Source organism: Caproiciproducens galactitolivorans, from assembly GCF_004768785.1.
In the GTDB taxonomy this organism is placed as follows: Bacteria; Bacillota; Clostridia; order Oscillospirales; family Acutalibacteraceae; genus Caproiciproducens; species Caproiciproducens galactitolivorans.
In genome coordinates this window covers 1-56,396 of record NZ_SRMQ01000002.1, presented here as the reverse complement: position 1 = coordinate 56,396, position 56,396 = coordinate 1, and the positions used below count along the sequence as shown (strand labels likewise).

62 protein-coding genes and 1 riboswitch (1 of these 63 running past the window's edge) are annotated in these 56,396 nt (G+C 48.1%); of the genes, 9 read left to right on the top strand and 53 right to left on the bottom strand.

The window, feature by feature from the left end; translation table 11 throughout:
- The 5 genes in view from CAGA_RS02835 to CAGA_RS02815 are tightly spaced (at most 48 nt apart) and all read right to left on the bottom strand, a layout consistent with a single transcriptional unit that may run on beyond the window.
- Nucleotides 1-100: the 5' end (the start) of a TolC family protein gene (locus tag CAGA_RS02835; RefSeq protein WP_135657529.1), read on the bottom strand. 923 nt of this gene lie to the left of the window's left edge; 100 of the gene's 1,023 nt are visible here — the first part of the coding sequence; its start codon is at nt 98-100; its stop codon lies beyond the left edge, outside the window.
- Between the two features lie 43 nt (nt 101-143).
- Nucleotides 144-1,514, bottom strand: a complete 1,371-nt coding sequence (locus CAGA_RS02830) for an efflux RND transporter periplasmic adaptor subunit (protein ID WP_135657527.1) — start codon at nt 1,512-1,514, stop codon at nt 144-146.
- Between the two features lie 18 nt (nt 1,515-1,532).
- Nucleotides 1,533-2,165, bottom strand: coding sequence for an HlyD family secretion protein (locus CAGA_RS02825; protein WP_135657525.1), 633 nt, complete (start codon nt 2,163-2,165; stop codon nt 1,533-1,535).
- A gap of 48 nt (nt 2,166-2,213) precedes the next feature.
- The gene (locus CAGA_RS02820; protein WP_135657523.1) at nt 2,214-4,073 is read right to left on the bottom strand and encodes an ABC transporter ATP-binding protein; all 1,860 of its coding nucleotides are present in this window, start codon (nt 4,071-4,073) and stop codon (nt 2,214-2,216) included.
- A complete protein-coding gene (locus CAGA_RS02815; protein WP_135657521.1) occupies nt 4,070-5,800 on the bottom strand; it encodes an ABC transporter ATP-binding protein in 1,731 nt (576 codons plus the stop codon). The genes CAGA_RS02820 and CAGA_RS02815 overlap by 4 nt, the downstream gene beginning before the upstream one ends.
- A gap of 201 nt (nt 5,801-6,001) precedes the next feature.
- On the opposite strand from CAGA_RS02815, the gene CAGA_RS02810 reads away from it, so the two are divergent.
- Complete coding sequence (locus CAGA_RS02810) at nt 6,002-6,712, top strand: TetR/AcrR family transcriptional regulator (RefSeq protein WP_135657519.1); 711 nt, start codon at nt 6,002-6,004, stop codon at nt 6,710-6,712.
- Nucleotides 6,713-6,860: 148 nt separating this feature from the next.
- On the opposite strand, the gene CAGA_RS02805 is transcribed toward CAGA_RS02810, so the two are convergent.
- The 20 genes from CAGA_RS02805 to CAGA_RS02710 form a co-directional block, all read right to left on the bottom strand.
- Nucleotides 6,861-7,658: a MerR family transcriptional regulator gene (locus CAGA_RS02805; protein ID WP_135657517.1), complete on the bottom strand. Its 798-nt coding sequence runs from the start codon at nt 7,656-7,658 to the stop codon at nt 6,861-6,863.
- A gap of 131 nt (nt 7,659-7,789) precedes the next feature.
- Nucleotides 7,790-8,557 carry a response regulator transcription factor gene (locus tag CAGA_RS02800; RefSeq protein ID WP_135657515.1) on the bottom strand — a complete coding sequence of 256 codons (768 nt, stop codon included), beginning with the start codon at nt 8,555-8,557 and terminating at the stop codon, nt 7,790-7,792.
- A 220-nt stretch (nt 8,558-8,777) separates the two neighbouring features.
- Nucleotides 8,778-10,193: a phosphoglucomutase/phosphomannomutase family protein gene (locus tag CAGA_RS02795; protein ID WP_135657513.1), complete on the bottom strand. Its 1,416-nt coding sequence runs from the start codon at nt 10,191-10,193 to the stop codon at nt 8,778-8,780.
- 59 nt (nt 10,194-10,252) lie between these two features.
- A complete protein-coding gene (locus CAGA_RS02790) occupies nt 10,253-12,649 on the bottom strand; it encodes a GH36-type glycosyl hydrolase domain-containing protein (RefSeq protein ID WP_135657511.1) in 2,397 nt (798 codons plus the stop codon).
- Nucleotides 12,650-13,036: 387 nt separating this feature from the next.
- Nucleotides 13,037-14,296, bottom strand: coding sequence for a GTPase HflX (hflX, locus tag CAGA_RS02785; protein WP_407932301.1), 1,260 nt, complete (start codon nt 14,294-14,296; stop codon nt 13,037-13,039).
- An 82-nt stretch (nt 14,297-14,378) separates the two neighbouring features.
- Nucleotides 14,379-14,849: a hypothetical protein gene (locus CAGA_RS02780; RefSeq protein WP_135657507.1), complete on the bottom strand. Its 471-nt coding sequence runs from the start codon at nt 14,847-14,849 to the stop codon at nt 14,379-14,381.
- Between the two features lie 10 nt (nt 14,850-14,859).
- The gene (locus CAGA_RS02775; RefSeq protein ID WP_135657505.1) at nt 14,860-15,441 is read right to left on the bottom strand and encodes a DUF2313 domain-containing protein; all 582 of its coding nucleotides are present in this window, start codon (nt 15,439-15,441) and stop codon (nt 14,860-14,862) included.
- A complete protein-coding gene (locus tag CAGA_RS02770) occupies nt 15,441-16,514 on the bottom strand; it encodes a baseplate J/gp47 family protein (RefSeq protein WP_135657503.1) in 1,074 nt (357 codons plus the stop codon). The genes CAGA_RS02775 and CAGA_RS02770 overlap by 1 nt, the downstream gene beginning before the upstream one ends.
- Nucleotides 16,514-16,852 (bottom strand): histidine kinase, encoded by a 339-nt coding sequence (locus tag CAGA_RS02765; protein WP_135657501.1) that lies wholly within the window; start codon nt 16,850-16,852, stop codon nt 16,514-16,516. The genes CAGA_RS02770 and CAGA_RS02765 overlap by 1 nt, the downstream gene beginning before the upstream one ends.
- 1 nt (nt 16,853) lies before the next feature.
- The gene (locus CAGA_RS02760; protein WP_135657499.1) at nt 16,854-17,192 is read right to left on the bottom strand and encodes a hypothetical protein; all 339 of its coding nucleotides are present in this window, start codon (nt 17,190-17,192) and stop codon (nt 16,854-16,856) included.
- A gap of 4 nt (nt 17,193-17,196) precedes the next feature.
- Nucleotides 17,197-18,099, bottom strand: a complete 903-nt coding sequence (locus CAGA_RS02755) for a hypothetical protein (protein WP_135657497.1) — start codon at nt 18,097-18,099, stop codon at nt 17,197-17,199.
- On the bottom strand, nt 18,096-18,620 hold the full coding sequence (locus tag CAGA_RS02750; RefSeq protein ID WP_135657495.1) for a LysM peptidoglycan-binding domain-containing protein: 525 nt from the start codon (nt 18,618-18,620) through the stop codon (nt 18,096-18,098). Before CAGA_RS02750 ends, CAGA_RS02755 begins: the two co-directional genes overlap by 4 nt.
- A 78-nt stretch (nt 18,621-18,698) precedes the next feature.
- Nucleotides 18,699-19,373 (bottom strand): hypothetical protein, encoded by a 675-nt coding sequence (locus tag CAGA_RS02745; RefSeq protein ID WP_135657493.1) that lies wholly within the window; start codon nt 19,371-19,373, stop codon nt 18,699-18,701.
- Nucleotides 19,370-19,726 carry a hypothetical protein gene (locus CAGA_RS02740; protein ID WP_135657491.1) on the bottom strand — a complete coding sequence of 119 codons (357 nt, stop codon included), beginning with the start codon at nt 19,724-19,726 and terminating at the stop codon, nt 19,370-19,372. The genes CAGA_RS02745 and CAGA_RS02740 overlap by 4 nt, the downstream gene beginning before the upstream one ends.
- A gap of 11 nt (nt 19,727-19,737) precedes the next feature.
- Nucleotides 19,738-20,751, bottom strand: coding sequence for a phage major capsid protein (locus tag CAGA_RS02735; protein WP_135657489.1), 1,014 nt, complete (start codon nt 20,749-20,751; stop codon nt 19,738-19,740).
- A gap of 19 nt (nt 20,752-20,770) precedes the next feature.
- Nucleotides 20,771-21,112 carry a hypothetical protein gene (locus CAGA_RS02730; RefSeq protein ID WP_135657487.1) on the bottom strand — a complete coding sequence of 114 codons (342 nt, stop codon included), beginning with the start codon at nt 21,110-21,112 and terminating at the stop codon, nt 20,771-20,773.
- 20 nt (nt 21,113-21,132) lie between these two features.
- Nucleotides 21,133-22,095: a hypothetical protein gene (locus tag CAGA_RS02725; RefSeq protein ID WP_135658203.1), complete on the bottom strand. Its 963-nt coding sequence runs from the start codon at nt 22,093-22,095 to the stop codon at nt 21,133-21,135.
- 1 nt (nt 22,096) lies between these two features.
- Nucleotides 22,097-23,236: a phage portal protein gene (locus CAGA_RS02720; protein WP_135657485.1), complete on the bottom strand. Its 1,140-nt coding sequence runs from the start codon at nt 23,234-23,236 to the stop codon at nt 22,097-22,099.
- Nucleotides 23,233-24,489, bottom strand: coding sequence for a PBSX family phage terminase large subunit (locus CAGA_RS02715; RefSeq protein WP_135657483.1), 1,257 nt, complete (start codon nt 24,487-24,489; stop codon nt 23,233-23,235). Before CAGA_RS02715 ends, CAGA_RS02720 begins: the two co-directional genes overlap by 4 nt.
- Nucleotides 24,479-24,805, bottom strand: coding sequence for a hypothetical protein (locus CAGA_RS02710; RefSeq protein WP_135657481.1), 327 nt, complete (start codon nt 24,803-24,805; stop codon nt 24,479-24,481). Before CAGA_RS02710 ends, CAGA_RS02715 begins: the two co-directional genes overlap by 11 nt.
- 158 nt (nt 24,806-24,963) lie before the next feature.
- Between CAGA_RS02710 and CAGA_RS02705 the strand changes: the two genes are divergently transcribed.
- From CAGA_RS02705 to CAGA_RS02690, 4 genes are all read left to right on the top strand, one after another.
- The gene (locus tag CAGA_RS02705) at nt 24,964-25,338 is read left to right on the top strand and encodes a GntR family transcriptional regulator (RefSeq protein WP_135657479.1); all 375 of its coding nucleotides are present in this window, start codon (nt 24,964-24,966) and stop codon (nt 25,336-25,338) included.
- Nucleotides 25,339-25,361: 23 nt separating this feature from the next.
- Nucleotides 25,362-26,222, top strand: coding sequence for an ABC transporter ATP-binding protein (locus tag CAGA_RS02700; protein WP_135657477.1), 861 nt, complete (start codon nt 25,362-25,364; stop codon nt 26,220-26,222).
- The gene (locus tag CAGA_RS02695; protein ID WP_135657475.1) at nt 26,219-26,842 is read left to right on the top strand and encodes an ABC-2 transporter permease; all 624 of its coding nucleotides are present in this window, start codon (nt 26,219-26,221) and stop codon (nt 26,840-26,842) included. Before CAGA_RS02700 ends, CAGA_RS02695 begins: the two co-directional genes overlap by 4 nt.
- A gap of 276 nt (nt 26,843-27,118) precedes the next feature.
- Nucleotides 27,119-27,991 carry a DegV family protein gene (locus tag CAGA_RS02690; RefSeq protein WP_135657473.1) on the top strand — a complete coding sequence of 291 codons (873 nt, stop codon included), beginning with the start codon at nt 27,119-27,121 and terminating at the stop codon, nt 27,989-27,991.
- Between the two features lie 215 nt (nt 27,992-28,206).
- On the opposite strand, the gene CAGA_RS02685 is transcribed toward CAGA_RS02690, so the two are convergent.
- From CAGA_RS02685 to leuC, 5 genes are all read right to left on the bottom strand, one after another.
- Entirely contained in the window at nt 28,207-29,883 is a 1,677-nt protein-coding gene (locus CAGA_RS02685) for a S1C family serine protease (protein ID WP_135657470.1), read from the bottom strand.
- Between the two features lie 23 nt (nt 29,884-29,906).
- Nucleotides 29,907-31,397 (bottom strand): sensor histidine kinase, encoded by a 1,491-nt coding sequence (locus tag CAGA_RS02680; RefSeq protein ID WP_135657468.1) that lies wholly within the window; start codon nt 31,395-31,397, stop codon nt 29,907-29,909.
- A 3-nt stretch (nt 31,398-31,400) separates the two neighbouring features.
- A complete protein-coding gene (locus CAGA_RS02675) occupies nt 31,401-32,090 on the bottom strand; it encodes a response regulator transcription factor (RefSeq protein WP_135657466.1) in 690 nt (229 codons plus the stop codon).
- A gap of 302 nt (nt 32,091-32,392) precedes the next feature.
- Nucleotides 32,393-32,875, bottom strand: coding sequence for a 3-isopropylmalate dehydratase small subunit (gene leuD, locus CAGA_RS02670; protein ID WP_135657464.1), 483 nt, complete (start codon nt 32,873-32,875; stop codon nt 32,393-32,395).
- Nucleotides 32,872-34,149 (bottom strand): 3-isopropylmalate dehydratase large subunit, encoded by a 1,278-nt coding sequence (leuC, locus tag CAGA_RS02665; RefSeq protein WP_135657462.1) that lies wholly within the window; start codon nt 34,147-34,149, stop codon nt 32,872-32,874. Before leuC ends, leuD begins: the two co-directional genes overlap by 4 nt.
- Before the next feature lie 196 nt (nt 34,150-34,345).
- On the opposite strand from leuC, the gene CAGA_RS02660 reads away from it, so the two are divergent.
- Nucleotides 34,346-34,963, top strand: coding sequence for a Crp/Fnr family transcriptional regulator (locus tag CAGA_RS02660; protein WP_135657460.1), 618 nt, complete (start codon nt 34,346-34,348; stop codon nt 34,961-34,963).
- A gap of 482 nt (nt 34,964-35,445) precedes the next feature.
- Here CAGA_RS02660 and CAGA_RS02655 read toward each other — a convergent pair whose 3' ends face one another.
- The 14 genes from CAGA_RS02655 to CAGA_RS02590 all read right to left on the bottom strand — a co-directional run bounded on the left by CAGA_RS02655 (nt 35,446) and on the right by CAGA_RS02590 (nt 43,277).
- Complete coding sequence (locus CAGA_RS02655; protein WP_135657458.1) at nt 35,446-35,937, bottom strand: DNA cytosine methyltransferase; 492 nt, start codon at nt 35,935-35,937, stop codon at nt 35,446-35,448.
- A gap of 135 nt (nt 35,938-36,072) precedes the next feature.
- Complete coding sequence (gene metG / locus CAGA_RS02650; protein WP_243112922.1) at nt 36,073-36,495, bottom strand: methionine--tRNA ligase subunit beta; 423 nt, start codon at nt 36,493-36,495, stop codon at nt 36,073-36,075.
- 233 nt (nt 36,496-36,728) lie between these two features.
- Nucleotides 36,729-37,982, bottom strand: coding sequence for a site-specific integrase (locus tag CAGA_RS02645; protein WP_022117667.1), 1,254 nt, complete (start codon nt 37,980-37,982; stop codon nt 36,729-36,731).
- A 13-nt stretch (nt 37,983-37,995) separates the two neighbouring features.
- Complete coding sequence (locus CAGA_RS02640; RefSeq protein ID WP_135657454.1) at nt 37,996-38,235, bottom strand: excisionase; 240 nt, start codon at nt 38,233-38,235, stop codon at nt 37,996-37,998.
- Nucleotides 38,236-38,247: 12 nt separating this feature from the next.
- Nucleotides 38,248-38,484 carry an excisionase gene (locus tag CAGA_RS02635; protein ID WP_135657452.1) on the bottom strand — a complete coding sequence of 79 codons (237 nt, stop codon included), beginning with the start codon at nt 38,482-38,484 and terminating at the stop codon, nt 38,248-38,250.
- A gap of 13 nt (nt 38,485-38,497) precedes the next feature.
- Nucleotides 38,498-38,719 (bottom strand): excisionase, encoded by a 222-nt coding sequence (locus CAGA_RS02630; RefSeq protein WP_014635877.1) that lies wholly within the window; start codon nt 38,717-38,719, stop codon nt 38,498-38,500.
- A 97-nt stretch (nt 38,720-38,816) separates the two neighbouring features.
- A complete protein-coding gene (locus CAGA_RS02625; RefSeq protein ID WP_041179095.1) occupies nt 38,817-39,038 on the bottom strand; it encodes an excisionase in 222 nt (73 codons plus the stop codon).
- Nucleotides 39,028-39,591, bottom strand: a complete 564-nt coding sequence (locus tag CAGA_RS02620; RefSeq protein WP_135657450.1) for a type II toxin-antitoxin system PemK/MazF family toxin — start codon at nt 39,589-39,591, stop codon at nt 39,028-39,030. Before CAGA_RS02620 ends, CAGA_RS02625 begins: the two co-directional genes overlap by 11 nt.
- Nucleotides 39,592-39,700: 109 nt before the next feature.
- Nucleotides 39,701-40,285, bottom strand: a complete 585-nt coding sequence (locus CAGA_RS02615; RefSeq protein WP_135657448.1) for a sigma-70 family RNA polymerase sigma factor — start codon at nt 40,283-40,285, stop codon at nt 39,701-39,703.
- 245 nt (nt 40,286-40,530) lie between these two features.
- Nucleotides 40,531-40,728, bottom strand: coding sequence for a hypothetical protein (locus CAGA_RS02610; RefSeq protein WP_003525176.1), 198 nt, complete (start codon nt 40,726-40,728; stop codon nt 40,531-40,533).
- Complete coding sequence (locus tag CAGA_RS02605; protein WP_014635880.1) at nt 40,725-41,456, bottom strand: ImmA/IrrE family metallo-endopeptidase; 732 nt, start codon at nt 41,454-41,456, stop codon at nt 40,725-40,727. Before CAGA_RS02605 ends, CAGA_RS02610 begins: the two co-directional genes overlap by 4 nt.
- A 19-nt stretch (nt 41,457-41,475) precedes the next feature.
- On the bottom strand, nt 41,476-41,727 hold the full coding sequence (locus tag CAGA_RS02600) for a hypothetical protein (protein ID WP_014635881.1): 252 nt from the start codon (nt 41,725-41,727) through the stop codon (nt 41,476-41,478).
- 2 nt (nt 41,728-41,729) lie between these two features.
- Complete coding sequence (locus CAGA_RS02595; RefSeq protein ID WP_003525179.1) at nt 41,730-42,029, bottom strand: hypothetical protein; 300 nt, start codon at nt 42,027-42,029, stop codon at nt 41,730-41,732.
- 12 nt (nt 42,030-42,041) lie between these two features.
- Nucleotides 42,042-43,277 (bottom strand): DNA polymerase Y family protein, encoded by a 1,236-nt coding sequence (locus CAGA_RS02590; RefSeq protein WP_135657446.1) that lies wholly within the window; start codon nt 43,275-43,277, stop codon nt 42,042-42,044.
- Nucleotides 43,278-43,425: 148 nt separating this feature from the next.
- On the opposite strand from CAGA_RS02590, the gene CAGA_RS02585 reads away from it, so the two are divergent.
- Together CAGA_RS02585 and CAGA_RS02580 are read left to right on the top strand one after the other, a co-directional pair.
- The gene (locus tag CAGA_RS02585; protein ID WP_003525181.1) at nt 43,426-43,836 is read left to right on the top strand and encodes a helix-turn-helix domain-containing protein; all 411 of its coding nucleotides are present in this window, start codon (nt 43,426-43,428) and stop codon (nt 43,834-43,836) included.
- Nucleotides 43,837-43,935: 99 nt separating this feature from the next.
- Nucleotides 43,936-44,469, top strand: a complete 534-nt coding sequence (locus CAGA_RS02580; protein WP_135657445.1) for an ImmA/IrrE family metallo-endopeptidase — start codon at nt 43,936-43,938, stop codon at nt 44,467-44,469.
- A 38-nt stretch (nt 44,470-44,507) separates the two neighbouring features.
- Here the strand turns inward: CAGA_RS02580 and CAGA_RS02575 are convergent, their stop codons facing one another.
- The 9 genes from CAGA_RS02575 to CAGA_RS02535 form a co-directional block, all read right to left on the bottom strand.
- Nucleotides 44,508-44,798 (bottom strand): hypothetical protein, encoded by a 291-nt coding sequence (locus CAGA_RS02575; protein WP_135657442.1) that lies wholly within the window; start codon nt 44,796-44,798, stop codon nt 44,508-44,510.
- Nucleotides 44,799-44,881: 83 nt separating this feature from the next.
- A riboswitch (SAM riboswitch) is annotated at nt 44,882-44,968 on the bottom strand.
- A gap of 82 nt (nt 44,969-45,050) precedes the next feature.
- A complete protein-coding gene (locus CAGA_RS12785) occupies nt 45,051-45,881 on the bottom strand; it encodes a GIY-YIG nuclease family protein (protein WP_243112921.1) in 831 nt (276 codons plus the stop codon).
- 11 nt (nt 45,882-45,892) lie between these two features.
- The gene (locus CAGA_RS02565) at nt 45,893-46,291 is read right to left on the bottom strand and encodes an HIRAN domain-containing protein (protein WP_135657441.1); all 399 of its coding nucleotides are present in this window, start codon (nt 46,289-46,291) and stop codon (nt 45,893-45,895) included.
- A gap of 4 nt (nt 46,292-46,295) precedes the next feature.
- The gene (locus CAGA_RS02560) at nt 46,296-47,198 is read right to left on the bottom strand and encodes a coiled-coil domain-containing protein (RefSeq protein ID WP_135657439.1); all 903 of its coding nucleotides are present in this window, start codon (nt 47,196-47,198) and stop codon (nt 46,296-46,298) included.
- Between the two features lie 16 nt (nt 47,199-47,214).
- Complete coding sequence (locus CAGA_RS02555) at nt 47,215-48,726, bottom strand: hypothetical protein (protein WP_135657437.1); 1,512 nt, start codon at nt 48,724-48,726, stop codon at nt 47,215-47,217.
- Nucleotides 48,727-48,742: 16 nt separating this feature from the next.
- Nucleotides 48,743-49,384 (bottom strand): hypothetical protein, encoded by a 642-nt coding sequence (locus CAGA_RS02550; protein WP_135657435.1) that lies wholly within the window; start codon nt 49,382-49,384, stop codon nt 48,743-48,745.
- Between the two features lie 26 nt (nt 49,385-49,410).
- Entirely contained in the window at nt 49,411-50,439 is a 1,029-nt protein-coding gene (gene mcrC / locus CAGA_RS02545; RefSeq protein WP_135657433.1) for a 5-methylcytosine-specific restriction endonuclease system specificity protein McrC, read from the bottom strand.
- Nucleotides 50,436-52,565, bottom strand: coding sequence for an AAA family ATPase (locus CAGA_RS02540; protein WP_135657431.1), 2,130 nt, complete (start codon nt 52,563-52,565; stop codon nt 50,436-50,438). The genes mcrC and CAGA_RS02540 overlap by 4 nt, the downstream gene beginning before the upstream one ends.
- A 17-nt stretch (nt 52,566-52,582) precedes the next feature.
- Nucleotides 52,583-55,648: a type I restriction endonuclease subunit R gene (locus tag CAGA_RS02535; RefSeq protein WP_135657429.1), complete on the bottom strand. Its 3,066-nt coding sequence runs from the start codon at nt 55,646-55,648 to the stop codon at nt 52,583-52,585.
- 96 nt (nt 55,649-55,744) lie between these two features.
- On the opposite strand from CAGA_RS02535, the gene CAGA_RS02530 reads away from it, so the two are divergent.
- Nucleotides 55,745-56,377, top strand: a complete 633-nt coding sequence (locus CAGA_RS02530; RefSeq protein WP_135657427.1) for a restriction endonuclease subunit S — start codon at nt 55,745-55,747, stop codon at nt 56,375-56,377.
- Nucleotides 56,378-56,396: the final 19 nt, after the last annotated feature.

Below are 56,396 nucleotides of genomic sequence, written 5' to 3'. Positions count from 1 at the left end.
CTACCAGATCCTCAATGTCATCGTAGCTTACATTTTTTACATCCCATGCGTCCGCCGCAAAAGCCGCGGGAGCACAGGCGCCGATGAGCAGGCTAATCATCAGCAGACAGGATAATATACGCCTTTTCGTAAAAACTCCTCCTTTATCCGTTTGTATGGGAAACGATATGCAGATTCACACCGTCTTTGGCCTTATTAACGCCCTGAACAATGACCTCGTCGCCGCTGCCAAGGCCCTTCGCCTCTACATACGCGCCATGCGTTTCCCCAAGCGTTACCTCCACCCGGACCGCTTTTCCGCTGCGCACCGCAAAGACATAGGTTTTCCCTTCGCGCCTCACAACGGAACGGGTAGGAACCAGAACGGTTCCGGTACTGCCGGTGTTGGAAAAATGCACGCTTGCCTGCATGCCGTCTTTCAGGTTCTGGGCGTTCACAATGGAAATCTTCACCGGGAACATCCCGCTTTCCGAAGAAGCGATGGAAGCGATTTCCGTAACCGTCCCCTCCGTTTTGACCCCGGTTGCCGCAAGGAATACGGTGGCCTTCCCGCCGACGGAAAGCTTCCGAACCATGGACTCGGTCACGTTGACAGAGACTTCCATGACCGCATTATTGGTAATCTGGAAAGCCGCGCTCTGCGGGGTAGCAAGGTCGCCCTCTTTTACGTTCACCGCGCCCACGGTCCCGTCCATTGGAGCTTTGACCGTGGAATCGTCAATGCGCTTCTGCGCGATTTCAACGGCTACCTCTGCAGAATCTACGCTGCCCTTTGCCGCGGCTTCGTTATTGGGATTGATCGCCTGCATGGTAAGGGTATAGTTTAGCTGCGCGGTATTCAGCGCGCTCTGCGCGTTCCTCCTGCGGGTATCCGCCGCGTTCAGTGTGTTCTGTGCAGCGGCTTTCGCACTTTCCAGCTGCGCGCTCGCGCTGTTCAGCGCGTTCTGCGCATTTTTTAAATCGTTTTGGCTTGCCGCCCCGGTCGACACCATGAGCTTCGTCTTTTCATAGTCGCTTTTTGCCTTATCGTAAGCCGCCTGGGCTGAAGCGGTCAGTTGATTCTGGTCATATTGCTTTTTCACCATGTTGTAATTTGCGGTGGAATCGCGCAGCTCGTTCTGCGCTGCGGAAAGTGCCTGGCGCGCCTGCTGCTCCGCCTGCTTGCTTGCCGCGGAACCGATTTTCTGCTCGTTTGCCTTCGCGGTGTCAAGCCCTGCCTGCGCCTGCTTCAGCGCAAGCTGCGCATCGGAGGTGTCGAGCTGCATCAGCACGTCGCCCGCCTTCACCGTTTGCCCTATTTTTACATTTACGGAAACTACTTTGGCGGAAACTGCGGGAATAACCGCCATGGTCCTTTGTGAATGGATTACCCCGCTGTAATCGGCGCTTGCCAGCGCGTCCATGCTTTTCACCTTTGCGGTTGTCACGCTGAGCCTGTCGTCCGCCCCGCTGCACGCCGTCAGGACGGTGAGAAGCACCGCCGCGCACAGGATGATGGAAATTCCTCTTTTCATGGTTCTATCCCTCCTTGCTCAATGCAGATGGATGGCAACTTCACAGTTCATGCCATACATAAGGGGCAGTTCGTCCGGGTTGTCGATGACAACCTTAACCGGAATCAACTGCTTTACCTTGGTATAGTCCCCGCTGGTGGAAAAGCTGGTCATCCCGTTGCTGAAATAGGTCTGGGTGACGGTGTCGATTTCCGTTACCCTTCCCGAAAACACGCGCTTTCCGTACGCGTCGATGGTCACATCCACCTTCTGTCCCACCGCCACCTTCGCGATCTCGGTTTCTTCAATATTCACGCCGATATACATATCGTCGGTGTCCGCGATAACGGCAAGCTGGGTCGTCGGGCCCGCAAGCTGGCCGACAATGGCGTCGCTTTTGACCACCGTGCCGTTAATCGGAGAAGTAATGTTCGGCAGTATTTCCTGGCGGCCAAGGACCTGATTTTTCACAACAAAGTCTCCCTTTGAAACATCCCATTCCAAAAGCTTGGAGGAGGATGTGCCGGTTACGGTGTACATTTTCGCCGTTACCTTCGCGTTGTCTGTTTTCAAAAGATTGGCATTGACCGAAAAATAGTAGAATGCTCCTGCACAGCCGCCGATAACCAGGACGAAAAGCAGGATGATTCCTATTTTCTTAAACTTTTTCATATATGTACCTCTTTTCCTTCAATCTGTAATCATCCGACGGGAAAAGTTTTATCCTGTTTCATCTTCCTCCCCGTTTTCGAACTGGGACTGATACAGGCTGGCGTAAAATCCGCCCTTTGCCAGCAGTTCTTCATGGTTGCCCTGTTCCACGATATCCCCGTCCTTCATGACAAGGATCAAATCCGCGCCGCGGATTGTGGACAGCCGGTGGGCAATGACAAAGCTGGTGCGGTTTTGCATCAGCGCGTCCATCGCCTTTTGAATCATTACCTCGGTGCGGGTATCGACCGAGCTGGTCGCCTCGTCGAGAATCAAGATCTTCGGGTCGGAGAGCACCGTCCGCGCAATCGTCAGAAGCTGTTTCTGCCCCTGCGAAATATTGGTTGCTTCCTCATTCAGAACCATCTGGTAGCCGTCCGGCAGGGCGCGGATAAATTCGTCACAGTGCGCCGCCTTTGCCGCCGCAATCACCTCTTCATCCGTTTTATCGAAAGAGCCGTAACGGATATTTTCCATGATGGTTGCGTTATAGAGCCATGTGTCCTGAAGCACCATTCCGAATATGCTCCGCAGCCCTTCCCGGGTGTAGTCCCGGATGGAATGTCCGTCGATCAGTATATCGCCGCTGTTCAGCTCGTAAAAGCGCATCAACAATTTTATAATTGTAGTTTTTCCGGCTCCTGTCGGGCCGACGATAGCAATGGATTGGCCCGCGCGGATCTTGCAGGAAAAGTCCTTGATAATGATTTTATCCTCGGTATAACCGAACCGGACATTTTTAAACTCCACAACTCCCTGTACTGCCTCGGGGATAACCGGCGTTTCGGTTTCCGGAATTTCCTCATCCTCCGCTAAAAACGCGAAGACGCGCTCCGCGGCGGCGGCGGTGGACTGGAGCGTATTCATGATATTGGCAATCTGCGCAATCGGCTGGGTGAACTGGCGCACATACTGGACAAACGCCTGCACGTCGCCAACCGTAATCGCCTTTTTTACCGCAAGGTAACCGCCAAGAATACAAACGACCACGTACCCCAGATTTCCTACAAACGTCATGACCGGCATCATCATACCGGTTAAAAACTGGGAAATCCACGCAGATTCAAACAACTTTTCATTATATTCTTTAAAGGTTTCAACCGCTTTCGCTTCCCCGTTGAAAACCTGGACAACGTTATGGCCGGAGAAGTTTTCCTCCACCTGCCCGTTGATATGACCAAGGTATTCCTGCTGCTGCCGGAATTGCTTCTGTGCCGGCTTCATAATCCCGCCAAGCAGAACCCCCGTAAGCGGCAGGATCAGGAAGCTGACCAGCGTCATCAGCCAGGAGATGGAAAGCATCATGATTAGCACGCCGAGAATCGTCGCGGCGGAAGTGATGAACTGGGTCAGCGACTGGTTCAGCGTTTGCGAGATCGTATCCACGTCGTTGGTGACAAGGGAAAGCACTTCGCCGTGGGTGCGCGAGTCAAAGTAGCGAAGCGGCATACGGTTGATTTTCTCCGTTATGTCCTTCCGGAGGCGGTAGGTAATCTTCATGGAAACGCCGGACATAATGTATCCCTGCAAATAGGAAAACATGGCGGACAAGAGGTAGAGCCCGACCAAAAGCAGGATATGGCTTCCGATATATTTAAAATCCGTCAGCAGCCCGGTTCCCAAAGCGTAGGCCATCAGGCCCTCGAACAGCTTGGTGGTTACTTTTCCAAGGAGCTTCGGCCCAAGGATGGAAAACGCCGAGGAAGCCGCGGCCAAAATGAAAACAACAATCATCGGCGTGCGGTACTCGTCGGCATAATGGAAAAGCCTTGCCATGGTGCCGCTGAAGTTCTTTGCCTTTTCACCCGGAGCGCCCAACGCACCGGGGCCGAAACCGCCCATGCGGGGAGCCTGTTTTGGTTCACTCATGCAAGCTCCTCCTTACTAAGCTGGGAGAGCGCGATTTCCCTGTATACTTCGCAATTCTCCATCAGCTCCCTGTGGGTTCCCTTTCCCGCAATCCTGCCGTTGTCCAGAACGATAATCTGATCGGCATACATAATGCTGGAAATGCGCTGCGCGACGATCAATATTGTCGCCCAGCCGGTTTTCTCGCGTAGTGCCGCGCGGAGCTTCGCGTCCGTCTTAAAGTCGAGCGCGGAAAAGCTATCGTCAAATATATAAATCTGCGGCTTTTTCACCAGCGCACGCGCAATGGAAAGCCGCTGTTTCTGCCCGCCGGACACATTGGAGCCACCCTGTGCAATCTCCGTTTCAAAGCCGTCGGGCTTGGTTTCGATAAATTCCATTGCCTGCGCGATCCGCGCCGCGTCGGAAATCTCCTCCAAAGTAACGGTGTCCGGGTCGGCATAGGCAAGATTGCTCCGAATTGTTCCGGAAAACAGGATGCCCTTCTGCGGGATATACCCGATTTGCTTTCGCAGCGCGTGAAGGTCATATTCGCGGATATCCACGCCGTCGAGGGTAATCCGCCCGTCCGTCGGGTCATAAAAACGCGGCAGCAGGTTCACCACCGTGGATTTTCCGGAACCGGTCGAACCGATGAACGCCGTCGTCTGGCCCGGGCTGGCTGTGAAATCGATATCGTGCAGGACTTCCTCCTCCGCGCCCGGATACCGGAACGAAACATGTTCAAAGCGGACAACGCCGCGGCAAGATTCGGGCGTCTTGGGGTTTTCCGGATTTACAATGGACGGATTTGTTTCCAGTACGTCGGCAATCCGGTCGGCGGAAACGGACGCGCGGGGAATCATAATAAACATCATTGCCATCATCAGGAACGCCACAACAATCTGCATAACATACTGCATATAGGCCAGCATATCGCCCACCTGAAGCCGCAGCGCAGACACCTGCCATGAACCGACCCAGATAATCAAAACCGTTATCAGGTTCATAATCAGCATCATGGTCGGCATCATAAATGACATAATCCGGTTAATAAACAAATTGGTATCCGTAAGATCGAGATTTGCCTTATCGAAGCGCTGTTCCTCGAACCGCTGGGTGCTGAACGCCCGGATAACCAGCATACCCTCCAAATTCTCGCGGACAATCCGGTTCAGCCGGTCAATCAGCCCCTGCACAATGCGGAACCGGGGCAGCGCGAACACAAACATAAACAAAACCAGAAGCAAAAGGCAGCATACCGCCAGCGCAATAACCCAGGACATGGACCTGCTTTTCGAAAGCGCGCGGATAACGCCGCCGGTACCGAGGATGGGCGCGTAAAAAACCATACGGATGACCATGACAATCAGCGTTTGCACCTGCGTAATATCATTGGTTGTCCGGGTAATTAAAGAAGAAGTCGAAAACTTGTCAAATTCCGCATTGGAAAACGATTCAATCTTCTCAAACAGATCCAAACGGAGCGTCCGACACACCCCTGCCGCCACACGCGCGGCAATAAGGCTGACAAGAACGCTGCACACCGTGCTGAGCAGGGCAACCACAAGCATCTTCGCGCCGACGCGCAGGATTTCCTCGGTGTTTCCGGAGGCAATGCCGTCGTTAATAATATCCGACATATAATCCGGCAAGGCAAGGTCGCAGTATGCCTGGCCAAACAGAAGTGCAATCGCCGTTAAAAAATGTGTTATGTACGGCGTGCAGTATTTCATGAGTCTTGTCATACGGTCACCACCTCCTAAAAACCAAATTTTCTATATGGTACTACAGTACCATAATAATTTCAACTGGTATAATAATGATTAAATTTGGTTGCAATATAATTAATTTAGTTATAATTACCCTTGATTTATTTTGGACATCTCTGGTACTATAATCGTTGAAAAGATAATAAAACGGGCCCAATACAGAAAGGAGAATGCAAAATGCCGGAAGGGAACGAAAACGATACGAAAAGACTCATTCGCGAAACCGCGACGCGCCTTTTCCGCGAAAAATCCTTTGAAGCCGTTACCCTCAACGACATTTGCAAAGCCAGCGGGATCAATAAGCATACGTTTTACTACTATTACAAATCGAAAGACGAACTGCTGAAAGAATTTTATTGTTTCCCATGGCAGCTTACCCCCGCGGAAGTGACCGCAATCCTGACTTCCAACAACTATGTCGAGCAAATGTTTCTGATTATCGAAAAGTACACGGATTTTGTAAAAACAACCGGGGTGCACATCATCCGTCAGATTTTAATTAAAAATCTGACGCAGGACGTAGGCACCTTCCGGGTCAGCAACGATATCCTGGAAATTGCCAAACTGGAAATGAGCATCATTAAAAAAGGGCAGCAGCACGGCCAGTTCCACAACACCTCCGACCCAAAGGTGCTTGTGGTCCTTCTGCATCAGGTGCTGCATTCGGTCAGCTTGATGTGGGCCGTTTTCCACGGCGAATTTGATATAAGCAGGAGCGCCCGTTATCTGCTGGAAGGCCTGCTGGATGTAGACGCTTCCTACCGGATTACGGACGAGCAGGATTTGGATAAGTTTACGAACCTGTTTAACGGAATCATTCATAAGCATACGGGACAAAACTTTTCCCCAGACGATAAAAAAGGAAGTGCGGAGAAAAAAAGCCAGTAACGGATTGGAAAGAACAAACCGTCTGGAAAATCAAGCTTGCAACCCCCCGGCAGGGCCGGAGGTTCAAATGATAATAGGAAAACACGCCTTGCGTACGCTTTTAAAGCTGCTGCAAGGCGTGTTTTTGATTCTGGGGGGAACGCGGTTTTTACTTTTTAATCGGAAAATAGACTTCGGTTACGAATTCCTCCGGAGCAACGTTGTCATCGTACCCTTTGATATACAGCTCGAACGGGGGACCCGAAATCGTATAGCCTTCCCTGTCAATCCATTCCATCAATGCGGTGTAGCATTGGTTAAAATTCTCATACGGGCCGACATGGGTGGCAAAACAGCAAAGGCCCGGGTCAAGCTTGCGGACTGTGCAGGCGCTGTCTTGTGGAACCTCCGCGCCGACTTCGATATCGGTGGCGTCATGGTTAAACTCGCTGTCGTGATAGACCGTCAGAAGCAGGCCGCACGGCTTGACTTTATTGCGCTCCATTTCCGCAAACAGATCGCCGTAAGCCCTCGGAAAGTCCTTCACGCCCATCCGCCTGCGCAGGCTGAAAATCGTTTTTGGCTGGAACGAAACCGTCTTTATCAGATAATTGATTTCCATAATACTGTCACACCTTTCAATTCGTTTGAGATCCTCCTCCATCTGGAGAAGGACGGACTCTTGCTCCCGAATCTGCCTTTGCAGCTCGATCCTTTTCTGATTGATTGCTTCTTTCAGGTATGCCGCGTCGTCTTTTGAAAGGATTCGCGCAATTTCGGGCAGGGTAAACTGATACTGCTTTAACTTGGAGATCAGCAGGATGTCCCGCAGCTGGGAAACCCGGTAATAGCGGTAACTGGAAAAATCGCTGACATAGCCCGGTTTAAAAAGGCCGATCTCATCATAATATCTTAGCGTTTTTGCAGACACCCTGCTGATTTTGGAGAATTCTCCAATGGTAAGCATTTTATCAACTCCAGCTTTTCTTTAGAACATGTTCTGCTATGAGTATAAGCGTTCCAGCAAGGGGAAAGTCAAGGGTTTTTTCATAAAAAAAGTACTGCCCCGAAAACGGAGCAGATGATTTTACAAGCGAATCACGATTTATAAACCGCGTTGCGGTATTCGTTGGGTGACATTTGCTTTATCTTTTTAAAGACCCGCGAAAAATGGTTAACGTCGTTGAATCCCAGCAAATCTGAAATTTCGTAAATCTTTAAAGAAGGATTTTTGAGCAGTTCTTCCGCTTTCTTAATTCGCGTTTGGTTCAGCAGGTCACAGAAACTCATATGTGTATATTTGTTCAAAAGCTTGCTGAGGTACCACTGGCTCACATACGCTTTTTCCGCAAGCTCGGTAAGCGTCAGCTTCTCTGCGTAATGAAGCTCTATGTATTTTAAAGCTTCCCGCACAATAAAGTTGTTTGCCGGGCTGGTCTCCTGTAATTCTTCCGCTGCTTTCTCCTTTGATCCCGCCGCCCCTTTATGCTGCCTTTGCAAATTCTCCGTCATGACCTGCAGCGCTTCCTCCAACTCATCCATTTTGGAAGGCTTCAGCAAAAATCTTGTCACGCCGATTTGAATTGCCCGCGTCGCATATTCAAAGTCCCGGTATCCCGTGAGTACGGTAATCTGCATATCGGGGAACTCTCCCTTCAACCCGGCCAACATGGTAAGCCCGTCCATATTTGGCATTTTGATATCTGTAAAAAGAATATCCGGCTTGTTCTCCCGAATCACTTTTGCACCGGATTCCGCATCCGAGGCAACGGCAACTACCCGGCAGTCATATTTGGCCCAATCGACCACCTTTTTAAGGCCTTCTAAAATCATATCTTCATCATCAACAAGAATTACTTTAAACATGTTGAACTCCTCCGAATTATCCTACTGAAATTATAACACAGATTATAGAAAAATAAAAAAACGGGATGTATTTTTGCGGAAAGCAAAATGATTCAGAAAAGCCATGTATCCGCAAAACATCCTTGTGCCGCGGAGGAAGTGTATCTGTATTAACAAAACATATCGGAGGAAAAGGAAAACAGCGCACAAAGGCAGCCGCAGTTTGCGGCCGCCTTTGTGATTACGCAAGAGAAAGAAATTGTTTTAAGATATCGCTGGTTTCCCGCGCAGCCTCCAGAGTGGGCATTTCGCAAAAAATCCGCAACAGCGGTTCCGTACCGGAAAAACGCGCAATAATCCAGCCTTTATTTTTAAAGTATACCTTACAGCCATCCATATAGGACACCTTTTCGATTTCGTATGGGAAATCGGGCAGCCGCTTATCGCTCAGCAGGATTTCCGTGATTTTATCCTTTTCTTCCTGTGAAAACCGAAAGTCGGATTCCTCCATTTCGCAGTTCCCGTACCGGCCGGTAATTTCGCTGTATATCTCCGACAGGCTGCGTCCTGTGGCTGCAATCATTTCCACAAGCAACGAAGCCGCGTAAATACCATCTTTTCCCTGAATATGTCCGCGCACGGTAAGTCCGCCGGAAGATTCCCCCCCGATAATCGCATTTGTTTCCGCCATCTTTGCAGAAATATACTTAAACCCAACCGGGACTTCATAGCAGGTTTCGCCAAAATCCTCGGCAATACGGTCAAGCAGATGGGTGGTAGCTATGTTCCGCACCGCTGCTCCGCGCCATCCTTTAAACTTCATAAGGTAATAATAGAGCATGACCAGTATTTTGTTCGGATGCAAAAATTCAGCCCTGTCATTAATTACACCGAGCCTGTCTGCATCACCGTCGGTCGCGATTCCAATATCGCAGTGATTCTCCTCAACATAATTTGTCAGCCCGGTAAGGGTTTTGCTGTTCGGTGCGGGCAGCCTGCCCCCAAACAAGGCATCGTGCCGTTCATGGATGACATCCACATTGCACCGCGCCGTCATCAAAATGGTTTGCAGCGCCGTTTTACTGACCCCGTACATCGGGTCAAGCACGATTTTGAGGTTGCGGCTTCGAATTGCATCCATGTTGATAGAACGGATAATGCTGTCAATGTATTGATTCATCGGATCAATCAGTTCAATCAGGCCGTTTCTTACGCCGTCTTCAAAGGAGATCCGCTTTATTTGCACCGGGTCAATGTCTTTTATGTATTGTTCCAATTCGCTCGTCAAAGCTTCGTCGGCATCCCGTCCGCCTTCCATAAAGACCTTAATTCCGTTGTAAATGGCTGGATTATGGCTGGCGGTCACCGCCATACCGTAAGGCAGCCCATAATATTTCACCGTAAACATAATCAACGGAGTAGGCGATTCCCTATCGATCAGGCGGCAGAGGATTCCCTCCCCCGCCATAACCTCCGCAGCCCATTTGGCCGCCTCTTTGGAAAGGAACCGCCTATCATATCCGATTACGAATCCATTTGCAGCGTTGTCCTGATTCTTCAGCTTTCTGGCAATTGCCGCCGTTAACAACTGGACATTTGCCTTGGTAAATTCATCGCCGATTACTGCGCGCCATCCGCCTGTTCCAAATTTAATCATATTTCCATCCCACTTTTCTCCGTGCACAAACCGCTCTGCACGGCGAGCGTTCTCTCTGTTTACCCCATAACAACATGAACGCTGTGCTGCGTCCCCGCTTTCTGCACCGGAATCCAACCGGAAAGGGTTTTTCCGTCCATCTCCATTGTTTTGACCCCCTTGCTGACGCCGCACGGATTCTCAACATGAATCCGATACACAGCGCCGCGCCAAACGCGGGTAACGTCAAAGCTGCCCCAATCCTTTGGAATGCACGGGTCAACAATCAGGTGGTCGAAATCCGGCCTTACGCCAAGAAGGTACCGGGTTGCGGCAAAATACGCCCAACCGCCGGAGCCTGTCATAAACGGATGCCTTGCCCGCCCGAAGGCGGTATGGTCTTTACCCATTACAAATTGGCAGTACGAATAAGGTTCCGACTGCCGAACCTCTATTTTATCATTCTGGTTATAGGGCAGCAGGGCATTATAAAATTTCATTGCCCTGTCTCCCCGCCCAAGCGCTGCCTCGGCACACCAGGCCCACGGATTCGGATGGCTGAAAATTGAGCCGTTCTCCTTAACGCCCGGATACACCCGCGTGACAAAGCCGATTTCGTCATCACTTTTCGTATAAGACGGCGCATTGAGCATTAAGCCGTATCGTGTATAGAGGTATTTGTCAACAGAATCCATTGCCTTAACCGCACGATCGAGGTCAGCCACACCTGAGAAAACCGCCCAGGCGTTGGATTCGATATGTACCTTGCCTTCCTTGTCGTCATGCGTACCGATTTTTCTGCCGCTGCCGGTAATTCCCCGAATATACCACTCCCCATCCCACAGGTTGTCATTGCATGCCTTTTTTACCTTTGCAGCCATCTTTTCATATTTTTCTACTTCCTCCGTTTTCCCAATGAAGCGGGATAAAGCGAGAAAATGCTGGAGCGCCCAGTAGTGCAGGAAGGAAACCATTGCGCTTTCTCCGCCACCTAAATTCAGGCAGTCATTCCAATCGGCGCGAAGCCCCTTACAGATCCCCGTTGCGCCAACCTGTTCGGCGGAAAAATCCAGAATCCGCATCATGTGCTGATAGACCGTACCTTCTCCGCCGTCGGCGTAGGTAACCATTTCATCCAGAAGGGAAACCTCCCCTGTTTCTTTAATATATTCGCTGATTGCGGCAATCAGCCACAGCGCGTCGTCCGAGCAGGCATCCTTAATCCCGTGAACCTTTTCCTCCATGCTGGGGGTGGGGATCACCGTCGGGGATTTGAAGCTTTGCTGTTTCCCTTGGAATTCCGGATCAAACCACTCCGGCTGAAACAGATGCAGTCCGTAGCCCTGTTGCGTCAGGCCGCGGCAAAGCTCAATAATGCGTTGCCTGCACTTTTCGGGATTAGAGGATGCGATGGTCATAGCATCCTGTGAGGTGTCGCGGAAACCCAGCCCGGTTCTGCCGCCCACTTCAATAAACGAAGCGAACCGCGAAAACATAATGTTTACTTCGGCCTGATACAAATTCCAAATATTTAACGAAGTGTTCATTCCCTGATTCGGGGTGTTTACCTGCAGCTTGCTGAGCTTTTCGTCCCAGAAGGCTGCAAGGTCGGAAAACGCCCTGTCCACATTGGCTGGATCGGAATATTTTTCCCTCATTGGGGCGGCCGTTTCCCGTTTTCCTTCCCCCAAAAGGAAGGCGATCCGAATATCCTGTCCGGGCTGCAAAACGAGTTTCTTTTGCAGGGCGGCACAGTGGTTACCGGTTTTTTCAAAACTGCCGGTACATTCTCCTCTTTCTACTGCAATCGGATTCCTTTCATCGCGGTATGCTCCCAAAAAGCGGTCCCGCAGGCAGTCAAATCCATCGGGCTCAAAGCTGGAGGTAAACCACTGATACCCCGATTCTTCATAATAAAGGTCATATTCAATGATGCCGTCGGCATAACTCGAACCGGATGCGTACAGGCTCATCTGAAAATTCTGATTATCCATATCGATTTGGTGGAACGAGAATTCAATGTAAGAGTATATGCTGAGACAGCGTGGCCGGGAACTGTTGTTTTTCAGTACCACATCCCACAATTCGACCGGCTCGTTCAGGGGAATAAAAATTGTCTGACAAGCGGAGATCCCATTATATTCACAGGAGTATTTCGAATAAGACAGCCCATGCCTGCATTCGTATTTCGCCTTGGTCAAATCCTTTCCAACAGGCTGCCACGAAATGCTCCAATACTCGCCGGTATCGTCATCGCGCAGGTACACATAATGGCCGGGGCGGCTGATCGGCGCATTGGGGCGAAAGCGCGTAATGCGGTGGTACTGGGGAGATTTATAAAAGACATAACCGTCTGCGGATTGGCTGAGAACCGCGCACATATCGTTTACACCGATATAATTTGTCCACGGAACCGGTGTGTTTACGTGATCAATGACATATTCTCTATTTTCATCGTCAAAATAGCCGTATCGCATTCTCCCAATTCTCCTTTTACTTATATTCTGTATAAATTATAGAACATATCCCAAATGCAATGAATAACAGATGTTGTTCTTAATTGTATATTCTTGTGTAGCTTCCGAAAAAGCCGAACCCGCTTAACTCCGCGCTTCCATTGCCGAATAGGACGAGTTGGTTATGCCCTTTCCCGCTAAGCAAATCCAGCATAAAAGGGAGTTTTTATTATACTCAATGCTAAAGCATTTTGGACTTCCCGGCACAATCGGGAGTTTTCGTTTGACAGTCTGAACCCCACGCATAGCGCATGGTTTTCAATTGACAAAAAAAGCCGGCACCGCGAAAACGGCGCCGGTCTGCGTAGATTAAAGGATATTTGGCAAAGGTTTTTTGCTGTTAAAATCTCATTCAATCTCGTAATTTTTAATTAAATTATCCATTGTGCTTGGAACCTGAGCAGTAAGAATCAGGCCGGTTTCGGTGTACTCCTCGTTTTCCACCGTACCGTCGCGTCGAATCTGTGCCGCCAGCCCACTTTGCTGAAAGGGCAGCAGAAGCTTTACCCTCTTTGTTTTTACCGGAAGATTCGCTTCAATCGCGGCCAGCAGCTTGTCCACTCCGGTGCCGTTTGCCGCACTAATCCGCACGGAATTGCCCATAAAAGGAATCACGCTGGCACCCGTAAGAAGATCACATTTATTGAATACGGGAATGATCGGGCGCCCTTCGCAGCCAAGCTCAGCTAAAAGCTCCGCCGTTACCTTTAAATGCACCTGGGCTTCGGGGCTGGACGCGTCGCAGACATTCAAAAGGATATCCGCTTCGGCGGCTTGTTCCAGCGTGGAGCGGAACGCCTGCACCAAATGGTGCGGCAGGCGGCGGATCAGGCCGACCGTGTCAATCAACATCACCGTCGTGCCGCAGGGCAGCTTCAGCGCCCTCGCCGTGGGGTCAAGCGTGGCAAACAGCATATTTTCCGCCAGAACGCCCGCCTTCGTCAGACAATTCATCAAAGTGGATTTTCCAGCGTTCGTATATCCAACCAGCGCAACCGTAATAATCCCGTCCTTTTTCCGGCGGCGGTTCATCAGTCCGCGGTGCTTTTCCACTTCCGCAAGCTGTTCGTTCAGCGTGTTGATGCGCCTGCGGATATGGCGGCGGTCGGTTTCCAGCTTGCTTTCACCCGGACCGCGCGTTCCGATTCCGCCGCCTAGGCGGGAAAGCGCGGTTCCTTTTCCGGCCAGCCTCGGCAGCATATATTTCAATTGAGCAAGCTCCACCTGAAGCTTGCCCTCCTTGCTCCTCGCCCTTTTTGCAAAAATATCCAGAATCAGCATCGTCCGGTCCACGACGCGCACCTTACTGATTTCCTCAATATTGCGGATCTGGGTGGGAGATAATTCGCAATCGAAAATAAGCAGGTTCACTTCATGCTTTTTGCAGAAATCCGCTATTTCCTGCATCATGCCCGACCCCACACAGGTCGCTTTATCCGGCGAAGGCCGTTTCTGCGTAATCGCACCGAAAGGCTCCGCTCCCGCACTTCTCGTAAGCTCGTACAGTTCCGCTAAGGAAGCGTCCGCATCATAATCGCCGGTATCCACTTCCACTAGCAGCGCACGCTCGGTTTCCTCTTTCATTTCATGCAGATCCAACCTGCTCATCTCCATTGCGACATATTTCCCCAAAAAGTATCTTTATTTTAGCTTATTCGCTTGCCGATTGCAAATAAAATATGCATTTCATTTATCGAAATGCAATGTAGGTATAGTCTTCTCCATCACTATTAAAATTATTGTATATGCCTCCGTTGGATGGGTTTGTCTGGGACTGGCATACAGTTAATTTGGAAACACCCAGATTTACTCCCAGACTGTTTCCCTCCTTTGTGGCAAAAGCCAGACTACTTTTATTGTATCCGCCATTCGGCATGTAAAGGCTGCTGGCGGTAAGCGGGGCGAACACGATGACCAGCCTTGCGTCAAAAGGCAGGGCAATATCCTGTTTCGGCGCCCCGTTTCCGCAGTAGCTTCCAATGGCAATACCATCCTTCAACAATGTCCGGTCGGCGGCAGACAGGTGCATCTCCGTATTGTGGAAATGCGATGTCAGAAGGCTGTCCAGCAGCATGTTGTCATCCACAAAGTCTTTTCGCATCGGCTTGTCCGTTCCCGCCCAGCAGTTGAGCCCCAGGCTCGTTTTGTTGTTTGTCGGCATAATTTCCTCCTTACAATTGCATCCGGCCGCCGCCGTAATTATCCACCGCATCCCATGTAAGGCCCATTTCCTCCAGCGCGTCAAACATTTGGTTTTCTCCGTCGATATTGTTCCATGAAATGCTTCGAAAATCCAGCTCCGCGTCTAAATGGGCCGGAAGGAATAATTTGGCGGCCTGTTGGATGGAAAGCCCCTGCTCGCTTTTGGCGCCGGCATCCTTGCAGTTTACATAAATCTTCTTTTCCGGAATATATTCACACACTTCCACGTCGATCCCCGGGGCGGACAGCGCGTATTCCATATCCTTTCGGGTAAACGAATTCGGCGTGACCGCGCTGCGTTTTAGAATCCGGCCGCGCCGTTCCTGCGTGCTTCCGGCCGGTTGAATCCGCAGCAGGCTTTCCCAATTCAAAAGGCCGTAGCCCGAAGCGGTCGCAATATAGCTTTCCCTTTGCAGCTCCGTCAGCGCTTCAAAAACCATATCCAAGCCGGCCGCATACGCCTGCAATTCATAATCTACCTGCGTTGTTCCGTCCAAGGCATACAGCCCTGTCGCCCTCATGCTGGAAACCATTGATTCAAGCACGCGCATCAGTTCACCCCCGCGTAAGTGCCGATTTGTACCGTGCCGCAGACGGCAAGCTGACTGGGAGCAATCTTTTTATCGGTAATAACGGCGTTGTCAAACGCATAATTCTTGATTTTTCCGGTAGAAAAGATTTGAACGCCCAGCGCGGCTAAAATCACCGGCTCTCCCACCGACAAATCTTCAAAATACCTTCGGATTGCCTGTTCGCAGGCGGTTTTCGCCTCATCAAACGGCACGTTGTCCGCGGGGGCTACGTATACGCTGATTTTTACTTCCACCGTCTGCGCGGAGGAAACAGCCACATTTACGTTTACCTCCCGCAGTTCGTCCAGTTCTTTCTGCACCTGGCTTACAATCTCCGGCGAAGGCGCCCCTCCCCGACCGCCGAGATACACGCCGACGGTTCCCGCGCCCCTTTCGCGCGGCACAACGCCTACTGAATACACGCCGTCGTGCTTTATGGCGCATTCGCGGTAAAACGCTGCGTTCGTCCCGTTGGAAATGCTTGCGTAGCTTTGCATCAGGCGGCTACGCAGCTCACTATCGCTTTCGCTGTCCATGCCGCCACGGAAGGGGATCGGATTTGTTACGGTTTCCAACGCCGGGGGCGGCGTGACCATCCGCGTAACCGTGCCTGCCTCCGTATTGCCGCTTCGCCCGCCCTGCTCGGCTTTCGCCGGTACGGTGACGCTCAATTGCCCGCTTTGCAGAATTCCTTCCTGTGTTGTCACGTAACGCACCGGATTTTCCCCCGCGGTGGAACACACGGTTCCGGCGGGAATCACCGCGTTGTACCACAGCGTCGTACTGCGCTGAAAGGTAAGGCTTCCCGAAGCGGCCACCGACTGTTTCCGCGTCAGCCCGCGCTCCTGCGCGCGCATCTCCAACTGCTCCCCCTGTGCGCTCTGCGCGAAGGTCTGCATCTTCAACCACTCTACCGCGCTGCAAAGGGAATACACCTCCCCGGCAAGCACTTTCATGCGGATACCGATATCGGACGCGTCGTCGGGCGAATAGCCGGAGAGGGCTGTGAATTTTTCCTTCATGGCGGTAAGGATTTGATTATAACCGTACATTACAGCTTCACCTCGATTTCGCTTTTTTCCGCCCCGCAGCAAAGCCGGATCACAACCGCGCACGGAGGGTTTCCGGTACACGCGACGCTTTCCACCGTTATCTGCGGCAGGGAGCGGAGCGCCTCCTGCGCCATGGTAAACGCTTTTTCATTCAGCCCGCTGCCGTCGGCCTTCAGCTCATGCAGCCGGCTGCCGAGCTGCGGGTCATACACAAAACTTCCAAGCGGAATTTTCAGCCGGATTGCAGCGCGCTGCAAAAGCTCCTGTTCTCCGCTGATCTGTTTCGGCCTTCCGTTCGGGCCGAGAAGGAAATCCCCGTTCTTCAATGCCGTATCCAATCTATCCCTCCTTTTTCGCGGCAATAACCTGGCCGTTGATAACAACCTCGCCGCTGTTTTTCAGGTAGATACACGCCCCGCCCGAGGAAAACAGCATCAGTTCCCCCGGCGCAAGGCCCCGGTCGCCGCAAACTGCGCCGATGCATGCGCTTCCGGCATCCGTACCGATGACAACCGTCCGCGCTGAACTCGGCGGAAGGTATGCAATTCCCCACGGCGAAAGCAGCGGCAGCCCACGGTATTCGTTCATCCCCTGCATCACCGAACCGCCCGTCACTTCCGCTACCTGCCCCGCCGGCGGCTGCTGTTGGGCGGATATCATCTGCTGTGAAAGCCACATCCTCTCACCTCCTCAAAATATAACGGCTGCGCTCGCCGCTCGAATCCAGGCGGTACTCTATTTCCGCAATATACAAACCATCCAAATTCCCAAGCACCGGATCCCGCACTCTTGCGCTCTGCAAAAGGTGCGCGCAGATTTCCCCCGGGCAATCGACCACCGCCCGGAACGATTTATGCCGCGCCGCCCGGATTTTCGCGTCGGCATTGGTATTGCCCTCCGCAAGGCACCTTTTTCGGCGGATTCCGAGCGAAAGCGCTTCCTCATCCTTTACCGCTGTGCCATAGGCGCCGCTTTTCCCCGGTTTTATAAGGATTTCCGAAATCCGGTCGCAGTAGCGGTATTCCAAAAAGGCAGCGGAATAGGGGATTCCGCCGGAATTGTCAAATACCATTTCTCCGGTCAGGATTTCGCCCGATGCATCGAAAATCCCCTCAAGAATCCGCGGCTTCCTGCCTAAAAAACGGGTGCAAAAGCCTTCCGCCGCCTGCCACTCGCTCATGCCTTTGGTAACCGTCAGTTCCCCGGAAAAGCTTCTGCGCTCCCCGCGGAAGCCCGAAAATCCGTACGGCTTTATATGCCTTGTAAAAATCGTTTCCAGCGACGGCATACAATACGTCTGCGGAATCGCCTCGTTGTCCAGAAGGAGCGCGGCGCGGCTGCGTGCCGCCAGCGTAAGCGTCCGGCCCGCGCCGCAGCTTTCCTTTTGCTCGTCCGTAATTCCGTCAAATCGAAGCGTACCGTTTTGGCCGTAAATCCGGATAGCACAGATACGTCGGCCGCTCTCCACAAGGGGAAACACGCCCGTAAACCCGTCCGCCGGCGCGTCCTCCCCCATTACCAGCTTTGCCGAAACCGGGGGAGGAAGCGGGAACTCCCCCTCCGGCGTAACCCCGATATACTTCACGGAAGCACCACCCTTTGCCCTTTCTCAAGCCCGTTCGGCCACTGAATCATGGGATTCAGCCTTTTCAGCGTATCCACATCGGTGCGGAAACGGTTTGCAACGCTCCAAAGGTTTTCCCCGCCTGCGCAGACATAAATCCCCCCCGGAACCGTACCCGCCGGCATTTCGGCGGAGCCGTCCTCCACAAATACAAAGCTGTATGTAACGCAGTCCGGCTGGGCTTCGCCAATCATTTTCAGCGAAGTAAACGCCGCCTGAAAAGGAACCACTCCCGGAAGACGAAGCGTACCGCTGCCGCCCTCGGTAAAAACGGAAGCCAGCCGGCTGAATTCCTCCGCGCATCCTGCGCCGATAAATTCCCCCGTACCGGTAACAACCCGCTTGTCGCAGCCCAAATCCTGCAAAACGCTACCGAAGAGCGGCAGCTTCAGGTTGCTGACATTCCGGCTGTACTCCACCTGGATTTTTTGAGGGTTAAACGGCCAGATATAATTTTTATAGCTCATAGGCTGGTTTTTCACGGTTCTTCCCCCTCCCGCAAAGGATGCGGATACCGCCTGTAGTCACGTTCCATATTTTCCGAAAGCTCCTCCATATCCCTATCCGTTTTCCTGCACCTCCTTCACCAGCGTGCGCGCCGCCGCAACCAGCGTCATGGAGCTGCACAGCGTATTTCCAGCCCCGCCTGAGGCGGCGATGTCCTTCCACCGGCATCCGGAGTAAACCGTCCGCACACCGTTCCCAACCGCGATCAAATTGAAATTGCTAAGGCCGCACAGGTCCATCCCGCCGATGGACCGCACATTTTCCACCGTCAGCTCGTAGGTAATCCTTCCCTGTACGGTATCCACCGGTTCCTGCTCTCCCCAAGCGGAAACGGTCCGGCTCTGCTGTATGCATTTTACGGTGTAGCGGTCAGCGACCGCCGCCCGCTTGCCGTCGGCTTCCAGGCAAACCTCCCTGTCCGCGTCCGGCGCGAGCATTTTTAAGACCGCCCAAACGTACAGTTCTTCCCCGCCCATCATGGCAACGTCTGCGCGCTTGACCACGTAATTGCGCACGGCGCCCTGAATCTCATCGCCGATGCAGAGCTTGTGCCCCGCCGGCCCGGTGTAAAGATAATGCAGGTCGTCGTAATAATCCGTGGGAAGGTTCAGGCTGGCATTGCTTTTATACTGCAATGGCCTGAGAACCGCATTGACGGGATTTCCCCGGATACTGACCGCTTCCCCGTATTTCCGAAACATACCTTCCAGAATCTCTCGCCTTGTCATTTCCCTATCCTCTCAAACAGGAACCCTTCGTCCTTCAAGTACGGTGCGGCCGCCGCCGCAGATTCCAGCCATGCCCGCCGCGCTGTTTCCACGTTGCACATCCTTTTCGTCACCTTCACATCGCCTGCGGAAAAACTTTCCTCCCCGGCGCAGGCGTTTGCAAGCGCCCAGCGGTACAGGGCAAGGGAGGCTGCCGCAGCACAGAGAATCCCCTGTGCCGCGGCGCTGCCGTCCTTGACGCGCCGGCTGATCTGCGCCATCGCATCTTCACAGAACGGCCTGTATTTCGCAGCCTCCTTTTCGTCTAAATCCGCCATCAGGGCGAAGCGTTTCATCACATTTTCAATATCCAACTGTGTCACCCTTACGCCTTGTAATTCAGCACCTTCACCGCGCCGTTGAAGATTTTTGTGAAGCCTGCAATCGTGCTGATGCATGCGCGCTCAAGCTGGCGGTCGATCAGCTTGTCGTAATCCGTCTGCACGCCGCCCGCCTGCACCATTTCCAGGGCACAGGTTTTGTCCAGGCCGATAATCTGCTTATCCTCTAAATTCGGCATATGCAGAAGGTTCGCGCCGAGCGGCGTCGCCAGCTTTCCGGTTCCCTGGAAATTCAGCCCCGCGTTCGCGTCCTTGAATTCCGTGATGGAAAGGATATCCTTCGTCGTCGCGGTGGAAGCAAGCACCGTGTTCAACTGATACGGCGCAAGTTCGCCCCAAAGGTTTACCATGTCGCCGTAGGCAGGCTTGCCCGAAGCCGTTTCGATTGCTCCGGCGGGGGATTTTCCGTCGTCGCCGTACAGAAGCACATCCACCGCGTCGCCGAGCTGCGCCCTTGCGATATACGCGCCGATCTGGCGCAGGGTAACCGTAAACAGGTCGAGCTTCTGAAAGCGGAGCGCCTCGTAGCTTGCGACGAGCATTCTCCCGCGCTTGTGGAGTTTCACCAGATGATCCTGCGTCTTTATAACAGTCTGCGGAATCGCCGCACCCTCGGCGACGGGTTTTAGGGTCTTCTCCTCCGTTCCGGGATTGGAAGTAATCGTGCGGTAATCCATGGAGTTGATATTCGTTGTGGTTGCAACAAGATTCGGCAAAAGGTTCGCCATTTCCATGCCTTGGCGCACCGCGCGGTTCACATATTCCGGGAACAGCGCGGCGGAGTCCGCCGTCTGGAAGAATTTTTCAATGCGATCGCTTTCCACGCCGCCCACGCGGATCGAAAAACGCTTCAGCTGCCTTTGGTACGCGTCAAGCTCTTCCAGATTGCTACCCACGTAGTTTTCAGACGGGTCAAGGCTTTCCAGAACATCCGTAAAACTCTTGCCCGGAACGCCGTACATTCCCTTTTCCAATTTGATGGATTCATAAAACGCCATTATTCATTTCCTCCCGTTTTTAAAGAATGATTCCGCAGGTCTGCGCTGTGGTGTCCACATCCGTGACAAGAAGGCTTCTCCCTGTGCTGTCAACTTGTACCTTTCCGCCACCCGCTGCGCTCAGGGTCTGGTAACCCACCGCCGGAGCCGTTCCCGCATAGGGCAGAACGACGTACCCACGCAGCTGGACCGCCGCGTACCCGCCACGCACGGAAACCGCCACACCGCAAAAGCCCTCCTTTGCCGCACAGCCGCCCACCACGCCGTTTCCGGTCATTTTTACGGGCATCCCGACCGTTACGCCGGAACCCGCTTCAAAGGTTGCCGCTGCTTCACCGAAGCCGTTGAGTGAAATTTTCATATGTACTCCTCCTCAATCGTTTATATTTTAAATTCAGCGTTGCCGCCGGATTCCTTTTTCTGCGTACCGGCAAGCTGGGGCGTCAGGGGCAAAAGCTGTTCCGCCCTTTTCCGGTACGCGCTTTCAAAGCATTTCAAATCCTCGGCGCTCATCCCTGCCGCGACGCGCCTCAGCATTTCCGCCGACAGTTCCGGCTGGGAAAGGCCCGCGAATTTTACAAAGCTCTTTTCCAGCTCCATGCGGTACTGCCTTCCGCACTCCGCTTCGCCTTTCAGCCTTTCCACCTGCTTCAAAAGCGCCCGGGCCTGCCCGCCGGTCAGCGTGATTCCGCCGTCCGACGAAGCGATCGCTTTCAGGACGGCCTCCGCATTCTCTTCCCCGGCGGCAAAGCTTTTGATCACGCCCGCTTCCCGCTGTGCCGGAACCGCAACAAAGGACCATTCGTAAGCGTCCGTCGGCTCGTCCAGCACCGCGCAGCAGATCTGTCCGCCGTACATCTTTCCCTTCTTGTGCGCGCAGCCGCCCCTCTTTAAATCCGCACCGCAAATGCTGCAGGTTACCTTTCCCACCGCGCAGCCCACGCTGACCTCTTTTTTAATCCCGCTTTCCAATTCCAGAATCAGGTCGGCGTTCTTGCCGCACCGCGGCAGGTACGCCTGCGCCACCAGGCGGCAGTAAGGTTCGCCCGCCTTTGTCCGGCGCGTTTCATCCTGCTCCACCGCGCAGTCGTAAATGCGCGCCGTCTGGTTCTGCGTCTTCATGCTGTGGTTAAAAATGCCAGTTCTGCCTAAAAACAGCGGAGCGAGCTGCTTCAGCGCGCCAATGGAAAACCGCTCGTTGTCGCGGTCTATCTCGTTGTCGCACAGTACGACCGAAAAGGTGTAAACCTCGTCCGGGCCGAACTCCCGGCGCGTATAGCGGTTGATTTTCGAAAGGGCGTCCGCATCCGCTTTCCTGCTTTTCAGTACAAATCCCTCTTTCAAGTCATTCTTCCTTTCCTTCGGTTTTGAGGGCGGCTTCAATCTGCGCCGCCTTTGCGTTCATATACCTTGCGTTTGCCGTTTCCACCTGATCCTGCAAAGTGATATTGTCCCACTTGATTTCAAACTCCGGGTCATATCCGTTCAGGCGAAGCCACAGCCGGCAGATTTTATGGATGATCGGGTTCAGCTCGCGCCGGTACGCCTGCAGCTCGCTGGTCAGGATATCCGCCTGCTGGCTGGACATCCGCTCCGTTGACGACCACGAGAATCCCAGTAAAAACGGCGGAAGCCCAAGCTTTGCTACAATCTGCTCCAGCATTTCGCGGACGGGGACTTCACTATCCAGAATCTGGTTGTCCGCGCCGATCGCTTTAATGCTCACGTCGCCCACGGCGATAAAATCGCTCACGCTGTCCTTGCGCATCGCCCGGCTCCACTCACCGGCAATCTGCTGCGCGCGTTCCCTGGCAAAAGCGCGGTCGGCGGTGTCGCCGGCGGGCTTATAGGTAACGGCAAAACGGACGTTGCCCAGCCTCTCCCAGTTTATGCCAATGGTATTGTAAATCTGGAGCAGAATCCCGCTGACAAACGGCAGCCCGCGCAAAAGCGAAACACCCTTCGCGCTGCCCGGTTCCGGATTCAGCGCGGAACAAAACACCAGCTCCGGATAGCTTACCGGCTTGCTCCCACCGTTTTCCCGGCGGTAAACCTCCAGCTTTAAAGGCGACACAGCCCTCAGCTCCACATCGTCCAGCGAGGCGTTGTACAGCGCGACGATCCCGCCGTTTCCAACAACGATTTCGCCCACCGCATTGCCATAGGTTAAAAGCTGCGATAAATATCCGTTCAAAAAGCTCTGCACGCCTGCGTGCGTCGAATTCACCGGGACATTCCTTAAAAATTCATTTAAGGCGCCCTGTGCGTCCCGATTTTCACACTCTACTGCAAAAGTGCCAATCAGCCGAATGATTTTCCCAATCGCGGCGTCAATAATCGGAACAGCCTCGCGCAGCGCGGCGTAAAGCCGGTTTTCCCCCGATTGAAGCGGAACATAGCGGCTCAGTGCGGCAAACGGATAAGCGTTGGCCACCGTCTGCACCGCCTGCGCCACCGGCAGGGGCCTGTGTTTCTTTCGTATCATGGTTCTCCTTTCCCGCGCGGGGCGGCAACGGCAAAGAAAGCGTCCTCCCGTAACAGGAGCGTCGTTACAAAATACCGGATGTCGTCCATCGCGTGATCGTTTTCTTTTACCGGGGCGTCCCGGTTTTTGTCGTCGTTCCAGCGGTACAGGCCAAATTCCCGCACCGCGTCCGTACAGTTTCGGCAGATTTTGATGTCACCCTGCTTGAGCGCAACGCTGACCCTCCGAATTCCGTACAGCACATCGTTGTGCGCGGGCACCACATGGTATTTCCCATGCCGACGGATGACCTCCATAAAGCTCGCCGCGGAAGGGTCGACCGTCACGCTTTCAATTTCCCGCCCACCGCAAAGCTGCTCCAACCCCGCGTAATGCTCCTCATCGGTGCGCTGAATACCTGCGCTGCGCGAATCAAAATAGTATTCGTCCACCCGGTACCATACGCCGTCCTTCTCCCCCCAAAGCCCAATGGAGCATGGGTTTACCGTCCCGTAGTCGCAGGAAACGCGAAAGCGCCCGCAGCCATGCGGCGCATCGCAGAACATGGAATCCGTCATAAACGGGTACACTAAGCCTTGTGCGGCCACCCACCGTCCCAGCACAAACCGTTCGTAAAACGTTCCGGCGTACAGCCCACGGTAGCGCGCCCGGATTTCGGGGCTGAGCGATGGATTGTCCTCCATGGTGAAGTGCAGGTACAAAGCGTTTTTCTGCTCCGTTTTCAAAATCCATTCGCGGTAAAACCAATGCTGCGGATTTTCCGGGTTGCAGTTGAACCAGAATTTGGAGCCCTCCACCGAACAGCGGGCCAGCGCCTGCTCCACAAACGAGCGCGGCATCAGCGCCACCTCGTCGAATAGCACCCCCGAAAGGGTCATTCCCTGAATAAGCGCCGGGGAACCTTCGTCCTTTCCACCGAACAAGTAAAACCGGTTTTCATTCTTTCCAAGGGAAATATCCATGCGGTTTTCCGCCGCCGCCATCCGGCAGCGGAACCCGGCGTCCTGCAAGGCCGGCAGCAAAGTGGTAATCAGGTTCCGTTTCAGCGAGCGTATGGTCTTTCCGCAAAAGGCAAACGATCGGTTCTGAAAACAGCACAGCGCCCACGCCACAAACGAGATTCCAAGGCAGAGCGTTTTGCCGCTTCGCACCGCGCCGTCGCAGATGACCGCGTCCCGGTTTGCGTACGGGCTGCCCGGGCACCACCACGAAAGCGCCTGCAACTGCTTTTCAGAAAATTTCTTAATTCCCATTTCCTTTTTCTTTAAGCGAACGCGCGCACTCCTGCAGCGCACGGTACAGCGGCATGGAATCGCTGTTTGTTTCGCTCATCCCCTCCAGACTTTCCAGCGCCTTAATGCGGTCGAAAAACTTAATTTCCATTCCGCCGCCCCGCGGGCGTTTAATTTCTGCAATATTGAACAAATCCATTTTGTCGAGCGCCGCCAAATCCGGCTCGTCGGTAAAAAGCAGCCGCACCGCGTCAGCGATTCCCCCATAAGCCAGCCTTTCGTAGCCTTTTTTCACGCGCCTACGGATTCTTTCCCCTGTTTCCGAATTCCTGTCCAATCTTTCGCCTCCTTTCAACACACCCGTATTTACCGCCCGAAATTTCCCTGTAGAGGGAAAAAAGAAAAATTTTTATCAAGGATTGACAAGTGGGTATAATGATGATACTGTATATATACGATATATACAGTTCGTGTTGATGCCTGCGAGGTGATGAATTGGATATCATTATCAGCAATTCCAGCGGAAGACCGATTTATGAACAGATAACCGAACAGATTAAAAGCCATATAATCACCGGTTATCTGAATGAAGGGGACGCGCTGCCCTCCATGCGGCTCCTGGCAAAGGAGCTTCATATCAGCGTGATCACCACGAAACGCGCCTATGAAGATCTGGAGCGCGACGGATTTATCGAAACCGTCGCGGGCAAGGGAAGCTTTGTCGCGCGGAAAAATATGGCGCTTATCCGCGAGGAACAGTTAAAAAAAGCGGAAAGCTTTCTGCAAAGCGCGGTGGACACGGCAAAATCGTGCGGAATTTCGCTTTCCGAGCTTACCGAAATGCTTTCCCTTCTTTATAATGGCGAATAAATTAGCGTGCCGGAGGAATATTTATGGAAAATGTTATAGAGGTAAGGAATCTTTGCAAAAACTACCCGTCGTTTCAGCTCAAAAACGTCAGCTTTACCGTTCCAAGCGGCAGTATTGTCGGCTTTATCGGTGAGAACGGTGCGGGAAAAACAACCACTATTAAGCTGATTTTAAATGAAATCCGCCGGGACGCCGGTTCCGTTAAAATCTTCGGAATGGACAATATTCAGGACGAATGCAAAATTAAGGAGCAAATCGGCGTCGTCTTTGACGAAAGCTATTTTCACAGCGAATTTAAGGCTAGCGATATTGCAAAAATTTTAAAACGGATTTACAAAAGCTGGGATGATGCCCTGTACGACGACTACCTTCGCCGTTTCCGGATTTCCAAGGATAAAATAATAAAAGAATACTCCAAAGGGATGAAAATGAAGCTGAGCATTGCCAGCGCGCTCGCACACCACCCGCGCCTGCTGATCCTGGACGAAGCTACCAGCGGACTCGACCCGATTGTCCGTAGCGAAATTCTCGATATCTTCCTCGATTTCATTCAGGATGAATCCCATGCGATTCTGTTTTCCTCCCATATTACCGGCGACCTTGAAAAAGTCGCGGATTACATCACGTTTATCCACGAAGGGAACGTCGTGTTCGACCGCTCAAAGGACGACCTGATCTATCTTTGCGGAATTGTGAAATGCGGTGCGGCAGATTTTCAGAAGCTCGATAAAACGGAACTTGTCCGCTGGCACAAAAATGAATGCGGCTATGAAGCACTGGTCGAAAACCGCGATGAATTCAAGCGAAAGCATCCCAGGCTGGTCGTGGACGCGGCTGCCATCGACGAAATTATGCTTCTGTATGTAAAGGGGGAAAAAGCATGAGCGCATTGATTACAAAAGACCTGCTTACCATGAGAAAAATCGGAATAAAAATCGGATTTACCATCGTTCTTTACGTCCTCATCTTCTCATCCATGGGCAATAGTGCTTTTCTGTCCGCCATAATCATCATGTTTTCCGCTATGGTGCTTATGAACACCTTTGCCTATGACGAACTTGCAAAATGGGATATTTACCTTCTTTCCCTGCCGGTAACGAAAAAACAGATTGTACTAAGCAGGTATCTTCTCGGGTTTTTATTCATTGCCGTCGGATGCGCCGTATCCGCCCTGCTTGCCCTGCTTTCCAGCAAGATGGATTCGGAATTACCGGTGATTCTCTACTGTTTTTTTGCGCTTTCCCTTTGTGTTTTGGCTTTTATGATGCCTCTTCTCTATAAATTCGGCACACAGAAAGCCCGCCTATGGATCATTTTGTTTTGCTTTCTTCCCACCGCAGCAGCGACCATTCTGTCGGAACTCCATCTCAGCCTGCCCTCCTTCGGCCCCATTGACGATTCGACGTCGGAGCTTCTGTTGGCGCTCGTTCTGCCGGTTTCCCTGCTCCTGTATGCCGGGTCTTATTTTCTATCCTGCCGGATTTTTCAAAATAAAGAAATCTGATGTATAAACCGGAAAATAACAGGACATAATAAAAAGGAACGGCTTTCCGTTCCTTCTTCTTTTTTATTGTTTTCATCTTTTACTCCTCCCCTTTAAAACTCTCCTGTAAATGCTCCCTTTCGGAAATAGGCGGAAGGGAGCAGGGGAGCTTTTTATTGTTCCTACATAAACCTGGCCTTTCTGCAGAGTTGTTTTATTTCTGTAGATGATTTACGAAGAAGGAATTTCATGATACAATACAATTGTAAATATTTTACAATGTAAAAGGTGAAGGTTATGAGTGAATATGCCATTGTTACGGATTCCTCCTGCGACCTTCCTGCCGAATTAGCTGAGGAATTGGAGCTGACTGTACTTCCCCTTTCCTTTAACTTAATGGGCAGGGAATACCATAACTATCTGGACGAAAGAGAACTTCCTTTCAAAGAATTTTACCGTAGTATCCGCGAAGGGATGCTCTGCACCACCTCCGCTGTGAATATGGAAGCTTTCAAAAGCGCTATGGAACCCATACTTCAATCCGGCCGGGATGTGCTCTGCATCGCTTTTTCCAGCGGGCTGAGCAACACCTACAATGCCGCAAAGCTGGCGTGCGAAGAACTGACCCCGAAGTACCCCGAAAGAAAGGCCTACGCCGTGGATTCGCTCTGTGCGTCAATGGGCGAGGGCCTGCTTCTTTCTCTTGCCGTTGAGGAAAAACGGAAAGGCAAGAGCATCGACGAACTGCGCATTTGGCTGGAGGAAACGAAGCTTCGTGTCTGCCACTGGTTTACCGTTGAAAATTTGCACCACTTAAAACGCGGAGGCCGGATTTCCGGTCCAACCGCCTTAATTGGAACAATGCTGAACATTAAGCCTGTGCTCCATGTGGACGACGAAGGGCATCTGATCAACATGGGCAAAGCCCGGGGCCGCCGCGCATCGCTTCTGGCACTAGTGGACCATATGGAGCAAACCGCAGTCAATCCAGCGTCGCAGACGGTATTTATCAGCCACGGCGACGCAAAGGAGGATGCCGAATTTGTCGCCGAGGAAATCAAAGCCCGGCTCGGCGTAAAGAAATTCGTGATCAGCTATGTCGGGCCCGTTATCGGGGCGCACTCCGGCCCGGGGACGATCGCCCTGTTCTTCCTTGGTTCAAAACGATAAAATGCAGTGAAAAGAAATGCGGAACAAAATCTGCATTCTTTTTTTATTTAAAAAAACACGGAACGCCTCCTCTTTCAACAGGAAAGAGGAAACGTTCCCTTATTCCCAATGCCTTTCGGGCTTACAACATAAGAAAGCACCCCTTGCGGATGATTTTCTCATCGGCAAGGGGTGCTTTGCGTTTATAAGCTTTTCTGCTCTTTTGCGGCGGCTCTTTATTTCTGCTGGGTTTCCCCTTTATCTTCCAAAAGCTTCGTTTTCACTTCACGGGTCGCTCCATTTGTATTTTGGCCGCTTCCCATACGGAAAATCGTCAGCGTGACGGTATCGCCCGCCTTGTGCTTGTTCAGCACGGCGTATAAATCGTCCACGCTGGAAACCGTCTGACCGTCCACTTTCGTAATCACATCGCCGGGCACGACGCCTGATTTTGTCAAATCGCTCTCCGGGCTGATCTGGCGGATCATAACGCCGGTCGGATAACCGGAAAGCTCCGACTGAATCGCAGTAATGGTGGAGGCGGTTATGCCAAGGCGGCTCCGCCCGCTGACATATCCGCGCGCAATCAGATCGTCGATAATATTTTTCGCCCTGCTCACCGGAATGGCAAAGCCCATTCCTTCGTAGCCGGTCGCAACAATCTTGTTCGAGTTAATGCCAACAACCTGCCCGTACATATTCATCAGCGGACCGCCCGAGTTGCCGGGGTTGATGGCCGCGTCGGTCTGGATATATGTCATGCCGTTGTCGCTGTGGCTTTCAATCGTGCGGTTCAGCGCGGAAACATACCCGCCCGTCAGCGAGCTTGCGAATTCAATTCCGCCCGGATTGCCGATCGCGATTACCGGATCGCCGATTTCAAGCTGATCCGCGTTGCCAAACACCGCCGCGCTCAGATTATTCGCCTGGATGCGAAGTACCGCGATATCGGAAGTCTTGTCGTAGCCCACAACCTTGGCGTCATACTCCTTCTTGTTGTAAAGCACGACTTTTACTTTATAGGAACGGGAATTGTTTACCACATGGGCGTTTGTCAGGATATAGCCGTCCTTTGTTGCGATAATGCCGGTACCCTGAATGACGCCACCCTGGCTCCCCGCCGCCGCGGGGACTGTGGTTTCCACCCCTACCACGCTCTGCACCGTATTTTTGTAGACCGTCTTTGCGTCATACGGGTTGCCGCTTGGCTTAGGCTGAATCGTAATACCCGCCGCGTTGGCGGCGCCGCTGGGAATCTTTACGGGGCTCTGCGCCTGGCTGGAACCGGAAGCCGCGCTTGCGCTGTTGTTTTCTGCCGGCTGGGAAACGGTGCTGCCCTGCCAGCCGCCCTGCTGCTCAACGGCAATATGCACGCTGTAAATGCAGAAGCCCAGAACGAATCCACCGATGAGGATCCCGAGAAAGATCAGGAACACACGCATCCCGGTGTTTTTCCGTTTCGGCTGTTTGGGGCCACCGGGCTGACTCGGCTGCTGCAGATCCTGTGGGTTTTGCCGGGGCTGCTGCCCGTTGTTTTGCGGATATGTCCAGTACCGGTTTTGCGGATTGTACGGATTTTGCGGATTCTGCCCGTAGCCGCAATTCCCGTAACCCCCGCCCGGATTCGTATACTGTCCATAAGGATTGTAATACTGCCCGTAAGGGGAATAAGGATTCTGCGGGTTTTGGTACGGCGGCTGACCGCTGCCCGGCCACTCCTGCCGGGGGACAGAAGCATCCCCGCACCGGTTTTCGAAATCCGGTTTCGGCCCGTTCACCGCCTCCTTGTTTTCCGGAGGAACACCGTCCGTTTCCTTCGGCTCTACCGGCTGCGTATCCTCGTTTGCTTCCGGAGAATCCGACGGCCAGATATTCTTTTCGCCATTGTCGTTGTTATCGAAATGATCGCTCATAAAGCTATTCCTTTCTAAGTGAATTACTCTTTCGCCTGTTCCGCAGAACCGTCTTTCAGCTTAGGCGGCTCCTTGATTTTCGGAATCCAAAATTCAAACTGGCAGTATTCGTTCTGCACACTACTTACGGTAATCTCACCGCCGTGCAGCTTTACGATGGTTCTTACGATATAAAGGCCGAGACCCATTCCGTTCTTATCTTGGCTGCGGGATTTGTCGGTTTTGTAAAAGCGGTCAAAAATCAGCGAAAGCTCGTCGGGGGCAATTCCCGCCCCGCTGTTTTTAATAATCACGCTGGTCCGATCGGAAAGATCCTGGATGCGGATTTCAATATAGCCGCCTTCATTCGTAAACTTTACGGCGTTCTCAATTAAATTATATACAACTTGGTGGATCATATCCGGATCTCCGTCAACAAAAAGGCTTTCCGCGTCCTCAAGCCCCCGGATTTCCAGCTTTTTATCCTCAATCGCTTTTTCAAACGACAAAAAGGCAATCAAAATCGTATTTGTTAAATCGAACCGCGCTGGGTGCAACTTCAGCTCCCCGCTGTCAATCCTCGAAAGGGCCAGCATGGTGCGGACCAGGCGGGAAAGGCGTTTCACTTCTTGCGAAACAACCGTCAGGTAATACTTCTGTTTTTCCGGCGGAATGGTTCCGTCCAAAATGCCGTCGATAAATCCGGCGATCGTCGTCATCGGCGTTTTCAACTCGTGCGAAACATTCGCCACAAAATTGCGGCTCGCGTTTTCTCCGGAGGCCAGCGACCTTGCCATGTTGTTGAACGCCATCGCAAGCTGGCCGATCTCATCCTCACTCGTAACCGGCACGCGTACGGAAAAATCCCCTTTCCCGAACGAGTGGGCCGCTGCCGCCATGTTCCGCAACGGGCGCACCAATTTGTAGGAAAAGAGCCAAACCGCACAGAACGAAATGATGAACGCCGCAATCGCGGCCAACAGGAAAACGCGCATAATCTCGCCGAGAAAAATGTTAAAAGAGCGCACATTGTAAGCGGTGAACACCGCGCCGATTACGGTTTTGCTCCCGTCCACATTCATAACGGTAATCGGAACGCCTACAACATAATAGGGCTGGCTGTAAATCCCGCCCATGGTTCCCTGCGCGGTGTACCCCCCTGCAACGACCTTTTGAATAATGTCCTGGCTGACCTGCTTGGTTTCGTTTACCGCGCTCCCGCTGTCATAGGAAGCGATTTCAATCTGTCCGGACAGCCGCGTTACAAAAATGTCCGCGTCAATGTTTTCGGAAAACGCCGCGATAAATATCTTCATGCGCTTCCCGTCAATGGAATAGAAATTATCCTGTACGGAAGTAACGCTGTTTGCGGCGATCGTTGCCACGCTTTCCGCGTTTTTGCGGAGCAATGCGCATTTTTCCGAGCGCCAGTAATTGGAAACGAAGATCAGCATAACAAAGCTTAAAAACAAAAAGCTGATCACAACAATCAGGGAAGTAATCCGTAAATATTTTTTAAAAAGCGTTTTTCGCATTTTTTATTCCTTAACTTCAAACTTATAGCCAACGCCCCAAACGGTTTTCAAAGCCCATTTGTCGGAAACTCCCTCAAGCTTTTCCCTCAGCCGTTTCACGTGGACGTCGACCGTACGGCTATCGCCATAATAATCAAAGCCCCAAACCTCGTCCAGAAGCTGGTCGCGTGTGAAAACGCGGTTCGGATTGCTTGCCAGATGGTATATCAGTTCCATTTCCTTCGGCGGGGTGTCAATCTGCACGCCGTTGACGCGCAGCTCATAGTTCGTCAAATTGATGGAAAGCTTATCGTACTTCACTTCTTTAACGGTTTCATCGCCGTTTTTGCCCAACCTGCGAAGAACCGCCTTAATCCGCGCCACTACTTCCTTCGCTTCAAACGGTTTCACCACATAGTCGTCCGCGCCCAGCTCAAGGCCCAGCACTTTATCGAAAACTTCGCCCTTTGCTGTCAACATGATAATCGGGCACTGTGATTTCTTGCGGATCTCGCGGCAGACCTGCCAGCCGTCCAGTTCGGGCAGCATGATGTCAAGCATAATCAGATCCGGTTCTTCCGTTTCGAAAGCCTCCAACGCCTTGCGACCATCGTTGGCAATGACAACCTGGTAACCTTCTTTTTCAATGTAGAGACGTAAAAGCTCGCATATATTCTGGTCGTCGTCAACCACTAATATTTTTCCAACCGGCATTTTTATCCTCCTTCATACCCCCGTGGTAAATTTCTGACAATTCTCCTATTCTGATTATACGGGAATTCGCCGAAAAAGTCATGAATTTTTTATAAAAGTTTTTGAAGATTGTGTGAATGCCGGAAAATACAGCCCAATACTTCCTAGGGTTTGCAGGACTGTTCCAAAAATGCACTACCGTTTTTCTTCTGCCTTCCGAAACGTCCATGCTAACAAAAATCCGGGCGCTGGTGCATGACCCCGCGTCCGGATTTTTCAGGGCGCCGAAGCGCCCTTTAACCGCTGTGCAAAACGGCATTGGCTTATTTCGAAATACTGTTCAAAAGCCCTCCCTTTTCGATAATATTCTGAATAAACGGCGGGAAAGGCTGTGCCTTATAGCTTTTTCCGTTCGTCCGGTTTTGAATCACGCCGTTGTCAAAATCAATTTCCACCTCGTCGCCGTTCTGAATATCCCGCGCTGCCTCGGGGCATTCCAGAATCGGCAGGCCGATATTGATTGCGTTACGGTAAAAAATGCGGGCGAATGTTTCGGCAATCACGCAGGAAATACCGCTCGCCTGAATCGCAATCGGGGCGTGCTCGCGCGAGGAGCCGCAACCGAAATTCTTCGCGGCCACGATGATATCGCCCTTCTTCACCTTCTTGACAAAATCTGCGTCGATGTCCTCCATGCAGTGTGCGGCCAGCTCCGCGTGGGAAGCCGTATTCAAATATCTTGCGGGGATAATCACATCCGTATCGACGTTGTCCCCGTATTTGTGTACAAATCCATGCGCTTTCATTTCTGCACCCCCTCTGTCAGTTGTTCCGGATCGGTAATATAGCCGGTTACGGCGCTTGCCGCCGCCACAGCCGGGCTTGCCAGATAGACTTCCGATTCAATATGCCCCATGCGTCCGACAAAATTGCGGTTTGTTGTGGAAATTGCGCGCTCCCCCTTGCCGAGGATGCCCATATGCCCGCCAAGACAAGGTCCGCAGGTCGGCGTGCTGAACACCGCCCCGGCTTCGACGAAGATTTCCGCCAGCCCTTCGCGCAGCGCCTGCAGATAAATCGCCTGTGTGCCCGGCAGAATGATGCAGCGCACATCCTTCGCAACCTTCCTGTCCTTGAGAATCGCCGCCGCCGCTCGCAGATCCTCCATCCGTCCGTTCGTGCAGGAACCGATCACGCTCTGGTCGATTTTGATTTTTCCGACTTCATCAATGGTTTTTGTATTTTCGGGAAGATGCGGGAACGCAACGGTCGGACGGATTTTTCCAAGGTCAATCTCCACGGTTTCGTCGTAAACCGCGTCCTCATCTGCCGCGTAAACAACCGGCTCATGCTGGAAGCGGCCCTTCCCGTAATCCAGCGTAACCTCGTCCACGGGGAAGATCCCGTTTTTCGCGCCGGCCTCAATCGCCATGTTTGCAATGCAAAGGCGGTCGTCCATGGAAAGGTATTTCACGCCGCTGCCGGTGAATTCCAGCGAACGGTACAGCGCGCCGTCCACGCCGATTCTCCCGATGAGGTGCAGAATCACGTCTTTGCCGCTCACCCATTTCGTGGGTTTGTTTTTCAGCACAATCCGAATCGCGGAAGGCACCTTAAACCACGCTTTGCCGGTAATCATCCCGGCGGCCATGTCGGTGGAACCCACGCCTGTAGAAAACGCGCCGAGTGCGCCGTAGGTGCAGGTGTGCGAATCCGCGCCGATTACGCAGTCCCCCGGAACAACCAGCCCTTTTTCCGGCAGAAGCGCATGCTCAATGCCCATCTGCCCCACATCAAAGAAATTCGTAATCTGATACTGATTTGCGAAGTTCCGTACCTGGCGGCACTGTTCCGCGGCCTTAATATCTTTGTTCGGTGTAAAATGATCCAGAACCAGCGCAATTTTATCCTTATGAAAAACGGAGGAAGCCCCGCATTTTTCAAATTCATTGATCGCCACCGGCGAGGTAATGTCATTTCCCAGAACCAAATCAAGTTCCGCCTCGATCAGCTGCCCCGCGCTTACGCTTTCCAGCCCGGCGTGCGCGGCGAGGATTTTCTGCGTCATCGTCATTCCCATAGTGGGTACCTCCCTTAATTTCGATTTGTCTTATTATTGCATAAATCTTGCGCAAAGAATGTATCATATGTTACAATTACAAAAAACAACAGAATCCATCACAACCGGGGCTATGAAAAGGAACATGGTTCCCATTCCTTGAGGAAAAAAGTCCACAGGCAGATCCGCCCCCAATCGCATTTCACGGAGGATTGACATGGAACCGTCGAATAAAAAGAAATGGGATGTGCTGGAAAGAACCCACACATCCCATGTTGTTGAAAAGGATCGAATGATTTACTGGCAGGAAGCGCTTGCCGATGAATTTTATTATTTGAAAAGCGGGAAAGTGAAAATTTTTCTCAGCTCGGAGGACGGCGCAGAAAAGACCCTTACCGTACTGGAACCGGGGAATATTTTCGGCGAAGCGGCCTTTTTTGACGGCATGCCCCGCGTTTCCTCCGCAAAAGCGCTCGTAAAATCCGAAATCATCACCGTCACCCGGAAGAGCCTGATGGAATGTATCCGCCGCGAACCGCAGCTCGCCATGAACCTGCTTACCTATCTGTCGCAGACGATCCGCATGCTTTCCGCACAGGTGAATTCCATGACATTTCTGCAGGCTGACCAGCGCCTCGCGCGGCTTCTGCTCAGCCTGGCGCGCAACGGTACTGTACGCGCCACGCAGGACGACCTTGCGGGCCTTGCGGGTATTTCGCGCGTCACCGTAAACCGCACGCTGGCGGGATTTTCCAAAAGGGGATGGATCCGCGCCCGCTACGGCGCGGTGGAAATCCGGGACGAAGTGGGGCTTCTCGCTTTTATTGGCGGCTAAATCAGTTCTTTGGCTTCATTGTCGGGAAATTTTTCTTTCCACTTTACAAGTTTTACCGTAGTTTTTCATTTGTTGCTTTTGCAGCTTTTTTATTTCTCGAAAAAATCGTATTTTTCATATTTCCCATGGAATTTTGGCATCCGTTTAAAGAAGATTGAAAACGATATATTGCAGGCTCCAGGATATGTAACTAGAGCGCAGAGCAACATTTCACGTAGCTGATTCATAGGCAAAATACTAAGTTTGGAAAAATATAAAAGATGGAAATGGCGCAGATATAAGAAAAAGGCCTTTGGAGATTTCTCTGATGTGGTCTTAAAATTATAGTTCAATATGATTTGGATTATAGAGTGGTATAACAGATTTATCTTCTTCCACTCCAAAAATAAAATCCACCAATTTTTGAGAATCTACAGACTTCTGCCCATGTGCAGCTGTCGGAATACCTATGCCATAAAAGAATGTTTTAACTACGTTTCCCTTCAACAACTTGGAACAAAACGCATGTATTCTAAAAATAAGAAATTACGTTCATCAAAATCGTTATGCTTTCTATTAGCAAGAGAAAATCCCTGACAAGGTACTCCACCAGTTATAAGGTGAATTTTTTCTACGCCTCTTTCTTCAAGCAATCTTTTTACATATAGAGGGTCTACTTTTTTTATGTTCCCCAGACACCCTATTGAATTGGGATGATTTAACATCCACGTATTCATTGCAGGTTTTAGATGGTCTACTCCAAACACAGACTGGAAACCAGCCCAAGAGCAACCTACTGCAAAACCACCCGCTCCGCAAAACAGGTCCAACATCGTAAGTTTTCTCTTATCATGTTTGAATCTATCGAGGTTTATATACTCAACATCCTCATGAAGATATGAGCTTTTTTCTACAGGGACAGAATTATCCCATACATTTTCAACGATACTATTCTCACATAGCGCTTCATTATTTTTTGGGGTTTTGTTAACCATAAGAACTCCTTGCCTTGAATATAAAACCGGTAAGCGTTTCGGCCTACCGGTTTCATCATCAGCTTTCTGCCATTAATAAATGGTCATAAACCGGTCGCAAGTCGCAAATTCTCTATTTGCAAATTTCATACTAGTCTAGTACAATTTTGCGCCTGCCGGAATATGGTCATCAACCATCAACAAGTGGAGCTTTTCTTCGCCTTCTTCTTCGTGAACGGCACTAATAAGCATACCGCAAGAGTCAATGCCCATCATCTTTTTCGGCGGCAGGTTTACGATAGCGATACAAGTCTTGCCTACCAGTTCTTCAGGCTCATAATACTCGTGAATACCGCTTAAAATCACACGGTCTTTGCGTTCACCGTCATCTAATGTGAATTTGAGAAGCTTCTTTGACTTTGGTACTGCTTCACAAGCCAAAACCTTTACTGCACGGAAATCGGACTTCGAGAAGGTATCGAAATCGACGGTATCCTCAAACAATGGCTCAATCTTTACCTTAGAGAAATCAATCTTTTCATGCTCAGCTTTTGGTGCTTCCTCAGCCTTATTTTTCACATCATTTTTGCCGTTAACATTATTCAAGGGCTTCATTGTCGGGACGATTTAGGACATCGTTTCAATTCTTGCTATAACCCAACATAGTTCAAAATAAGTCGCAAATCAGATTTTTTCAAAATCCTACTTTACTTTATTTTCGATTAGTTTCGTGGGGGCTTTGTGTAAAAATTGATGTAAATGATGTAAATGCTCTAATCCGCCAACTATGAAGTCCGTATCATTATAATCTGTTAAACTGACACCTTATTATACTCATTTTTGAAGTAGGAGTCAAGACCTTCAAATTCGGACTTCCTCAGTTCCTTCGTTACATCGGTATAGATGTTAAGCGTAGTTGAAATATCTTTATGACCGAGCGTGTCCTGAATGACCTTAACATTTACCCCTGCTTCGCACATTCTTGTTGTGAAAGTGTGCCTTAAAGAATGACAGCTAAAATGCGGGAGCAATACTTCTGCGTTTTCATCTTTCAATAACTGCTCGTCGTTGCAGTCACGGATAATGCGGCGGATTGCTTTGTTCAGGGTTGCCTGATGTTGCGGCTGACCAAAACGGTTGATGAAGATAAAATCGGTGTATCCATCGACAGTCGCTTCGCAGTGAAGGTCGAGCAGTTCCTGCCTTTCCTTTTCCATTAAGAATGCTTCTTTGACGAAACCGAGCATAGGCACTTTTCTTCTTCCTGCCGGGGTTTTGGTCGTATTAACATTGAAGTAACAGCCACGCTTACTGCCCTCAGTACGGTGGTCATAGTAAACCAGCGTGTGGTTCACATCAATGATACCTTCTTCCAAATCAATATCGCACCATCTTAACCCTGTAACCTCTCCAACACGAAGCCCCGTACCAATCATAACCGCAAACACCGGATACCAATACTTTGATGTCGGAGAGTTTTTCAGATAGTCAAGAAACAACTCTTGCTCCGGCTTTGTTAAGGCTCTACGCTTCTCGGTCTGAAAACAATGGGACTGTTTCAACTCTTTAAGCACATTGTTTGACGGGTTATTCCTGATGTAGTCATCATCGACCGCCATATCCAAAATCTGATGGAGAACCGTATGAATATTATCAATGGTTGCCGGCTTCAGATGGCGTTCGTCTGCAAGGTAATTATAGAACCTCTTTATATCTGTTTTTCTCAGAGAAGATACAGTCTTTGAGCCTATCTGATGACGGACAAAGGTCTCATACATATACTTGTAGTTTTCAAAGGTGTTGTTTTTCAGTCCACGCTTCAAATCCTTCCAAAGCTCATATATGTCATTGACCGTTGTGTAACGAGCTTCTGCCTTAATGCCATCGCTCTTGTCTTTTGCGATTTGTTCCTCTTTGTATCGCAGTTCATCAAGTGTCTTGGCATACACATAACGCCTTTTGTGGTTTGCATCCGTCCAACTGAAATGGTATGTACCATCGGCTCTCTGTGATTCGCCTGTACGAAGCACTACTCTTGATTTGTCTTTTCTTTTTGTTCTTGGCATAATTTTTCCTCCCTTAAATGCGAAATTGCTTATCAAGATAATCAATAAATTTGTCTCGGATTACACAGACCTGAACACCGTTAGTGACAGCAAAGGGACAATCACCCTTCATTATGATTTGCCTGATTTTTGTCCTGCCGATACCGGTGTACTCAGCTGCTTCCTCAACCGTTAGAACCTTCTTCTCCCAAAAGGGAGCATTTTCTTTTCGCTTTTCGAGTAAGACTCTGTAAGCTAAAACATCGTTGTCCATAAGCCCTCCTTCCTATATTGAGTACATTTTCTCAATGTACTCATCAAAAACTCGTCTCTTAATCATTCGTCTGTTTCCTACCCACAGAACAAACGGACATTTTTCTTGGCTTGTCATCTCATAAAGTTTGTCTCTGCCTATACCTGTGTAAGCGGTCGCTTCATCAATCGTAAGATAAGGCTTTACCCAAACCGGCACGGTTTCCGACCGATTACCTGAATTATTCAATTCAGTCTGATTATTTCCCATAACACCACCTCCATCAGAGGGAATACTGCGATGACAGGTATTCCTCAAATTGTTTTCTTTTAATCAATCGCTTTGCTCCGTTCCAAAGAACGAAAGGACAATCTTCGCTATTCGATAGCTCTTTTATCTTTGATGTGCCAATGCCCGAATATTCCGAAGCTTCTTCAACCGTAAGGTTCATTTTCTTCCAAATAGGGACACTCGGCATATTGGATTTAAGTTGTTTGTCAGACATATGCTGTAACCTCCTTGCCTTTGGTGATTACAGCATACTCAAAAGTCTGCGGTACGCCAATTATGCGAATCGGCTCATCGCAGACTTGACTTTTTGCTTAAATCGAGTATTGCCTTTCGATAAATTCGTCAAAGACTTTCCTTTTAATCATTCTTCTGCTACCAATCCAAAGAACAAAAGGACAATCCTGACTTTCCGTCATTTCATAAAGCTTTCCCATTCCAATACCGGAATAAGCTGCCGCCTCCTCAATAGACAGGTTTGGTTTACACCAAAGAGGAATGTTGTAACGCTTCTTTTTTTCACTGCTATTTGACATTCCTGCCCCCCTTTCCTTTGACCGAGGTGCGTTTGTCATAAACGATGTAATCCCAACCGCTGTTATTGCACTTATCGCAGTGGTCTTTGCTTTTCGCAAACGGGTCAAGACGCCTGACAACATAGTTTGGGTCGTGGATATAGTCGCTCAGGCACTTGGGGCATAAGCAACGAACATCTCCGTTTCTGTCTGTGTTGTAAATCCATAAACCGAAAGTCTTTTTAAGAGCTGCGTTAATTTGCTTCCAAAGCCTTTCATCGTTTACCGAACCAATGTAGTCTGTCAGTTCATCCTTATTGACGGTCTGTATCTGTTCAAGAAGAACCATTGACGGCTTCTTCAGACCGAAGTCCTCACCCAAAATGATGTGTGAAGGAAGATACTTCTTTTTCATCACAGCCGTAACAGCCGCAACAATAATTGTCGGAGCATTTGCATTAAAGTTGTCCGCCTGAATTACCATTACAGGTCTCTCTCCCGACTGGACAGACCCCTCTCTTTTTCCAAAATCGTAGTAGAATAAATCTCCACGCTGAATTTCATTTCTCTGCATATATGTATAACCTCTCTGTTCATTTAGTCTTGAAAGTGCATTTCGTATCCGGATTTGAAATAACCCCTTCACTCATTTGGACAAAGGGGGTCAAAATGCACACCCAAAATCAGAGGTTTTCATAAAATTTCTTGAAATTTTTTCTTGCGGCAGCAATCGACTTATCTACAACGCTGTAATATACTCCTTCTTCCTTTGCAATTTTTCTTGAACTCATACCTAACAAAATCGCTTTTATCAGTCGTTCTCTCTGAACAGGTTTCAGCATTTCCAAGACCTTTCTGACTTTTGCAATTTCTAACTGGCGAAGCTGTTCCTTTTCTTCCTCAATCCGTTCTTCTTCCGCTTGCTCAAACGGGTCAACAAACGGAGTAATCAGTTCCCGGTGGAATTGTTCAGAGATGTCATCTTCATACCCGTACACATCGATTGTTCTTTTTGCTCGCTTTTCGTACTTATCGTTGTTTCTGTATGACTCGTCAATCACTTCGCCCTGAGCCATAGAAAGCAGAATGAACGGAGTGTACCGACGGATAACATCAGGGTATTTAACCCACAATTCTTCTTCCGCCAGTTCTGTTACAATCGCCCATTTCTCCGAGCCGGTGTAACCGTGATATTCATACCGAAGATTGATGAGCTTGCAGTCGTTCGAAAATAATAATTCCTGTTGTTCTAATGTAAGTTTTGTCATTGTCGTAATCTCCTTAAATTTGAATTTTTGAATTTGGTTGAAATCAAAAATTCGGAGATTACGGATACTTGGCGATATATGCCAGCCACTTATATGTCACGGTCTTGCTCCTTTCGGGAGCTACAAAAAAAGCCGGACACCAAGAACATTAGGATATTTCTATCCCTTAATTCTCAGCGTCCGGCAATTTGATGACTCAGGAGCTTTCGCTCAAGGACTCGTGGCTCGGTACATCTGCCCGATATTTAATTGTTCGCTCTGTTATTACTTCTTGTTAATCTGTACTTGACCGTTCCCTTGCGGAGGGACAGGTCAACCTCTACTACTCTGTGGCAGTTCGGACATTTCAGTTCAATAACACCTGTTGTCATTGTTACCTTGTCAAAAATACGCCAGCCACAGTTTTTGCACCTTACGATTATCTTTTGTTCCAACGATTTCATAGCTCGCTCACCTCCGGATAAACCGTAACCAAATCAAAAGGATTATCAAGATACTCCTTTTTCAGTAGTCCGAGCTGTTTCATTCGTATGGCAAGTGCTTTTTTTGAACACCCTAAAAAATCGGCAAGTGCGTCAAACCTTTTATATACGCCCGGAAAGTATATCTTGTTTAGACACTCAATCTTTTCTCCAAGACTGAACAGATACATTCCCTGCTTTATAAGGTTTTCGGGAAGAAGGATAGCTGCTCCAAGCGTATTTGCCTGCCATTCCTCCCAATCGGATATAGGCTTATTCCTCTCGGAATTTGCCTTGTAATAATGTACTCCGGCAGATTTCTGTGTCACGCCGTAATCATTCGGGAACAACATCTTGAATATCTGATGGCTGCCCTCGTGCATTAAGGTAAAGTTCTTTCTGCCTTTCAGCTTGCTGTCAAAGTTCAAGTCCTTTTCCACGAGAACGGTTTTTCCGTCCAAAAAGAAAAAGGCTTCGTTATCATCATCTTCAAATACCTGAACACCCATTTCCGTAAATGAGGTCATTCCGAGAATACTCCCGTCATAGGATAGGTGCTGGTATTCGACATTCAAGCCGAGAACCTTCTCCAAGAGAAGCTCCGGGTCAATTCTGTATATTTGTGTGTTGCGGACATCGGGAAGTGCCATATATGCCTGAACATATTTGTCGGCAATCGCTTCGATGTCAAATCTCGATAAATGTTTCAAGTTACAAAACCTCCTACCATTAGGATTTTGCTTCTACAAACCACTTTCCGTTTTCTTCGTCGAACAGAAATGTGGGCTTGCCGCAAATCTGTACCGTGTAGCGGATACCGGTTCCTCCGACTTTGGTGGAAGCCGCACGGCATTTCTGAATTACACGGTCTATCTCATATTTTTCATCATTCTCAAACTTGATGAAATTCGGACGAGCCGTTCCATCAGGTCTGTGTGTTACATTTACTTCAACATAAACTTTTCTTCTATCGGATTCCATTTTTATACCTCGTAATTTCTCAAAGTCAAAACCAATCTTCCCAAGTGCTTGTATCCGTCGATGTTCTTATCCGACACCCTGTACTTGGGTCGGTCATCTCCGGCAGTATTGATGTAACAGGAAAGCCTTCCTTTCTTAAAGCGTTTTTTTCGGTCAAAGAACAGGAACATTCCTTCATATATACCGTAGTCGGTAAAATGGTTTCCGCCGTCCGCACGGAAGATAACAATATCTTCGCTGCACCCCTGCAAAAAGCAGTCGGGTATCGTAACATAAGCCGTAACCTCTTTTTCGTCAATCACATTTAGCCCTCCTTAACCGACCATACCTGTCGGCATCGTGATTTCGGCTTTTTCCGGTGGTAGCCGCAGGTTCTGACACAGAACCCCATTCCTTATGCTGTCCTTTCCGAAACGCCGTCTGATTTCTTCAACACACTTTTCCATTCTCTCCAATTTGTCCTGCTTGGCGGCGTCCATAAACATATCTATTTGACGGGGCGTGTCTTGTGGAACAAGATTTATGGCTTGTACCGTCACAGAACGGATAGGGTTATTCCACCCATATCTTTTTTCAAACAACTGAAAAGCGGTCTTTGCAATAATCATCGGAGACTGTGTAGGAAGTGCAATCTTCGTCTGCCATTGCCTTGTATTGAGTGTGTTGTCTCTAATATGTATTGCGACACCTTCTGCACTCAGTCCGTGAACACGGAGCTTGTGTCCGATGTCTTGGGTCAATTCGAGAAACACGGGCCACACCTGCTCCGGTTTCTCTAAGTCTGCTACCGTTGTTATACCGTGTCCTACGCTTTTTATAGGAGAAGCGAAGTCTTTCTTGGCAACAAGGGAAAGGTCGTTACCATTGGCATAGTCCCATAAAACTACTCCGTTCTTTCCTAATCTTCTGCGTAAGAACTCAGGGTCGGTATTCGCTAAATCCCCGATGGTACGAATACAATAGCTGTCAAGCACTCGCTGGGTTGCCCGTCCTACACCGAGCAGGTCAGCGGCAGGAAGTCCCCAAATCTTTTCTCTGAATGTGTCCTTTGGAATTACGGTTACTGCGTCCGGTTTCTTCATATCCGAGCCGAGCTTCGCAAATATCTTATTAAAGGAAACACCCACAGAAATCGTCAAGCCGAGTTCAAACTTCATCGTTTCACGAATTTCATTTGCCACCTTTTCCGGCGAACCGAAAAGGCTTTCTGTCCCGCTAATATCCAGCCAACACTCATCCATACCATACGGTTCAACTTGGTCGGTATATCGCTCATAAACGCTTCTCGCAAGCTTTGAGTATTTGATATACTCCTCATAATGGGGCGGTACTACAACCAAGTCCTTGCACTTCTGTTTAGCCTGCCATACTGCGTCCCCGGTTTTCACATCAAAAGCCTTTGCTTTGTAGTTCTTCGCAAGCACGATACCGTGTCGTTCCTCAACAGAGCCGCAGACAGCAATCGGATATTTCTTTAATGCGGGGTCGAGCATACATTCGACGCTGGCATAGAAGTTGTTCATATCACAATGAAGTATGCTTCGTAACATTTTTTGAACCCCCTTGACATTTTGGGTAGTTTGGTGTACACTATGTGTAGTTCAACTTCCCAATTCATATTATATACACTTCAACTGTACTTGTCAAGAGCAAATGGGTAGTTCAACTGTAAATATTCTTTTAAGGAGTGAAATCACAATGACATTCGGTGAAAAAGTCAAGGCTGAGAGAACAAAGCTTGGTATGAGTCAAGATGAGTTAGCAGCTAAAATCGGCGTAACCCGACGCATAATTGGTTCTTATGAAAATGATAAATCCCGTCCGAGAGGAATGGAAAGATATAAGAAGCTGGCAGAATCCTTAAATGTAAATGTGAATTATCTGCTGTCTGAGGATGACGCTTTCATCGCTGATGTAGAGGATAAATACGGACGCAGAGGGGCAAGACAGGCTCAGGAGTTGCTTGCAGAAGTTACCGGTCTATTTGCCGGCGGCGAAATGGCTGACGAGGATATGCGTGAAATGGTTGACGCTATTCAGGAAGCATATCTTATTGCAAAGAAGAACAATAAAAAATACACCCCGAAGAAATACCGCAAAGACGAGTAATCCTCAAAGTGAACTAAGTCCAATATATGGGACACATAATAGTTTATAATTTATTATAGGTTAATATCCGATATACTATAATATGGGAGGTGAGCCGGATTGGGGTATTACACTACGGCTGAGATTGTGAAAATCGTAAACAAGCTCATTGACCGCTGCGGTACTCGTGACCCGTACAAGGTCGCAAAAGAGCTTGGTATCAATGTCATCTACCGGAATTTTGACAAGCAGCGTGGAGCATACAAGGTTATTCTAAAGAACCGCTTTGTTTTTCTTAAAAACGGTATGCACCCGGTCGTGGAGCAGATAGTGCTATGGCACGAAATCGGACACGATATTCTCCACAGGCAAGAAGCGGTTGCTGTCGGCGGGTTCAAAGAGTTCAACATCTTTGATATGAGAGAGAACCGTATGGAGTATGAAGCAAATATCTTCGCTTCTCAGGCTTCGCTCCCGGACGACACCATTTTGGAATACATTGAAAACGGCTATGATATTCAGCAGATTGCACGGGCAATGTGTTCCGACATTAACCTGATTGCTCTGAAAGTGGATACGCTGATTGCACAGGGCTATCAACTTCGCAAACAGGAACACCAAAACGATTTTCTTAAATACAATCACAAAATGTAAGACCGTCAAGTCTCGAATGAGATCTGACGGTCTTTGCATTAGATAATATAATTTTCTGCACCATCGATGTATCTTTCATAATCAATACGAAGCACATTTTCTTTGTTGTAGTGGTAACACATTCGCCCTGCCCATCCCAAAAAACAAATTGTCCCATTTGGTTGCAAAGCCATAATATCGTCCACCTTTCGTTCAGTCGGCTTAACATTATCTCCATAAGTAATGCCTTCTCTTTCAGCATCACTCATAAAACGATACTGTATCGCTTTGTTTTTGAGAAGGATATATACCTTCTTCTCCGTGTTAATGAGTTTTTTGATTGTTCGCATAAAAAATGCTCCTTTCATTTATTACTAAAAAGAGCGTTAAAAAAACAATCCTATCGTCACGATAGGATTGCAAAAATCATCATTACCTATCGTTCAAGCATTAGCACCTTGCCGTTTGGTAGGTTGCTGTGTGGTCATAGGGCTTGTCCCTCACACACTCTTAATAGATACAAAAAATATTAAATTTACTAAATTATACACCGAACTTGAACTAAAGTCAATTTTGAGAAATGTATGATGTAATCGGAAAGATTAGTTTTTATTATATCCAAATTGTTTTGTGCAAAGGGTATCTTTCCACCATTTTTCACGGCTCAGTATGTAATTATCATCCATTCGGGCGTTATAGTTTTCTAATACCGAATACTGAAAGTTTGATTTTATATAATCAAACCCTTTGGTATCAACAATATGTTTAAGTTCAACATTCCCACCGTGTCCATTCTCTATATAGTTAGTCCACCTTTGAAGCAACATTCCATACTGAGCAGTTGCCGAGCCAACATACATTTTTCCGTTGCTGATATCAGTTATAAGATAAACCGCTTTTTGATTTCTCAAAGCATCAAGCCAGCCGCTGCGTTTATTCCGAATAATCGTTTCCAGTTGTGAAAAACTCAATCTTATGTTCTCATAACCCGGAAATTCGTCACCATCATAAGCAGTAGAAAGAATTTCTATTACTTCCAGTTCCTCCATCATTGACTCATAAGTTCTTCCCATACCACGCTTCGTATTGTGATACTTCAAAACTAATCTGCCATAATACTTTCGATATTCTTCAATTTCCTCAGCTTCAAACCCAACATCATCAACGACATCTATCTCTTTTGTAATTCTCTTAATTGTTGTCAGCAACCATTTATCATCATAGAGGTAAAGCAGACAAATCGCAATCTGTCCCGTATGGAAATATCTTCTTTGATTGTGCCACAAAAACCACTCAATGTTTATTTTATCAGGGTCTCTTTTGTATTCCTCTAAAGGGTCTGTATTTCCATTAAAAACATTCAACTTGAGTCTGGTTTTGCCAATATCGCAATCCGGTATCTTAAGCAAGTCATTTATCAGAATCCTATCCATAACATATCTCCTTATTCGTGCAGGAAAACCTTAATATAAATCTTGACCCACGAGCCTTTCTTTTCCTCTGAGGTAATCTTACCGAAAAGGAGCTTCCCGGCGTCCATCAGGCGAGCAAATATTACATTATCCTGCTTCGGCACATAACCGATTTTTACTCCGTCAACAGTCTTTATGACAATCGCTTGCTTATCATATCGGTTATCGGGTTCTCTGAAAAACTCAAGTCTGTCATCGTTATTCAGATGTGGCTCTAATTCTTCGATACCCTCAATATGGGTTGTCCCGGCTACATATGTATCAAAAAGAAATATATCTTTTTCAAAAGGTTTGGGTATGGAAAGCTCTCCGCCTTTGCCGTGCAAGAGTCCTACAAGTCCGTTGCCGCCGGATTTAACCAAATCTCCCATTATCTCACCTCAACATTTCTTCAATTCTCGACTTATAAATAGAGATAAGTTCGTTATACTGTTCAAGAATATTTTCAAGTTCTTGTTTTTTCTGCTCGGTTTTCTCTGTATCCTGAAGAATATCCTTCATCGTGTACGGATACTCTGATTTGATATTATCAATGCTCTCTCTTATAGATTTCAGTAATCCCTGTAAACGCTCTCGTTCTTCGACAAGCTGTGTCATAGCGTCCTTATGCTGTTCAGGCAGCGGATTGTTTCCGACCATTTCGCCGATAATTCTCAATGTTCCCAAATCGCCGCTTTTATAGGCTGATACTGCATTATCAAATAATTGAACCTGTGCTTCTGAAACATCGGGGTTAATATCAGGGTGTAATGCCTTTACTATTTTACGATAGAGCTTTTTAAGTTCCTTGTTATCTTCGTCAGACAGGACTTCCGCCTTACTTCGTTTAAGAGCGTCATTCATCTTATCAATCTGCTCGTTGAGTTGTTTTTGATACTCTGCAAATTCATTATCGAGGGTTTCCTCAATGGCAGAAATAATGACCTTTTCCTGTCTGTTTTTCTTTGCCTGAATCAATTCAATTTTGCGTTTCAGTCGCAGAGCGGCACATTGAGCTTCATACGCCTTATACTCAATGCTGCCGAGTTTCAGCATATATTCTGTCTCTATATTCTTACAGATAACGAATTGAAGCTCGTCACGCTCCAGCAAAAGCATTGACAGCTCTGTACGCATTTTTTCTACTTCGCTTTTCAGCTTTTCAAAATCCGGGAATACAATAACATTACTCGGTGAAGATATTTCTGCCGTCGTCTCGGCGTTTTCTTCATCGTCCCTAAACATCATATACTCTGCGGCACGACCGGCAAGTCTTTTCCTGATTTCTTTTTCGTCCATTCAATCGCACCTCGCTTTACAGAATATAACCGACCTTTGACACACCAATTACCCCTCGGCGTAAAAATGTAATATCTAAAGTGTCCGGTTCAAAGGTATCAGGTTCAAAGGTATCAAATGAAAATCCTTCCGGTTCAAAGGTATCATACTGGAAAGACTCATATTCAAATGTTTCTATTCCCATTTGCTCAACAATCTCTTTTGGCAAGGTATAATCCTGTTCAACGAGACCAAACATTGTAAATCCTGAGTCCACACAGAATGCTACAACCGCTTTATATCCGATATTGTAGGTAAAAGAACCGATGATTGAACCAACAAAACTACCAATCATATAACCTAATACCGGTACTTCTATGAACGCCTGAGAAATCCCACCGCCAATCAATGAACAAGCTGAAATATACATATCTCTGACAAGCTCACCCGAAAGCTGAGTTCTTGTTTTCTTTCCAAGAGCAACTTGAAAAGCATTTTTGATAACATTCATCGTCAGAACGGTTACTGTACCAACTATCGTCGGGTCAACAGATTTAAGTGCTTCTCCCAAAAGTCCTGCTTTACAGGAAGCTGTAATAGCTGCGGACACACTTCCTCGGATAAATCCTTCTGCACCACCTGATACTGCTGCAAATCCTATCTTCTTAAACTGCTCAGCGTTGATTTCTCCGTTTTTCATCAAATAATCTATTGCCTTGATTATTTCCGGAGCAACTTTCAAAACAACAGAAATGGTAGCTGCCGTAAGCCCGGCTTTGAACGCCTGTTGAATAATGTAGTCGTATTTGATTAGTTCTTCGGTCGTAAGTCCCAATTCGTCTGCATTTATTTTTCCCTGTTTCGCCAGCGTTGCAAGTGCTTCTGCTTCCTTTTTTGAAAGTGGAATAGACTCAGCACCTTTATCGTCACTAAGACGGTCTTTTAACAAATCAAGCGTTTCTTGATAACGATAAACCTGTTCCGGTCGCCTTGCAGCTTCGGTCTTAATCATTCGCTCAAGATACTGTGTTGCTTCTTCCAGTTGGTCACGGGGTATGATACGAATTTGCCCGGAGTAAATAGGGTCATTCAAAACACTTTCTGCATTATCATAACCTCTGCTACGCAAGAAATCTTCTAAATTATCTGTTCCTCCGTGGCTCTGATACTCCTTAAACCTTTGAAAAACACTTACAGCCTGTGCTTTTGCACTTGCTTGACCGTCACTATAATATTTTAGCCCGTACTTGTCTCCAAAGTTAGTTGAAATATCAGTTGAAGCGAAATCGTGGCTTCTATCAACAAAAGCTCTGTTTGATGAACCTTTCAGTGCGGAATCAATATTAAATGTCCCAGTATGCCAGAACTCTGCAACATCGCCTTTTAGCACATTAGAAGCAGTCTTAAATCCCTCTAAGGAATTCAAATCCTGAACGAGTTTATTTATCTCATCATTCACAGACGCAACATAGGAATCAGACATAGTGGCTGCGGCATAAGCAGAAGCATTTTTTGCAAAATATGTATATCCTTCTTCAAATCCAACCATTATGCTTCACGCCCCTTTATAAACCTAAAAATTTGCTCAGGTCATCTAAATAGAATTTCATTACAGCACAACTATATTGCTGTTCTTTAATCTTGCTGTTAAGTGTAAATTTCTTTACCGCCATCACACCGGCACCAATACCTGCGATTGGAACTAACGCTACTGGTGAGATAACTGCCAATGCTCCTGCTTTAACAACTCCCGCAGCCCCAGCAACTCCCGCTGCTCCTGCGGCAGCACCCGCTTTCAGAGCTTTCTTATCTTTGCTCTTAATTAACTGCTCAACATTCTGCTGATAGTTCTGAGCGTATGAAATAAAGTTCTCATATTTATCAGCTTCAACGACTTTCTCAACAGAAAGCACAGCCTGCTTTCCAAGCCAGCCATATTTCATTCCAAATTCCGCAAACTCCATATTCATATGGGAGCTTTTTTCTTTAATAAGTTTATCCTGTCCGATAAAGAGAATGTATTGGTTAGATGAAAGCTGTGCGGCATTAGCTTTGTAGTCCTTTTCAAGCCATACCTGAGCAGCAACCTCTCCATCTTTTGTTCCTACCGTCTCATCTTCTGTATCATCTTCCAAGCTGATAAGCTGTGCAAGATAATCGCCGTATTGACGGCATTTTTCTTCACATACAATAATTAGCTTTTTCATTACATTTGCCTCACTAAGTTCTGTTATCATTCAAATCCAAAGCAGGAACGAACTATCTCATCTAACTGTCTCCGGATTTCTGAAAAATCACAATCCAAATCAAGCGTTTTGACCGAAATTGAATTTCCACCCATTTTGTAATTGTTGTTTGGTAATACCAATTCATCGGTCTTTGCATAAAGCAACATTCCCGATACATTGCCGGTGTTATCAGTATCAAGGTTTTTGACATAAGTGAAAATCTGATACAGATTACCTGAATGCAAAGTGTTTACATCATACTGCTTTTGCGTTGTATGAGAGTAATATTTTGCGTCAATTACCAATGTCTTGTCGCCTTGTTTCAGCATAATATCGCTCTGCATAACCGGCAACATTTCTCTGTATCCGTCATCAGTATCCCACGGAATTTGAGAAGCCGACGCTTTTATTTCAGGATGTTCCTTCCTGTAATACTCAAGAATAAACTTTTCATATAGCCTGCACATACGCTGTTCATCAAGGAAATCCATCAACTTTGTGCTTCCGTCAGATGTTGTCTGCAACAACCCCTTAAGTATCAGGTAACAAATCGAAATCAGCATTTGGTATGTCTGATTGTTCTTGTTAAATTGCAGCTTCCAGTTTATACTTTCTCGGCTCAATGGCTCAACCTCTGAGAAATAGATGAGAAGTTTACGAAGCTGCTTTTTTCTGTCCTTGCTGATACTGCTTCTTACAAGAGTATCCATAGTCGTGCGGATAATTCGATTCATATAAGAGTTTATGGAAAACTCGTCATAATTACACACCAACTGCTTTTTTAGCATTGATTGCTCTTTTACCGAAGCGGAAATATCTATTTTGCCACGTAGAGCTGACAAGGACTCTGTTTGAAGCACATATTCTTTACCTAATCCTCTTTTGATTTGCAACGAGACTCCCTTAATGAGAATGGCTGCACATAGTTCAGCGACATTATCAAATTCTTCCGTCGCCACCTGTTTATATCCCTGCTCATTCAAGACTTGAAACGCATATGAAAGCATATAGTATATGTTTTGTATGCGTATCATTTTATTGCACTCCTTAAGGTTGCAGACCAGTCTCTTACCTTTGTAGGTTCATCAAACCAGTATTCCTTGATTAACGGTATCACTTCATACTCCACAACGGATTTGAGCCATTCATCGGTAATTTCATCGTCGGTACAGAAGTAACTATGTCCAATTCTGAAACCGTCTCCTAACGACTCGTCTGATGAAATTGTATTGTTAAGGGACTCAACAACGGTTATCAGGCTTTCCAGTTTTGGAGAGTTCTTTTCCGCCAAGTAATTCTTGAAACCTTCCGAAGAAAAAGCCGGTGCAAAATCAAAGAATGCGAACCTTCTTCTTAACGCATAATCCATAAGTGCAAGGCTTCTGTCCGCTGTGTTCATCATTCCGATAATCCTCACATTCTGAGGAACTGTGAACCATTCGTTTGAATAGAGCAGTTTTATCTTTTCGCCACGCTTGTCTTTCTCAATCAACATCATCAATTCGCCGAGAATTTTACTCAAATTACCACGGTTGATTTCATCAATGATGAAGAAATAAGGTCTTTCATTATCTTCTTCCGCTTCCTTGCAGAACTTGTAGAACGCACCGTTTTCAAGTTCAAATCCTTCTTTTGAAGGTCTGTATCCCTGAATAAAATCTTCGTAAGAGTAGCTTTGGTGGAACTGCACCATTGCTACACGGCTGGTGTCTTTCTGCCCCATTATGGAATAAGCAAGTCGCTTTGCGGCGAAAGTCTTGCCAACACCCGGAGCACCTTGCAAAATAACATTGTATTTTGCTTCAAGCAATTCTGTCAGGGTGTTATATGTATCTTCGTCCATATATACTTCATTCAGAAAATCGTCCTTTGAATATGGCGGATACTTGATTTCTTTCTGTTCCGACACTTCTTCCGGCGTATCTTCAGCGAACAAATCAAGAAGCTTCTGAACATAATCGGGATAAGCCGATATGTTGGTAAGTGTTTTCATAACAGCCTGTCCAGGGTGTTCCCATTCGCCGTTATTTTGCCAGTCAACTTTTCTAATATGCTTATATGTGTTTCTTGATGAATCGTAAATATAATCGGAAGTCACAATACCTCTACCGATAATTTTGTGCATTCCTTTTTTAACAAAAACTACATCGCCGACTTTAATCTCGTTTGCAAACTGCCATAGGCAATGAGCATTATTCTTGTAGGAATAGCTTGCGTCATAGACTTTCTTCATAAATTCTTTGATTTCTTCTTTAGAAGCAAAGTCTTTCAGGTTGGTTACTTCGTCCCATCCTATTCCCATAATGCCATTCTTATAGAACTCGTCCCACATACAAGCATTATCGCCGGGAGAATAAATCCAGTAATCTGTTTCTTTCACATTTGAGTCAACGGTTTTTGTCGGAGGTTCTTCCGTTTTTCCAACTTGGCTGCTTTTCCACGCACAGTAAGACAGTTCCGGGAAACTGTGATATTCGTATTCTTTCTGATTAAGAGCATTTTTCGCTTGCTCACACATAAACAGATAACTTGTTCCGTCAGGCAAGCCTTTATTTATATCAGAAAAGATTGTCGTAAAATAGTGCGGCATATTATCGACATCAGTAATAAAGGCTCTGTTGGTTGAGTCTAAATTGATGAATGTATAAGGTCTTACCCAATAAAGCCCCATTGTAATATTCCACTTAATCATCTTCTGCTTTGTAACTGTGTCATAAGCAGCAATGAAAGCGTTTTTATTTTCTGCGGAAGCTTCATCAGAGTAGGCAATGGCTTTTTCAAGCAAATTCCACAGATTATCTATATCGTGTTCTCCACGGTTTCCCTTATATGCGAAGAACCACGCACTTAAATTCATTACGACAGGAATACCATCAAACTCTGTCGGGACAGCAGATTTTATTGAAAACTGTTTTGCAAATTGCTCCAACAAAGCAATTCGATTGGCATTGGTAATTCCTTTATTAAATGAACCGAAGATAGTAAAAGGGCAAATATCCTCGTATGTCTCTTTGCCTTTTTCCTTAAATGGAAAGTTCATTCCTGCGTCTGAGAAAATTGTTTTCAGTTTTTCAATTAACTCGCTGCGGTTATTTTTATATTCTAATAGAGCGGTAGCCAGCTCCATATAGAAGTTTGTCCATTGAAATTTTGTATCCATAATCGTCCTCCGTTACCTTATGCGTCCATCATATTATCCGTCCAAAGTTCACACTGCGTCATAACTGTCTGAACAGCGTCCTCCATACCTTCCGGCGGATACTTGTGCTTTTTCAATAGTTTCTTGATAAGCATACGCATTTTTGCTCTTGCAGACTCACGCTTTTGCCAGTCTATCGTTTTATTCTTACGGAGCGTATCAGCAAGCTCCTTTGTAATGGCAATCAGTTCATCGTTTTCGTAGAAATCCTTAATTGCTTGCGGCTTTGTTAATGCGTCATAGAAGGCAAGCTCATCGGCAGTCAGTCCGAGCTTGTCGCCCTCTTTTTGTGCTGCGGCGATTTGCTTTGCCAATTTCAGCATTTCTTCGATGACTTCTTCATTGGTCAGCATACCGTTGAGGTAAGCATTAAGAGAACGCTGCATAATCTCGCTGAATTTTTCAGACTTAACCACATTCGTCCTGCGATAGACCGACACCTGCTCCGCAATCAGTTTTTTCAGGAGTTCAACAGCAAGGTTCTTTTCCTTCATATTTGCGACTTCCTGAAGGAACTTCGGGTCAAAGAGAGAAAACTCCTCTTTAATGTCTGAGAACAGGTTGATAACGCCATCGCTCTTGATACTCTGCTTCAAAAGCTCGTTGATTCTTGCGTTCATCTCCGGCAGGGAAATCTTCTTTCCGACGCCTGTGTTTGTCAGCCTGAGTACCAATACACGCACGGACTCGAAAAATGCTGCTTCAAAGCGGCTGTCCTCATCAACCAAAGAAGAACAGAGAGATAATGACTGATGAAGCATAAGTGCTTCTTTTACGAAAGAGTCTTTCTCATCAACTCTTTCTCTGCCCATAATGAAGTTGACTGCACCGCTGATAGTCTTTGCTCTTTCAAGGTCTGTGCCACTTTGGAACTTGGAATAATCGTATCCGTGGAATTTGTCACGGCAAACAGATAGCTTTTCCAAGAATTTAGGATAAGCAACCTTTGCAACATCGGTATCGCCATAGTTCTTCTTGTCACGGGAGGTATAGTCATTCATTGCCTGCTTTAAGGCGGTGGCAATGCCTACATAGTCAACGACAAGTCCGCCTTCCTTGTCTCTGAACACACGGTTTACACGGGCGATTGCCTGCATAAGATTGTGTCCGGACATAGGCTTGTAAACATACATCGTGGCAAGAGACGGCACATCAAAACCGGTCAGCCACATATCAACAACAATAGCGATTTTCAAAGGACTATTATTGTCTTTGAATTTCTTTGCAAGCTCGTCCTTGTGGTGTTTATTTCCGATTATTTGTCGCCATTCTTCCGGGTCATTATTACCGGAGGTCATAACGACTGCCACCTTTTCAGTCCATGCAGGGCGCAATTCCAATATACGCTTGTAAATCTTCATAGCGATAGGGCGGGAATAGGCAACAATCATCGCCTTACCGGTCAACAGGTTTTCACGGTTATTCTCGTAATGGTCGAGAATATCGCAAACCAAAGAATTGATTGTATTATCATTTCCGAGAACAGCTTCCATCTGTCCAAGCTCACGCTTGCTCTTTTCAATGACTTCCTCATCTGCATTGGCTGCCATAATGTCATATTCGGCATCAATCAATTTTAAGGTCGCTTCATCAAGGTTGAGCTTAATTACACGGCTCTCATAGTAAACCGGGCGGGTAGCACCGTCCTCGACAGCCTGCGTCATATCGTAGATATCAATGTAATCTCCGAATACCTCACGGGTACTGCGGTCTTTGGAGGAGATAGGAGTGCCCGTAAAGCCAATGTATGTAGCGTTCGGCAAGGTGTTGCGGATAATACGGGCTGTGCCGATAACACGCTTTGCAACATCTTCGCCTTCTTCGTTCTTGGTAATCTTTATTTTCTCTGCAAGTCCGTATTGACCTCTGTGTGCTTCATCAGCCATAACAACGATGTTGTGACGTTCAGAGAGCGGCTCGTGAGACTCCTCAAACTTTTGCATTGTGGTAAAGATAATGCCGTTTGCCTGTCTGCCGGCAAGCAAAGATTTTAAGTGTTCACGGCTTTCTGCGTGCATAGGTTCTTGTCTTAAAAAGTCCTTGCACTTTGCAAACTGACCGTAAAGCTGGTCGTCAAGGTCGTTTCTGTCGGTCAGAACAACGATTGTCGGGCTGTCTAAGGCTTCCTGCAATAAATGGGCATAGAACACCATAGAAAGCGATTTGCCACTTCCTTGTGTATGCCAGAACACACCGCCTTTACCGTCTGTAACGGTAGCGTGTTTTGTGGACTCAATCGCTTTTCTTACCGCAAAATACTGATGGTAGCCGGCAAGGATTTTGAATGAATTGACACCCTCATTAGAGAAGCAAATAAAGTTCTTGATAATATCAAGTAATCTTTCCTTTTGGAACATACCCTCAAAGAAAGTATCAAACTGAGCATACTGCGTATTTTCATAGTCGCCGTCTTTGGTTTTCCACTCCATAAAGCGGTCTTCACCGGAGGTGATCGTACCAGCTTTGGAGTGGGCTTGGTCGCTCATAACGCAGATAGCGTTATAAATGAACATAGACGGAATTTCCTGCATATAGTTACGGAGCTGCCTGTACGCTTCGGAAGCGTCCGTTTCTTCACGGGAGGGAGATTTCAGCTCAACCAAAACTACCGGTAAGCCGTTCAAAAAGAGAATTACGTCAGGGCGTTTGTTGCTGTTTTCAATGAAAGTCCATTGATTAGCAACGATAAAGGAGTTGTTGTCGGGATTTTTGTAGTCAACAAGATAGACGATAGAGGAACGCTCCTCGCCGCCAACAAAAAATCTTACAGGAATACCGTTTTGCAGATAGTCCATAAAGACTGCGTTTTTCTGCACAAGCTCTCCGTTTTCAAAGTTTTTGAGCTTGAATAAGGCGTCCTGAATGGCGTCATCAGGCAGCCCCCTGTTCAAACGATACAGAGAGTCAATCAGAACTTCCTCATATAACGGACTGTAAAAGTCTCTTTCAATATCGGGACCGTATGCGTACTCGTATCCCAAATCGTTTCTAAATAGCTCGATTACAGAGTTTTCATAATCGGCTTCGGTATATAATCCCGGCATAAATCTCTCTCCTTTACAGATTCATCATAATATGATTCTCAATTTTTGTGGTCTCCCGGCAGGCGACATATTGTAAACAATAATTTATTTGAGCAAATGCAAGCTCTTTACAAAGCTTGGTTTGTTGATTTCGAGCCTTTTGGTGGCGTTAGACCTTCGAGCTGGAACGACACGAATATATATGCTATTGCAAACATCATATATGGTGCGCCCTTTGCTTCCAAGCTGTTTAATACAGATGGACTCGGTAAACCAATTATCCGTATTCGTGACTTGAAAGAACAAGCATTTGTTACTTTTACCACCGAAGAACATCCAAAAGGACATTTAATTCAACCCGGAGATATTGTCGTAGGTATGGATGGCGAATTTCGTCCGTATATTTGGGGAAATGAACCTGCTTGGTTAAATCAACGAGTTTGCATTTTTGAAAGCAATCGCCCTCAAGGAAAAGCATTTGTTCTCTATACTATAAAACCTCTTTTGAATAAAATTGAGCAAACACAAGTTGCTACAACAGTAATTCATATCGGCAAAAAAGACTTTGATGCATTTGAAATTATTCTTCCCGATGAAGCAACACTTGATAGTTTTGATTCAATAACTGCTCCAATGATAGAACAAATCGTAAATAACCGATTGCAAAACAAGAGGTTAGCAGTTCTTCGAGATACACTCTTACCTAAACTTATGTCCGGCGAGCTTGATGTTTCGGACATCGACCTTTAAGCCGCTAAATTATTGTTTA

What these genes read in the sequence shown, in the direction of transcription:
- CAGA_RS02715 (WP_135657483.1), bottom strand. Translation starts at nt 24,489, where the DNA reads ATGGGAATTAAGAAATTTTCTGAAAAGCAGTTGCAGGCGCTTTCGTGG.
- CAGA_RS02565 (WP_135657441.1), bottom strand. Translation starts at nt 46,291, where the DNA reads ATGGGAGATTTGGTTAAATCCGGCGGCAACGGACTTGTAGGACTCTTG.
- CAGA_RS02790 (WP_135657511.1), bottom strand. Translation starts at nt 12,649, where the DNA reads ATGCGATACGGCTATTTTGACGATGAAAATAGAGAATATGTCATTGAT.
- hflX (WP_407932301.1), bottom strand. Translation starts at nt 14,296, where the DNA reads ATGAGCAGGTTGGATCTGCATGAAATGAAAGAGGAAACCGAGCGTGCG.
- CAGA_RS12785 (WP_243112921.1), bottom strand. Translation starts at nt 45,881, where the DNA reads ATGGATAGGATTCTGATAAATGACTTGCTTAAGATACCGGATTGCGAT.
- CAGA_RS02610 (WP_003525176.1), bottom strand. Translation starts at nt 40,728, where the DNA reads ATGAAATCGTTGGAACAAAAGATAATCGTAAGGTGCAAAAACTGTGGC.
- CAGA_RS02555 (WP_135657437.1), bottom strand. Translation starts at nt 48,726, where the DNA reads ATGGTTGGATTTGAAGAAGGATATACATATTTTGCAAAAAATGCTTCT.
- CAGA_RS02590 (WP_135657446.1), bottom strand. Translation starts at nt 43,277, where the DNA reads ATGTTACGAAGCATACTTCATTGTGATATGAACAACTTCTATGCCAGC.
- CAGA_RS02640 (WP_135657454.1), bottom strand. Translation starts at nt 38,235, where the DNA reads ATGGACAACGATGTTTTAGCTTACAGAGTCTTACTCGAAAAGCGAAAA.
- mcrC (WP_135657433.1), bottom strand. Translation starts at nt 50,439, where the DNA reads ATGATACGCATACAAAACATATACTATATGCTTTCATATGCGTTTCAA.
- CAGA_RS02805 (WP_135657517.1), bottom strand. Translation starts at nt 7,658, where the DNA reads ATGCTTACCATTGGAGAATTCTCCAAAATCAGCAGGGTGTCTGCAAAA.
- CAGA_RS02675 (WP_135657466.1), bottom strand. Translation starts at nt 32,090, where the DNA reads ATGCCGGTTGGAAAAATATTAGTGGTTGACGACGACCAGAATATATGC.
- CAGA_RS02680 (WP_135657468.1), bottom strand. Translation starts at nt 31,397, where the DNA reads ATGCGAAAAACGCTTTTTAAAAAATATTTACGGATTACTTCCCTGATT.
- CAGA_RS02810 (WP_135657519.1), top strand. Translation starts at nt 6,002, where the DNA reads ATGCCGGAAGGGAACGAAAACGATACGAAAAGACTCATTCGCGAAACC.
- CAGA_RS02775 (WP_135657505.1), bottom strand. Translation starts at nt 15,441, where the DNA reads ATGCGCGTGCTTGAATCAATGGTTTCCAGCATGAGGGCGACAGGGCTG.
- CAGA_RS02780 (WP_135657507.1), bottom strand. Translation starts at nt 14,849, where the DNA reads ATGCCGACAAACAACAAAACGAGCCTGGGGCTCAACTGCTGGGCGGGA.
- CAGA_RS02600 (WP_014635881.1), bottom strand. Translation starts at nt 41,727, where the DNA reads ATGGAATCCGATAGAAGAAAAGTTTATGTTGAAGTAAATGTAACACAC.
- leuC (WP_135657462.1), bottom strand. Translation starts at nt 34,149, where the DNA reads ATGGGAATGACGATGACGCAGAAAATCCTCGCCGCGCACGCCGGGCTG.
- CAGA_RS02635 (WP_135657452.1), bottom strand. Translation starts at nt 38,484, where the DNA reads ATGGGAAATAATCAGACTGAATTGAATAATTCAGGTAATCGGTCGGAA.
- CAGA_RS02585 (WP_003525181.1), top strand. Translation starts at nt 43,426, where the DNA reads ATGACATTCGGTGAAAAAGTCAAGGCTGAGAGAACAAAGCTTGGTATG.
- CAGA_RS02820 (WP_135657523.1), bottom strand. Translation starts at nt 4,073, where the DNA reads ATGAGTGAACCAAAACAGGCTCCCCGCATGGGCGGTTTCGGCCCCGGT.
- CAGA_RS02620 (WP_135657450.1), bottom strand. Translation starts at nt 39,591, where the DNA reads ATGCAGAGAAATGAAATTCAGCGTGGAGATTTATTCTACTACGATTTT.
- CAGA_RS02685 (WP_135657470.1), bottom strand. Translation starts at nt 29,883, where the DNA reads ATGAGCGATCATTTCGATAACAACGACAATGGCGAAAAGAATATCTGG.
- CAGA_RS02700 (WP_135657477.1), top strand. Translation starts at nt 25,362, where the DNA reads ATGGAAAATGTTATAGAGGTAAGGAATCTTTGCAAAAACTACCCGTCG.
- CAGA_RS02625 (WP_041179095.1), bottom strand. Translation starts at nt 39,038, where the DNA reads ATGTCAAATAGCAGTGAAAAAAAGAAGCGTTACAACATTCCTCTTTGG.
- CAGA_RS02815 (WP_135657521.1), bottom strand. Translation starts at nt 5,800, where the DNA reads ATGACAAGACTCATGAAATACTGCACGCCGTACATAACACATTTTTTA.
- CAGA_RS02630 (WP_014635877.1), bottom strand. Translation starts at nt 38,719, where the DNA reads ATGTCTGACAAACAACTTAAATCCAATATGCCGAGTGTCCCTATTTGG.
- CAGA_RS02695 (WP_135657475.1), top strand. Translation starts at nt 26,219, where the DNA reads ATGAGCGCATTGATTACAAAAGACCTGCTTACCATGAGAAAAATCGGA.
- CAGA_RS02550 (WP_135657435.1), bottom strand. Translation starts at nt 49,384, where the DNA reads ATGAAAAAGCTAATTATTGTATGTGAAGAAAAATGCCGTCAATACGGC.
- CAGA_RS02830 (WP_135657527.1), bottom strand. Translation starts at nt 1,514, where the DNA reads ATGAAAAGAGGAATTTCCATCATCCTGTGCGCGGCGGTGCTTCTCACC.
- CAGA_RS02615 (WP_135657448.1), bottom strand. Translation starts at nt 40,285, where the DNA reads ATGACAAAACTTACATTAGAACAACAGGAATTATTATTTTCGAACGAC.
- CAGA_RS02660 (WP_135657460.1), top strand. Translation starts at nt 34,346, where the DNA reads ATGGAACCGTCGAATAAAAAGAAATGGGATGTGCTGGAAAGAACCCAC.
- CAGA_RS02760 (WP_135657499.1), bottom strand. Translation starts at nt 17,192, where the DNA reads ATGTGGCTTTCACAGCAGATGATATCCGCCCAACAGCAGCCGCCGGCG.
- CAGA_RS02530 (WP_135657427.1), top strand. Translation starts at nt 55,745, where the DNA reads ATGCAAGCTCTTTACAAAGCTTGGTTTGTTGATTTCGAGCCTTTTGGT.
- CAGA_RS02560 (WP_135657439.1), bottom strand. Translation starts at nt 47,198, where the DNA reads ATGGACGAAAAAGAAATCAGGAAAAGACTTGCCGGTCGTGCCGCAGAG.
- CAGA_RS02575 (WP_135657442.1), bottom strand. Translation starts at nt 44,798, where the DNA reads ATGCGAACAATCAAAAAACTCATTAACACGGAGAAGAAGGTATATATC.
- CAGA_RS02645 (WP_022117667.1), bottom strand. Translation starts at nt 37,982, where the DNA reads ATGCCAAGAACAAAAAGAAAAGACAAATCAAGAGTAGTGCTTCGTACA.
- CAGA_RS02800 (WP_135657515.1), bottom strand. Translation starts at nt 8,557, where the DNA reads ATGTTTAAAGTAATTCTTGTTGATGATGAAGATATGATTTTAGAAGGC.
- CAGA_RS02795 (WP_135657513.1), bottom strand. Translation starts at nt 10,193, where the DNA reads ATGATTAAATTTGGAACAGGCGGATGGCGCGCAGTAATCGGCGATGAA.
- CAGA_RS02720 (WP_135657485.1), bottom strand. Translation starts at nt 23,236, where the DNA reads ATGATACGAAAGAAACACAGGCCCCTGCCGGTGGCGCAGGCGGTGCAG.
- CAGA_RS02730 (WP_135657487.1), bottom strand. Translation starts at nt 21,112, where the DNA reads ATGAAAATTTCACTCAACGGCTTCGGTGAAGCAGCGGCAACCTTTGAA.
- CAGA_RS02535 (WP_135657429.1), bottom strand. Translation starts at nt 55,648, where the DNA reads ATGCCGGGATTATATACCGAAGCCGATTATGAAAACTCTGTAATCGAG.
- CAGA_RS02770 (WP_135657503.1), bottom strand. Translation starts at nt 16,514, where the DNA reads ATGTACGGTTATAATCAAATCCTTACCGCCATGAAGGAAAAATTCACA.
- CAGA_RS02690 (WP_135657473.1), top strand. Translation starts at nt 27,119, where the DNA reads ATGAGTGAATATGCCATTGTTACGGATTCCTCCTGCGACCTTCCTGCC.
- CAGA_RS02825 (WP_135657525.1), bottom strand. Translation starts at nt 2,165, where the DNA reads ATGAAAAAGTTTAAGAAAATAGGAATCATCCTGCTTTTCGTCCTGGTT.
- leuD (WP_135657464.1), bottom strand. Translation starts at nt 32,875, where the DNA reads ATGAAAGCGCATGGATTTGTACACAAATACGGGGACAACGTCGATACG.
- CAGA_RS02655 (WP_135657458.1), bottom strand. Translation starts at nt 35,937, where the DNA reads ATGGTTAACAAAACCCCAAAAAATAATGAAGCGCTATGTGAGAATAGT.
- CAGA_RS02745 (WP_135657493.1), bottom strand. Translation starts at nt 19,373, where the DNA reads ATGACAAGGCGAGAGATTCTGGAAGGTATGTTTCGGAAATACGGGGAA.
- CAGA_RS02540 (WP_135657431.1), bottom strand. Translation starts at nt 52,565, where the DNA reads ATGGATACAAAATTTCAATGGACAAACTTCTATATGGAGCTGGCTACC.
- CAGA_RS02735 (WP_135657489.1), bottom strand. Translation starts at nt 20,751, where the DNA reads ATGGCGTTTTATGAATCCATCAAATTGGAAAAGGGAATGTACGGCGTT.